This is a genomic window from Mesorhizobium sp. B2-4-13 (assembly GCF_006658535.1).
Classification (GTDB): Bacteria; Pseudomonadota; Alphaproteobacteria; order Rhizobiales; family Rhizobiaceae; genus Mesorhizobium; species Mesorhizobium australicum.
Genome location: NZ_VFVB01000004.1, coordinates 510954 through 566402, shown reverse-complemented (window position 1 = coordinate 566402; position 55449 = coordinate 510954). Strand labels below are relative to the sequence as shown.

Annotated in this window: 61 protein-coding genes and 1 tRNA gene (2 of these 62 running past the window's edge); 14 read left to right on the top strand and 48 right to left on the bottom strand. The window is 62.2% G+C overall.

The window, feature by feature from the left end; all coding sequences use genetic code 11:
* The 3 genes from clpA to FJ936_RS14660 form a co-directional block, all read right to left on the bottom strand.
* Positions 1-599, bottom strand: the 5' portion of a protein-coding gene (clpA, locus tag FJ936_RS14670; protein ID WP_140664145.1) for an ATP-dependent Clp protease ATP-binding subunit ClpA. It extends 1870 nt beyond the left edge of the window; only the first 599 of its 2469 coding nucleotides appear in the window; it begins with the start codon at positions 597-599; its stop codon lies beyond the left edge, outside the window.
* 6 nt (positions 600-605) lie between these two features.
* Complete coding sequence (clpS, locus tag FJ936_RS14665; RefSeq protein WP_010909565.1) at positions 606-935, bottom strand: ATP-dependent Clp protease adapter ClpS; 330 nt, start codon at positions 933-935, stop codon at positions 606-608.
* A 256-nt stretch (positions 936-1191) separates the two neighbouring features.
* Positions 1192-1521: a phasin family protein gene (locus tag FJ936_RS14660; RefSeq protein ID WP_141906711.1), complete on the bottom strand. Its 330-nt coding sequence runs from the start codon at positions 1519-1521 to the stop codon at positions 1192-1194.
* A gap of 284 nt (positions 1522-1805) precedes the next feature.
* On the opposite strand from FJ936_RS14660, the gene FJ936_RS14655 reads away from it, so the two are divergent.
* On the top strand, positions 1806-3227 hold the full coding sequence (locus FJ936_RS14655) for a D-alanyl-D-alanine carboxypeptidase family protein (RefSeq protein ID WP_141906710.1): 1422 nt from the start codon (positions 1806-1808) through the stop codon (positions 3225-3227).
* A 46-nt stretch (positions 3228-3273) separates the two neighbouring features.
* On the opposite strand, the gene FJ936_RS14650 is transcribed toward FJ936_RS14655, so the two are convergent.
* The 3 genes from FJ936_RS14650 to FJ936_RS14640 all read right to left on the bottom strand — a co-directional run bounded on the left by FJ936_RS14650 (position 3274) and on the right by FJ936_RS14640 (position 6165).
* Positions 3274-3975 (bottom strand): DnaJ domain-containing protein, encoded by a 702-nt coding sequence (locus FJ936_RS14650; RefSeq protein ID WP_015317764.1) that lies wholly within the window; start codon positions 3973-3975, stop codon positions 3274-3276.
* A 272-nt stretch (positions 3976-4247) separates the two neighbouring features.
* Positions 4248-4685, bottom strand: a complete 438-nt coding sequence (locus FJ936_RS14645; protein WP_141906709.1) for a DUF1489 family protein — start codon at positions 4683-4685, stop codon at positions 4248-4250.
* Between the two features lie 76 nt (positions 4686-4761).
* The gene (locus tag FJ936_RS14640; RefSeq protein WP_141906708.1) at positions 4762-6165 is read right to left on the bottom strand and encodes an L-serine ammonia-lyase; all 1404 of its coding nucleotides are present in this window, start codon (positions 6163-6165) and stop codon (positions 4762-4764) included.
* 175 nt (positions 6166-6340) lie between these two features.
* Here FJ936_RS14640 and FJ936_RS14635 point away from each other — a divergent pair, with 175 nt between their 5' ends.
* Positions 6341-7057 (top strand): DUF599 domain-containing protein, encoded by a 717-nt coding sequence (locus FJ936_RS14635; RefSeq protein WP_015317761.1) that lies wholly within the window; start codon positions 6341-6343, stop codon positions 7055-7057.
* Here the strand turns inward: FJ936_RS14635 and FJ936_RS14630 are convergent.
* From FJ936_RS14630 to FJ936_RS14605, 6 genes are all read right to left on the bottom strand, one after another.
* Positions 7030-7827 carry a YdcF family protein gene (locus tag FJ936_RS14630; protein ID WP_141906707.1) on the bottom strand — a complete coding sequence of 266 codons (798 nt, stop codon included), beginning with the start codon at positions 7825-7827 and terminating at the stop codon, positions 7030-7032. The genes FJ936_RS14635 and FJ936_RS14630 overlap by 28 nt on opposite strands.
* Before the next feature lie 78 nt (positions 7828-7905).
* Positions 7906-9471 carry an amidase family protein gene (locus FJ936_RS14625; RefSeq protein ID WP_141906706.1) on the bottom strand — a complete coding sequence of 522 codons (1566 nt, stop codon included), beginning with the start codon at positions 9469-9471 and terminating at the stop codon, positions 7906-7908.
* Complete coding sequence (locus FJ936_RS14620) at positions 9471-9926, bottom strand: GNAT family N-acetyltransferase (RefSeq protein ID WP_141906705.1); 456 nt, start codon at positions 9924-9926, stop codon at positions 9471-9473. Before FJ936_RS14620 ends, FJ936_RS14625 begins: the two co-directional genes overlap by 1 nt.
* A 7-nt stretch (positions 9927-9933) precedes the next feature.
* Positions 9934-10221: an Asp-tRNA(Asn)/Glu-tRNA(Gln) amidotransferase subunit GatC gene (gene gatC, locus FJ936_RS14615; RefSeq protein ID WP_140790169.1), complete on the bottom strand. Its 288-nt coding sequence runs from the start codon at positions 10219-10221 to the stop codon at positions 9934-9936.
* Positions 10222-10308: 87 nt separating this feature from the next.
* Positions 10309-10725 (bottom strand): hypothetical protein, encoded by a 417-nt coding sequence (locus FJ936_RS14610; protein ID WP_015317756.1) that lies wholly within the window; start codon positions 10723-10725, stop codon positions 10309-10311.
* Positions 10726-10750: 25 nt separating this feature from the next.
* The gene (locus FJ936_RS14605) at positions 10751-11458 is read right to left on the bottom strand and encodes a metal-dependent hydrolase (RefSeq protein ID WP_140790171.1); all 708 of its coding nucleotides are present in this window, start codon (positions 11456-11458) and stop codon (positions 10751-10753) included.
* Between the two features lie 124 nt (positions 11459-11582).
* Between FJ936_RS14605 and ruvX the strand changes: the two genes are divergently transcribed.
* On the top strand, positions 11583-12089 hold the full coding sequence (gene ruvX, locus FJ936_RS14600) for a Holliday junction resolvase RuvX (RefSeq protein ID WP_140790173.1): 507 nt from the start codon (positions 11583-11585) through the stop codon (positions 12087-12089).
* On the opposite strand, the gene FJ936_RS14595 is transcribed toward ruvX, so the two are convergent.
* The 3 genes from FJ936_RS14595 to FJ936_RS14585 all read right to left on the bottom strand — a co-directional run bounded on the left by FJ936_RS14595 (position 12007) and on the right by FJ936_RS14585 (position 14628).
* Positions 12007-12348, bottom strand: a complete 342-nt coding sequence (locus FJ936_RS14595) for a DUF6105 family protein (protein ID WP_015317753.1) — start codon at positions 12346-12348, stop codon at positions 12007-12009. The two genes, ruvX and FJ936_RS14595, sit on opposite strands and share 83 nt — an antisense overlap.
* A complete protein-coding gene (locus FJ936_RS14590) occupies positions 12348-12896 on the bottom strand; it encodes a hypothetical protein (protein WP_140616355.1) in 549 nt (182 codons plus the stop codon). Before FJ936_RS14590 ends, FJ936_RS14595 begins: the two co-directional genes overlap by 1 nt.
* Before the next feature lie 103 nt (positions 12897-12999).
* On the bottom strand, positions 13000-14628 hold the full coding sequence (locus tag FJ936_RS14585) for a DNA alkylation response protein (RefSeq protein WP_140790175.1): 1629 nt from the start codon (positions 14626-14628) through the stop codon (positions 13000-13002).
* Between the two features lie 218 nt (positions 14629-14846).
* Here FJ936_RS14585 and FJ936_RS14580 point away from each other — a divergent pair, with 218 nt between their 5' ends.
* From FJ936_RS14580 to dprA, 4 genes are read left to right on the top strand one after another with little or no spacing between them, the layout of a single operon-like run.
* Positions 14847-15827, top strand: coding sequence for an aspartate carbamoyltransferase catalytic subunit (locus FJ936_RS14580; protein WP_140790177.1), 981 nt, complete (start codon positions 14847-14849; stop codon positions 15825-15827).
* Positions 15824-17110 carry a dihydroorotase gene (locus FJ936_RS14575; RefSeq protein WP_141906704.1) on the top strand — a complete coding sequence of 429 codons (1287 nt, stop codon included), beginning with the start codon at positions 15824-15826 and terminating at the stop codon, positions 17108-17110. The genes FJ936_RS14580 and FJ936_RS14575 overlap by 4 nt, the downstream gene beginning before the upstream one ends.
* Before the next feature lie 53 nt (positions 17111-17163).
* On the top strand, positions 17164-17751 hold the full coding sequence (gene plsY / locus FJ936_RS14570; protein WP_015317748.1) for a glycerol-3-phosphate 1-O-acyltransferase PlsY: 588 nt from the start codon (positions 17164-17166) through the stop codon (positions 17749-17751).
* Positions 17748-18881, top strand: a complete 1134-nt coding sequence (gene dprA / locus FJ936_RS14565) for a DNA-processing protein DprA (RefSeq protein ID WP_015317747.1) — start codon at positions 17748-17750, stop codon at positions 18879-18881. Before plsY ends, dprA begins: the two co-directional genes overlap by 4 nt.
* A gap of 6 nt (positions 18882-18887) precedes the next feature.
* On the opposite strand, the gene FJ936_RS14560 is transcribed toward dprA, so the two are convergent.
* The 5 genes from FJ936_RS14560 to FJ936_RS14540 form a co-directional block, all read right to left on the bottom strand.
* Positions 18888-19100, bottom strand: a complete 213-nt coding sequence (locus FJ936_RS14560; RefSeq protein WP_015317746.1) for a hypothetical protein — start codon at positions 19098-19100, stop codon at positions 18888-18890.
* Positions 19100-19900 carry a trehalose-phosphatase gene (gene otsB, locus FJ936_RS14555; protein ID WP_015317745.1) on the bottom strand — a complete coding sequence of 267 codons (801 nt, stop codon included), beginning with the start codon at positions 19898-19900 and terminating at the stop codon, positions 19100-19102. Before otsB ends, FJ936_RS14560 begins: the two co-directional genes overlap by 1 nt.
* Positions 19900-21675, bottom strand: coding sequence for a trehalose-6-phosphate synthase (locus FJ936_RS14550; protein ID WP_140616347.1), 1776 nt, complete (start codon positions 21673-21675; stop codon positions 19900-19902). Before FJ936_RS14550 ends, otsB begins: the two co-directional genes overlap by 1 nt.
* A 106-nt stretch (positions 21676-21781) precedes the next feature.
* A complete protein-coding gene (locus FJ936_RS14545) occupies positions 21782-23944 on the bottom strand; it encodes an amylo-alpha-1,6-glucosidase (protein ID WP_140616516.1) in 2163 nt (720 codons plus the stop codon).
* A gap of 45 nt (positions 23945-23989) precedes the next feature.
* Entirely contained in the window at positions 23990-25051 is a 1062-nt protein-coding gene (locus FJ936_RS14540; protein WP_015317742.1) for a glycosyltransferase family 4 protein, read from the bottom strand.
* A gap of 217 nt (positions 25052-25268) precedes the next feature.
* Here FJ936_RS14540 and FJ936_RS30510 point away from each other — a divergent pair, with 217 nt between their 5' ends.
* On the top strand, positions 25269-25715 hold the full coding sequence (locus FJ936_RS30510; RefSeq protein ID WP_224527789.1) for a hypothetical protein: 447 nt from the start codon (positions 25269-25271) through the stop codon (positions 25713-25715).
* Positions 25716-25778: 63 nt separating this feature from the next.
* Here FJ936_RS30510 and FJ936_RS14525 read toward each other — a convergent pair.
* A tRNA-Lys gene (locus FJ936_RS14525) sits at positions 25779-25854 on the bottom strand.
* Positions 25855-26108: 254 nt separating this feature from the next.
* Between FJ936_RS14525 and FJ936_RS14520 the strand changes: the two genes are divergently transcribed.
* Positions 26109-26579 (top strand): BA14K family protein, encoded by a 471-nt coding sequence (locus FJ936_RS14520; RefSeq protein WP_015317740.1) that lies wholly within the window; start codon positions 26109-26111, stop codon positions 26577-26579.
* Positions 26580-26684: 105 nt separating this feature from the next.
* Here the strand turns inward: FJ936_RS14520 and FJ936_RS14515 are convergent, their stop codons facing one another.
* From FJ936_RS14515 to FJ936_RS14440, 16 genes are all read right to left on the bottom strand, one after another.
* Positions 26685-27161: a DUF6882 domain-containing protein gene (locus tag FJ936_RS14515; protein ID WP_140790181.1), complete on the bottom strand. Its 477-nt coding sequence runs from the start codon at positions 27159-27161 to the stop codon at positions 26685-26687.
* Between the two features lie 32 nt (positions 27162-27193).
* Positions 27194-28687, bottom strand: a complete 1494-nt coding sequence (glpK, locus tag FJ936_RS14510; protein ID WP_015317739.1) for a glycerol kinase GlpK — start codon at positions 28685-28687, stop codon at positions 27194-27196.
* A 91-nt stretch (positions 28688-28778) separates the two neighbouring features.
* Positions 28779-30506 (bottom strand): ABC transporter substrate-binding protein, encoded by a 1728-nt coding sequence (locus FJ936_RS14505; RefSeq protein WP_015317738.1) that lies wholly within the window; start codon positions 30504-30506, stop codon positions 28779-28781.
* A 79-nt stretch (positions 30507-30585) separates the two neighbouring features.
* On the bottom strand, positions 30586-30873 hold the full coding sequence (locus tag FJ936_RS14500; protein WP_140664195.1) for a DUF2160 domain-containing protein: 288 nt from the start codon (positions 30871-30873) through the stop codon (positions 30586-30588).
* A 2-nt stretch (positions 30874-30875) separates the two neighbouring features.
* Positions 30876-31793: a carbohydrate ABC transporter permease gene (locus FJ936_RS14495; RefSeq protein ID WP_015317736.1), complete on the bottom strand. Its 918-nt coding sequence runs from the start codon at positions 31791-31793 to the stop codon at positions 30876-30878.
* Position 31794: 1 nt separating this feature from the next.
* Complete coding sequence (locus FJ936_RS14490; protein WP_015317735.1) at positions 31795-32661, bottom strand: sugar ABC transporter permease; 867 nt, start codon at positions 32659-32661, stop codon at positions 31795-31797.
* Positions 32662-33729: an ABC transporter ATP-binding protein gene (locus FJ936_RS14485; RefSeq protein WP_141906703.1), complete on the bottom strand. Its 1068-nt coding sequence runs from the start codon at positions 33727-33729 to the stop codon at positions 32662-32664.
* 10 nt (positions 33730-33739) lie between these two features.
* Complete coding sequence (locus tag FJ936_RS14480; protein WP_140726882.1) at positions 33740-34819, bottom strand: ABC transporter ATP-binding protein; 1080 nt, start codon at positions 34817-34819, stop codon at positions 33740-33742.
* A gap of 40 nt (positions 34820-34859) precedes the next feature.
* Positions 34860-36386: a glycerol-3-phosphate dehydrogenase gene (gene glpD / locus FJ936_RS14475; RefSeq protein WP_140790185.1), complete on the bottom strand. Its 1527-nt coding sequence runs from the start codon at positions 36384-36386 to the stop codon at positions 34860-34862.
* A 126-nt stretch (positions 36387-36512) separates the two neighbouring features.
* On the bottom strand, positions 36513-37280 hold the full coding sequence (locus FJ936_RS14470) for a DeoR/GlpR family DNA-binding transcription regulator (RefSeq protein WP_015317731.1): 768 nt from the start codon (positions 37278-37280) through the stop codon (positions 36513-36515).
* A 127-nt stretch (positions 37281-37407) separates the two neighbouring features.
* Entirely contained in the window at positions 37408-38820 is a 1413-nt protein-coding gene (locus FJ936_RS14465) for a pyridoxal-dependent decarboxylase (protein ID WP_140790187.1), read from the bottom strand.
* A gap of 115 nt (positions 38821-38935) precedes the next feature.
* Positions 38936-39667: a peptidase gene (locus tag FJ936_RS14460; protein ID WP_023773863.1), complete on the bottom strand. Its 732-nt coding sequence runs from the start codon at positions 39665-39667 to the stop codon at positions 38936-38938.
* A gap of 32 nt (positions 39668-39699) precedes the next feature.
* The gene (locus tag FJ936_RS14455) at positions 39700-40491 is read right to left on the bottom strand and encodes a transglutaminase family protein (protein WP_140664319.1); all 792 of its coding nucleotides are present in this window, start codon (positions 40489-40491) and stop codon (positions 39700-39702) included.
* Between the two features lie 64 nt (positions 40492-40555).
* Positions 40556-41497: an alpha-E domain-containing protein gene (locus tag FJ936_RS14450; RefSeq protein ID WP_140716888.1), complete on the bottom strand. Its 942-nt coding sequence runs from the start codon at positions 41495-41497 to the stop codon at positions 40556-40558.
* A gap of 148 nt (positions 41498-41645) precedes the next feature.
* Positions 41646-43058, bottom strand: coding sequence for a circularly permuted type 2 ATP-grasp protein (locus tag FJ936_RS14445; RefSeq protein ID WP_181763137.1), 1413 nt, complete (start codon positions 43056-43058; stop codon positions 41646-41648).
* A 171-nt stretch (positions 43059-43229) separates the two neighbouring features.
* Complete coding sequence (locus FJ936_RS14440) at positions 43230-43466, bottom strand: Lrp/AsnC family transcriptional regulator (protein WP_010909609.1); 237 nt, start codon at positions 43464-43466, stop codon at positions 43230-43232.
* Between the two features lie 357 nt (positions 43467-43823).
* Between FJ936_RS14440 and FJ936_RS14435 the strand changes: the two genes are divergently transcribed.
* Positions 43824-44204 carry a DUF4864 domain-containing protein gene (locus FJ936_RS14435; RefSeq protein ID WP_141906736.1) on the top strand — a complete coding sequence of 127 codons (381 nt, stop codon included), beginning with the start codon at positions 43824-43826 and terminating at the stop codon, positions 44202-44204.
* 6 nt (positions 44205-44210) lie between these two features.
* On the opposite strand, the gene tgt is transcribed toward FJ936_RS14435, so the two are convergent.
* From tgt to coaD, 7 genes are read right to left on the bottom strand one after another with little or no spacing between them, the layout of a single operon-like run.
* Positions 44211-45341, bottom strand: a complete 1131-nt coding sequence (gene tgt, locus FJ936_RS14430) for a tRNA guanosine(34) transglycosylase Tgt (protein WP_141906701.1) — start codon at positions 45339-45341, stop codon at positions 44211-44213.
* On the bottom strand, positions 45334-45603 hold the full coding sequence (locus tag FJ936_RS14425) for a hypothetical protein (RefSeq protein ID WP_140616328.1): 270 nt from the start codon (positions 45601-45603) through the stop codon (positions 45334-45336). The genes tgt and FJ936_RS14425 overlap by 8 nt, the downstream gene beginning before the upstream one ends.
* On the bottom strand, positions 45593-46678 hold the full coding sequence (gene queA, locus FJ936_RS14420) for a tRNA preQ1(34) S-adenosylmethionine ribosyltransferase-isomerase QueA (protein WP_141906700.1): 1086 nt from the start codon (positions 46676-46678) through the stop codon (positions 45593-45595). The genes FJ936_RS14425 and queA overlap by 11 nt, the downstream gene beginning before the upstream one ends.
* A gap of 6 nt (positions 46679-46684) precedes the next feature.
* Complete coding sequence (locus FJ936_RS14415; protein ID WP_015317721.1) at positions 46685-47134, bottom strand: DMT family transporter; 450 nt, start codon at positions 47132-47134, stop codon at positions 46685-46687.
* Positions 47135-47146: 12 nt separating this feature from the next.
* A complete protein-coding gene (locus FJ936_RS14410) occupies positions 47147-47659 on the bottom strand; it encodes a peptidylprolyl isomerase (protein ID WP_015317720.1) in 513 nt (170 codons plus the stop codon).
* Between the two features lie 27 nt (positions 47660-47686).
* Positions 47687-48274, bottom strand: coding sequence for a peptidylprolyl isomerase (locus FJ936_RS14405; protein WP_140616324.1), 588 nt, complete (start codon positions 48272-48274; stop codon positions 47687-47689).
* Positions 48275-48289: 15 nt separating this feature from the next.
* The gene (gene coaD / locus FJ936_RS14400) at positions 48290-48790 is read right to left on the bottom strand and encodes a pantetheine-phosphate adenylyltransferase (protein ID WP_015317718.1); all 501 of its coding nucleotides are present in this window, start codon (positions 48788-48790) and stop codon (positions 48290-48292) included.
* Positions 48791-48984: 194 nt separating this feature from the next.
* Here coaD and FJ936_RS14395 point away from each other — a divergent pair, with 194 nt between their 5' ends.
* Positions 48985-49137: a hypothetical protein gene (locus tag FJ936_RS14395; RefSeq protein ID WP_015317717.1), complete on the top strand. Its 153-nt coding sequence runs from the start codon at positions 48985-48987 to the stop codon at positions 49135-49137.
* Positions 49138-49201: 64 nt separating this feature from the next.
* On the opposite strand, the gene gyrA is transcribed toward FJ936_RS14395, so the two are convergent.
* Together gyrA and FJ936_RS14385 are read right to left on the bottom strand one after the other, a co-directional pair.
* Positions 49202-52000: a DNA gyrase subunit A gene (gene gyrA, locus FJ936_RS14390; protein ID WP_141906699.1), complete on the bottom strand. Its 2799-nt coding sequence runs from the start codon at positions 51998-52000 to the stop codon at positions 49202-49204.
* Positions 52001-52235: 235 nt separating this feature from the next.
* Positions 52236-53066, bottom strand: coding sequence for an AraC family transcriptional regulator (locus FJ936_RS14385; RefSeq protein WP_140792569.1), 831 nt, complete (start codon positions 53064-53066; stop codon positions 52236-52238).
* A gap of 85 nt (positions 53067-53151) precedes the next feature.
* Here FJ936_RS14385 and FJ936_RS14380 point away from each other — a divergent pair, with 85 nt between their 5' ends.
* The 3 genes from FJ936_RS14380 to FJ936_RS14370 all read left to right on the top strand — a co-directional run bounded on the left by FJ936_RS14380 (position 53152) and on the right by FJ936_RS14370 (position 54822).
* Positions 53152-53685, top strand: coding sequence for a hypothetical protein (locus tag FJ936_RS14380; protein WP_140716874.1), 534 nt, complete (start codon positions 53152-53154; stop codon positions 53683-53685).
* 32 nt (positions 53686-53717) lie between these two features.
* Positions 53718-54110 (top strand): VOC family protein, encoded by a 393-nt coding sequence (locus FJ936_RS14375; protein ID WP_140716872.1) that lies wholly within the window; start codon positions 53718-53720, stop codon positions 54108-54110.
* A gap of 82 nt (positions 54111-54192) precedes the next feature.
* Positions 54193-54822, top strand: coding sequence for a MarC family protein (locus tag FJ936_RS14370; protein ID WP_015317712.1), 630 nt, complete (start codon positions 54193-54195; stop codon positions 54820-54822).
* Positions 54823-54828: 6 nt separating this feature from the next.
* Here the strand turns inward: FJ936_RS14370 and FJ936_RS14365 are convergent, their stop codons facing one another.
* Both FJ936_RS14365 and FJ936_RS14360 read right to left on the bottom strand, forming a co-directional pair.
* Positions 54829-55254, bottom strand: a complete 426-nt coding sequence (locus tag FJ936_RS14365; RefSeq protein ID WP_015317711.1) for an OsmC family protein — start codon at positions 55252-55254, stop codon at positions 54829-54831.
* Positions 55255-55381: 127 nt separating this feature from the next.
* Positions 55382-55449: the end of a single-stranded DNA-binding protein gene (locus FJ936_RS14360; protein ID WP_023773877.1), read on the bottom strand. The gene runs 457 nt beyond the window's last position; the window shows 68 of its 525 coding nt (coding positions 458-525); its start codon lies off the right edge, out of view; its stop codon occupies positions 55382-55384.

The window sequence follows — 55449 nt, the reverse complement described above, 5'->3', positions numbered from 1 at the left end:
ATCTTGCCGGCCTTGGCCTTGTTGTTCAGGTTGACGCAATAAGCGGTCAACGCGTCCTGTTGCTGCTTCTTCTTGCCGCCCTCCTCCTGTGGCTCGGCGCCGTTCGGGCCGCCCTGCTCGTCATCGGCACCGCGCGGGCTGCGGCTCTCCGACGCGCCCGGACGCTTGGCGATGCCATGCGAGATGTAGTTGACCGCGTCGTAGCGGGTCATCTGCTGTTCCTGCAGGAAATAAGCGGCATGGCTTTCGCGCTCGGCGAAGATCGCCACGAGCACGTTGGCACCAGACACTTCCTCGCGACCCGATGACTGCACATGGATCACCGCGCGCTGGATGACGCGCTGGAAGCCGGCGGTCGGCTTGGAGTCCTCGTCGTAGCCGGTAACCAGATTGTCGAGCTCGGTATCGATATAGGTGAGAACGGTATGCTTCAGCTCGTCGAGATCGACGTTGCAGGCGCGCATGACGGCGGCCGCCTCGGTGTCGTCGATGAGCGCGAGCAGCAAATGTTCAAGGGTTGCATATTCATGGTGGCGCTCATTGGCGAGCGTCAGCGCCTGGTGAAGCGCCTTTTCCAGGCCTTGGGAGAAAGCCGGCATGTTACCTCACTTCTTCTCCATCACGCATTGCAGCGGATGCTGATTCTGTCGGGCGAAATCCATGACCTGAGACACTTTGGTCTCGGCCACCTCGAATGTATAGACCCCGCACTCGCCCACTCCATGATTGTGAACATGAAGCATGATGCGTGTGGCGGCTTCGCGGTCCTTCTGGAAAAAACGCTCCAGCACGTGAACCACGAACTCCATCGGAGTGTAGTCGTCGTTGAGGATGAGGACCCGGTAAAGGCTGGGCTTCTTGGTTTTGGTTTTGGTGCGCGTGATGACGGCCGTCCCGCGGCCGGCCTCATTGCCGTCGCCGCCGCCGTTTTGCATCCGCGCCACTTGTCTCGTGGCAGTCAAACCGATCGTCACGTAATCCTGCCTCTTTCGAATCCTCATGCGAGTTCAACATGTAGGTGTTCGATGGACGATTTTAAGCCCTTCTGGTTAGCTGACAATATGGCTAGGTGACCAACCTGGCGGTTTTTCGCAATCGTGAAGCGCTGGCATGAAAAAACCCGGCCGCGTTTCCGCGGTCGGGTTTTGCCCCGCGCCCAAAGGGCCGGATTTTCAATTCACGGGCGAAAAATTACTTTGCCTTGGCAACGATCGATTCGAACGGCTTGTAGGCCTCTTTGGCGAGTTCGGCATAGAGGTCGCCAATCTTGGTAGCCTCGGCGACGAACGCCTCGTAGGACTGCTTGGCATAGTCGGATTGAATCTCGATCGCCTTGTCCAGCGACTTGGCCGAGAACAGCTTCTCGCACGCGACGCTGCCGGCTTCGAAGCTCTTCTTGGTGTATTCGCCGGCCTCTGTGGCGATCGCCTGCGCGCCCTTGGACATGGAGGCGAAGCTCTTCAATCCGGTGTCGGCGAACTCCTTGCCGTATTTGCTGAAGTCCTCATAGGTCTGGGTCATTTCGTACTCTCCCTGGACGGTTGACGCGCCCTGCCCCGAGCGCCGTTGTGCAATGCATAATATATATTGTGCAGCGCACAAAAGTCAAGAAGTCGGGGGCTCGCGACCCCGCGGGCAGCGGCAATGGCTAAAATTCGAATAAAGGAAGGCTCAAACCCCCAGAAAATGGTGAACGCGGCGGTTACCATAAACGGATTGGTAACGCTGCCCCGCTAGCTTGGCCAGAAGTGAGGCAGGATCCCTTTGCCGCCTCCAGCGCAACGAGAAATTCAAAGGAACTACCAGTGCGTCAGGCGTTGTCGGGCTTCGTTTCCAAATCCGCGTTCCCTCTTAAAACGATCATGATCCTCGCCATGGCGATGACCTTCGTCGTCGCGGACGTCGCCTCGTCGCTCGCGGCGAAATCCGCGGCCATCGTCGTCGATGCCAAAACCGGCAAGGTGCTGTACTCGGCTAATGCCGATGGCCGGCGCTATCCCGCTTCTCTGACCAAGATGATGACGCTCTATCTGACCTTCGAAGCGATGGCGAAGGGCAAGATCAGCAGAAACTCGCCAGTCGTGTTTTCGGCACATGCGTCAGCCGAGGCGCCGACCAAGCTCGGCGTGAAGCCTGGTGGATCGGTGGCGGTCGAGACCGCGATCCTGTCGATCGTGACGAAGTCGGCCAACGACTCGGCGACCGCGCTCGGCGAAATGCTCGGCGGCAACGAAACCAACTTCGCCCGCATGATGACGGCCAAGGCGCGGCAGCTCGGCATGAACGGCACGGTCTTCCGCAACGCCAACGGCCTGCCGGATCCGGGACAGTTCACCACCGCGCGCGACATGGCCACGCTCGGCATTGCGCTCAGGGAACATTTTCCCCAGTACTACGGCTATTTCGCCCAGCGATCTTTTCTCTACGGTCGCCAGCGCATCAATGGCCATAACCGTCTGCTCGGACGCATCAAGGGCGTCGACGGCATCAAGACCGGCTATACCCGCGCCTCCGGCTTCAATCTCGTCTCGTCCGTTAATGACGGCAACCGCCGCCTGGTCGCCGTTGTCATGGGCGGCACGTCGGGCGGCAGCCGAGACAACCAGATGGCAGGCCTGATCAACACCTATCTGCCGAGGGCCTCGACCCGCGGTGGCGGCGACCTCGTTGCCAAGGCGGACAGCAACCCCATCAGCGCACTTGCAAAGGTTCTCCTGCCCAAGCATGATGCGCCGACCCCGGACGAAAAGCCGGTGGCCGTGGCGGAAGCCGATACGGCCGTCACCGACGACGCGACCGTTGCCCAGGGCGACAGCGAGGACGAGGATACAGCCGAGGCGGAGGCACCCAAGCTGGTTGTCCCGGCAAAGAAGGTAAAGACGGTCATCGTCTCCGCTCCCAAGGTCGCCACCGCCCAGGTCGTGGCCGCCTATGCCGAGCCCACCCCGGCCGTTGATCCGGTCAGCACCGCGTCGGTTCCGTCAGGCTGGGCCATCCAGGTTGCCTCCTCGCCGAAGCAGTCCGAAGCCCAGGCTTTCCTCGACAAGACCACCAAGCAGGCTCCCAAGGTGCTGGCCAACGCTTCCGGCTTCACCGTCGCTTTCGACAAGGACGGCGCCACCTACTACCGCGCTCGCTTCGGCGGCTTTGGGTCCAAGGATGCCGCCTGGAAGGCCTGCACCGCTTTGAAGAAGAAGAAAATCGAGTGCTACGCCGTCCAGCAATAGGACTGCGTGGAAGTTATCTCCCGGAAAATTTTTGCGTCGAAGGAGACTAGTTGTGATTGGAGAGCAAGACGTCCTTGGCTTCGTTAATCCGCGCCGCCAGGAAAGACGTGCCGCCGACATCGGGGTGCAGGCGCTGCATCAGGCGGCGGTGCGCCTTGCGGACATCCGCCGCGGCGGCCCCCGCTTCAAGACCAAGGACCTTGTAGGCCTCCTCCTTAGTCATGGCGCCCGGACCTGGCGCAACACCCAGCCCTTCGCCACCGTTCGTCTCAGCGTATTTGCGCCAGACGGGAAATCTGCCGTCAAGATACGTCTCTAGCAACTGCCGGCTCTCCGGATCGCCGGAGAGTTCGCGGTAGAGATGCTGCAATTGCGCAAGGGTCATCGAGCCAAGCATCTTGCCATCGTGGCGGCCGGCCAGAACCAGTCCTTCCAGGCCGCCAGTATTGTGATCGAGTTCCATCTCGAGGGCCGCCGTCCGCACCATTGAGCGTTTTCCAGCACCCGGTCTGGCCTTTGGCCCGCCCGTATGCGTGGCGCCGTACCAGGCGATTGCCACGAACAGGATGATGCCGCCGATGCCTTGGCGCCCGACCAGGAGCACGGCGCCACCCACCAGCGCCAGCAGGATCGGTCCCAATTTTCTCATTCCGCTTGCGAGTTGCGCCGGATCCGCGCGGAGAAATGCGGTGGCTACCCCTAGCAGCACCAGCAACAACGCGACCACAATGATAATTGCGCCTAACATTTCGCACCGCCCCGCAGGGGTCCTGTCCGCTCGGACAGCCGCGTGATGTCCTTCAACACTTTTCCTGCGCCAGAATCATGGCCTTTAACCGGGCCGGAAGGAGGACCATCATGCGAACTGATCCTCCAAAGCGCAGCGGCCTGTGTCGACAGTTCTTCATCGCGCATGGATTTCAAGATGTGGCGTCGTCGCGTCGCTTGCAAGTCCAGCGCGGGGCAAGATTGAGGGCCAGAAAACGCGGGCGCGGCAGCAGGCAATCCTTCACTCAAGCCTTAGAGCAGACCGAGATCGGCCAGCTCGCGCCTGAGTTTCGGCGGCATCTCGACCAATCCCGCCTTGCCCTTGCCGAGGTCGGCCGGGGCGTCCGCCGGCTTCAGGTAACGCCAGCCCTGGAAGGCACGGCGCGGCTGCCAGTCGGTGCGCACCACCTCGGGATTGAGCATCAAATGGCAGCGGCCGATGCCGTCGTCATCGGTGAACGGCCGGATTTCCGTGATCAACTGGCGGCACTGCACGCTGCCCTTGATCACCCAATAGAGCGAACCGCCATCGGTGACCTCGTCGCCCCGTGTCGGCATCATGCGGGTGGTGTGCCAGTGTTCGGCTGGTTCGCCGGCACGGCGGCGCTCGTCAAGGCGGAAGGCGATCCACTCTTCGAGATCCTCGACACTGTCGCAACCGACGCAAAGCTTTAGGAGATTGAGAGCCATCGCCCAAGGTTAGTCCGGAGCGCCGAGACGTCAACGGCCTGACGGACTTCTCCACAGTGCCGGCTTGGGTCAGCCCTCAACACTCAACGACATTGACCGCCAGGCCGCCAAGGCTGGTTTCCTTGTACTTCTCGTTCATGTCGAGGCCGGTCTGGCGCATCGTCTCGATCGCCGCATCGAGTGGCACGAAATGCACGCCGTCGCCTTTGATGGCCAGTGACGCAGCCGTCACCGCCTTGACGGCACCCAATGCGTTGCGCTCGATGCAGGGCACCTGGACCAACCCGCCGACCGGGTCGCAAGTCATGCCGAGATGATGTTCGAGCGCGATTTCGGCAGCATTCTCGACCTGCTCGGGCGTGCCGCCCATGACCGCGCACAGGCCGGCCGCAGCCATCGCCGAGGCGGAACCGACCTCGCCCTGGCAGCCTACCTCGGCGCCCGATATCGACGCATTGGACTTGATGATGCCGCCGATGGCCGCTGCCGTCAGCAGGAAGTCGCGAATGCTCGGCTGGTCGGCCTCGGGATGGAAATGCAGCCAGTAGCGCAGCACCGCCGGCAGCGTGCCCGCGGCACCATTGGTCGGCGCGGTGACGACACGCCCGCCCGCCGCATTCTCCTCGTTGACCGCCATCGCATAGATCGACAGCCAGTCATTGGCGAGCAGCGGGTTCGGCCGGTTCTGCTGCCACTGCTCCTGCAGCTTGTCATGGAGCTGTCTGGCGCGGCGGCGCACCTTGAGCCCGCCCGGCATGATGCCGTCCTGCGACAGGCCGCGGTCGATGCAGCCCTTCATGGCGTCCCATATCGCGTCGAGGCCGGTGTCGAGCGCCTCGCGCGACATCTGCGTCTCCTCGTTGACGCGCTTCATTTCGGCAATGGAAAGGCCGCTCCTGGCCGCCATCTTCAGCATCTCGACCGCGTTCTTGAAGGGATACGGCACTTTCTTGCCCTCGGTTGTGACCGAGCCCTTCGACTTCATCCGTTGCAGCTCTTCTTCCGAAACCACGAAGCCGCCGCCGATCGAATAGTAGATGCGCTTGAGCAGCAACCGGCCGCCGGCGTCGTAAGCGTAGAACGCCATGCCGTTGGCATGACCGGTGAGCGGCGTCTTGCGGTTCAGCACCAGATCAGTGGCCGGATCGAAATGGTAGGGAGGGTGGCCGGGCGGTGAAACCAGCTTGTCGGCGGTGATGCGGCTGACAATTTCGTCGGCTCGGTCGGGGTCGACCGTTTGCGGCGTCTGGCCGGCAAGGCCGAGAATGACGGCACGGTCGCTGCCATGGCCTATGCCGGTATAGGCGAGCGAGCCATGCAGGCTGGCGCCGATGCGGTCGACCTTGGCGCCGGCGGGACGCGGCCAGTCGTCGCCCGCGACCTCATCGAGGAAGCGGCGCGCAGCCGTCATCGGTCCCATCGTGTGCGAGCTCGAGGGGCCGATGCCGATCTTGAACAGGTCGAAAACCGAAAGGAACACGCTGTCTCCTGGGTCACGTCGAGGATTACATATAGGAATTCCCGGGATGTTTCCGCTCTTTTGACAATCGCGGCGCAGCACCTGCCGACCTTGTTTGCTCCGGCAGCGACATCGAGTGCAACGCGCCGTGCAAGGTCATCGAAGCAACCGGGCCGAATATGGTAGATTCGGCGCCATGGGCGATTCCTATCTTTCGACGGCCGATCTCGCGGCGCTGGGCTTTTTCCTCCTCGCATGGGTGCTGCACACGCTCGCCTCGGACGGCCACCTGGTCAGCCGCGTGTCGCTGACCACCGCCATGAATGCGCAACGCGAGGCCTGGATGCGCACCATGGCCGAGCGCGAGATCCGCATCGTCGACACCGCCATCATGAGCGGCCTGCAGCAGGGAACAGCCTTCTTCGCCTCCAGTTCGCTGATCGCGCTCGGCGGCTGCTTCGCCCTGCTTGGCGCGTCGGACCGGGTGCTTGAGGTGCTGAGCACCCTGCCCTTGGGCGGCGCGCCGTCGCGCTCGGCCTTTCAGATCAAGGTGCTGGGACTGGTGCTGATCCTGGCCTTTTCCTTCTTCAAATTCGGCTGGGCCTACAGGCTGTTCAACTACTGTTCGATCCTGATCGGCGCCGTGCCGATCCCGCATGGCGAGGCCTCGCGCAATCCCCTCACGCAAACGGCCGTGTGGCGCGCGACGCAAATGAACATGCTGGCCGGCAAGCATTTCAACTCGGGCCTGCGCGGCGTGTTCTTCTCGATCGGCTATCTCGGCTGGTTCGTCGATCCCCTGGTGTTCGTGCTGTCGACGCTTCTGCTGCTGGCCGTCCTGGTACGGCGGCAGTTCTTCTCCGCGGCGCGGCGCGCAGTGATCGGTCAGCCGCCCGGCGTCGGAAACGGCTGATCGATGCGTCCGGAAAGCCAATAGGCGAAAAGCCCGATCCATTCGCGGACCGCGACGGTCGTGTTCTGCAGTGAATCGGCCGCATTGTCGCGAAACAAGCCGATGCCTTCCCGACCCGAGGTGCGATAGTCGACCGGCCATTGGACAGTTGGAAAGCCCGCCTTGTCGAACAGGGCCTTGGCGCGCGGCATGTGAAAGGCTGATGTCACCAAAAGCCATGTCTCGCCCGGTTTGGGCTTGACCAGTTCGCGGCTGAAGACCGCGTTCTCGTAAGTGTTGCGGGATTTGTCTTCGAGGAGCAGCCGGTCGGCCTGGACATCCAGCACCTCGAGCAGGCGCGGCGCGGTGTCGGCATCACCTTCGCCGTCGAAGAACAGTGAACCGTTTCCACCGGAGACCACCACTTTTGCCTGCGGGAAACGCCTGGCGAGGATCGCGGTCTCGACCATGCGATCGCCGCTGCTGTTCAATTCATAGCCGCCGCGCACAAGGTTGATAGCGCCCTCGAAGCCGCCGCCGAGCACGACGATGCCGTCTACCTTCTCCGGCAGCGGCGGCCTGGGAAAGCGTTCCTCCAGCGGATTGAGCATCATCGCTCCAAGTGACGTCCACGCCGACAGCGCAAGGATCAGAAACGCCAGCACGCCGCCGCTGACGGCAAGTCGCCGCCGGCCGGCCATCCCGGCGAGCAGGCCTGCCAAAAGCAGGAAGATCGTCAGGTTGAGCGGCTGGATGAAGAACCAGAATATCTTGGAAAGATAGTAGAACATCGCTCACTCATTACAGCCCGCAAGGCTGTCCAAAATCGATCGCGATTTTCAGGACCATGCGTCAGGCGAGCGATACCCTTACCACCACTTCTCCGGCTGGAATGTGCCGGCCGCCTGCTCGATGACGGCGGCGGTCTGGAACAGCGTCTCTTCCTCGAATGGCCTGCCGATCAGCTGCAGGCCGAGCGGCAGACCCTTGGGGTCGAGGCCGGCGGGCACGGCGATGCCGGGCAGGCCGGCCATGTTCACGGTGACCGTGAAAATGTCGTTGAGATACATCTTGACCGGATCAGCGGCCATGTCCTCGTCGGCGATACCGAAGGCGGCCGACGGTGTCGCCGGTGTCAGGATGACATCGACGCCGGCCGCGAAAACATTTTCGAAGTCGCGCTTGATCAGGTTGCGCACCTTCTGAGCCTGCAGGTAGTAGGCGTCATAGTAGCCGGCCGACAGCACATAGGTGCCGATCATGATGCGGCGCTTGACCTCGCGGCCGAAGCCGGCGGCGCGGGTCTTCTCATACATCTCGACGATGTCCTTGCCGGGCACGCGCAAGCCGTAGCGGACGCCGTCATAGCGGGCGAGGTTGGAAGAAGCTTCCGCGGGCGCCACGATGTAATAGGCCGGCAGCGCGTATTTGGTGTGCGGCAGGGAGATGCCGACGATTTCGGCGCCGGCATCCTTGAGCCAGGCAATGCCCTTCTGCCACAACGCCTCGATCTCTTCCGGCATGCCGTCGACACGGTATTCCTTGGGAATGCCGACTTTCATGCCCTTGATCGGCTTGCCGATCGCCGCCTCGTAGTCCGGCACCGGCCGGTCGACGGACGTGGTGTCCTTGGGATCGACCGAGGCCATGGATTTCAGAAGAATGGCGGCGTCGCGCACGTCGCGGGCGATCGGTCCGGCCTGATCGAGCGACGAGGCGAAGGCGACGATGCCCCAGCGCGAGCAGCGGCCATAGGTCGGCTTGATGCCGACGGTCCCGGTGAACGCGGCTGGCTGGCGGATCGAACCGCCGGTGTCGGTGGCGGTTGCGCCTGCACACAGGAAGGCCGACACGGCGGTCGCCGAACCACCGGAAGAACCACCCGGCACCAGCTGCGCATTGTCGAGGCTACGCTGGGTTTTCGTGCCACCTGCCGAGACGAAGCCGCCATCACCCTGATGCGTCGTCGGCATCACCACCGTATCGAGGCGCGAACGCCGCCATGGGTTGATGACCGGGCCGTAGTAGGAGGTTTCGTTGGACGAGCCCATGGCGAATTCGTCCATGTTGAGCTTGCCCAGCATGACCGCGCCGTCGGCCCACAGGTTGGACGTGACCGTTGATTCATAGCGCGGCTTGAAGCCGTCGAGCACGTGGCTGCAGGCCTGGGTATGGACGCCTTCGGTACCGAACAGGTCCTTGATCCCGAGCGGAATGCCTTCCAGCGCACCGCCCTCCCCCTTGAGCAGCCTAGCGTCCGACGTCTTGGCCATGTCGCGCGCCTTGTCCCCGGTCACCGCCACATAGGCATTGAGCGCCGGATTGGCGCGATCGATCGCCAAGAGATAGGCTTCGGTGATCTCGGTCGCGGTGATTTCCTTGGCGCGCAGCTTGGCGCGGGCCTGCGAAATCGTCAGATGGGTCAGGTCGCTCATCAAAGGCTCTTTTCGTAAAACACCGACCACTCGGAATCGGGATAATCCAGCACCGGGCCGCAGCGCGAGAACCCGGCGCGTTCATAGACGGCCCAGGCGGCGGGATGGCGATCGCCGGTCTCCAGCACCAGCCGCTTCAACCCTTCATCGCGCGCCAGCGCCTCGACCCGTTGGACGATTCCAGCGCCGATCTTGCGGCCACGATGCGAAGGCCTCGTGTACATACGCTTGACCTCGCCAATGGCATCGTCATGGCGCTTGAGTGCACCACAACCAATGGCGACGCCGTTGTCGCGAGCGATGAAAACCGTCGTGTCCTTGCCTGCCATCTGCTCGACCGTCAGGTGGTAGCAGTGCTCCGGCGGCGTCAGTTCGAGCAAGGTCGCGTTGAGTTCCGCGACCAGGCTGCGCACGTCGTCCTGCAGCGGCGTTTCGATGGCGATCTCGATAGCCATCGGTGCCTTACTCCACGACCTTCGGCACGAGGAAGAAATTCTCGTCGGTCGCGGGCGCGTTGGCGACGATGTCGGCCGCCTTGTTGCCGTCGGTGACGACATCGCCGCGCTTCTTCATTTCCATCGGCGTCACCGACGTCATTGGCTCGACGCCGGAAACATCGACCTCGTTCAACTGCTCGACGAAGCCCAGTATGGCATTCAACTCGGCGGTCATACGCTCGGCATCTTCCTCGCTCACCGCGATGCGGGCGAGATGCGCCACGCGCTTCACTGTCTTGACATCAACGGACATGTATTTGCCTCGGGGAAAACCAGTCCGGGCTATAGCGGCGCGGCGCGCGACGCGCAACATGTGCCGCCCGACAATCGGGCAACAACCTCATGGCAGAGCAATGCCCGCGCACAGATAGTAGCTGCCGCTGTTGCCGCTCGCCTCGCTTTCATCGTCGATCGGCCGGGCCGACACGAGATCGACCTGCGTCGGGTTCATCTGCGTCACCGACAGGACGTCAGGAAAGACATAGCCCGGCTCCTGGCAGATCGCCGTCACAGCCCAGCTCGGCGAGCGTGTCGCCTTGCTGACCTGAACGAATTCGCAATTGTATTCGACGCCTTGCAGGCCGTTCTTCGAAAGAACGATGTTGCCGGCATCGATCAGCGTCTGCAGCGTATCCTTTTTGGCTTGGGTACAGAGTTCCTCCGACTGGAGATAGACACCTTCGATGAAGTCATCCGCAGCAAGCGCGGGCGACGCCGCGACAAACATCGATACGCAAAGAGATCGCCCTAATGCCATGGATTTGTTCCGCTTTTGGCTGTTTCTAGATGGTAATCGTTTCACCAATCTTCGGCAATGCAAGCTTGACGCCAGATCCTTCCAGGCCGGCTTCAAACTTCTCGGGCGTCGGGTCAATCATTGGAAACGTGCCGAAATGACAAGGGACGACCGTTTCGAATTTGAAGAAGCGGCGGCAGGCAAGGGCCGCCACCGCACCGCCCATGGTGAAGCGATCGCCGATCGGAACGATGCCAATCTTTGGCTCGTGCAATTCATTGATCAGCGCCATGTCGGAAAAGATGTCGGTGTCGCCCATGTGGTAGAGCGTCTGGTCTTCCGGGAAATGCAGGACCAGCCCACCCGGATTGCCGAGATAGACGTTCTTGCCGCCCTCTTCGCCAAAGGAGGACGAATGCAGCGCCTGAACGAAAGTGGAGGTGAAACCGCCGCAATCGACCGTACCGCCAATGTTGCCGGGATTGATCTTCTTGTCGCTAACGCCCCTGCCGACAAGGTACATGCAGATCTCGAAATTGGCGACCAGTTGCGCGCCGCTCTTGCCGAGCACTTCCAGCGCACCGCTGATGTGGTCGCTGTGCCCGTGCGTCAGAAGAACATGCGTGATCCCTTCGGCCGGTCCTTCCCACCCGCCCGTCCAGGACGGGTTGCCGATCAGATAGGGATCGATGAGGATTTTCGCGTCACCGGTTTCGATGCGGAAGGCCGAGTGGCCATACCAGGTCAGTTTCATGAATGCATTTCCTCGATTTTTCCCGAGCCAAAGGATAGAACGCCGATAGCCTTGAGATCAAAGGGTATAGTGTCCGCCGGGCATCCGAAAGGACGCGTGCTGTCGAAAAGACGAGGGAAAACCGCTGACTGTCATCACGATTGAGCAATTGCCGGCACGGCTCGCCAACGGCAGGACCTTGGCGGGGCTCGATCTCGGCGACAAGACGATCGGCGTGGCGGTTTCCGATCGGGGGTTCTCCTTCGCTCATCCGCGTCCGGTCATCATGCGCAGGAAATTCTCGCTCGACGCCGCCGTCCTTCTGGCGTTGCTGACGAAGGAGAATGTCGGTGCGGTGGCGATCGGATTGCCGATCAACATGGATGGATCGGAAGGTCCGCGCGCACAGAAATCGCGCGCTTTCGTGCGCAACATGGCGCAGCTAAGCGACCTTCCCTTCGTGTTCTGGGATGAGCGGCTGTCGACTGTCGCGGCCGAACGGACGCTGATCGAGATGGACTTCTCGCGCGCCAAACGCGCCGGCAAGATCGATTCGGCGGCGGCCGCCTTTATTCTGCAGGGAGTTTTAGACCGGCTTCAGTCACTCGATGCAGCCGATCGAACGGGACCGGACCCGTCCAGCGACGCCTGACCCAGCCCAATATCTCGCGACGCCTGCGAAACACCCATATCGCCACGAGCAGCAAGCCATCGAACACGCAGGCTTTTGCCACCATGCCCGGGATGGTTGCGGGGTCGATGCCGAGCATCTGACCGTAGAGCTGGAACACGAAATCGTGCAGCTGCCGGCTGAGCATCACATAGCCGAAATTCATGTCGTTGAGCGACAGGTAGAACCAGCCCCAAAACAGCGCCATCGGCGCGGCCCACAACGCGAAGATGTAGCGCATCAGCGGCCTCCCTTCCCGTTCGGGCCGGTCCGTCCCGATATCATGGAGAGCAGCGAATTATGCGCCGCGGCTTTCGCCATGCTGTGCGCCGTGGCGTGGAAATCCTCCTCATCCAGCGCAGCTACCGAACGCCGTTCGGCAAGCATCGCGACATAGGAGACCAGAAGTGCGGCCAGTTGCACTGCGACCACCATGAACAGGCCGTTGATGCCTTGGGCCGCACCGCCGATCAGGATCATCGACATCACCCCGGAAGCGGAAATAAAGGCGATGCGAACGACGCTGTCGGCGCCGGGGCTGGACGCGTCGTTGATCAGCGTATCGACAAAGGCCCAGAAGAACAGCACCGCCACGACCAGCAACGCGATCGCCAGCGGAGCGACCACGACGATGTTCTCCAGATTGACAAACTGGGCGCTCTCGACGACCACGCCGAGTACGCCGAGAGCCGCCGTCACACCTCGATTTCCATCGATACAGATCACCGCGAGCAGGGCAAAAACGATCGCCCAGTGCACGGACAGAAAGGAGGTCAGTACGTGTCGCATCGTGATTCCTGCTTCGACAGGAATGACAGTGGGCTTTGCGGTTCGCCGCCGCAACGGAAACCATTTGTTAAGGTTAACGGCGACGGCGAGGGCAACGCCACCGTCAATTCACCGGCGGATAGAGCGTATCGATGATCATGCGCGCGTCGTGGCGCGAATCGAGCATGCCGTAAGTATTGCGCCACTGGCCCGCGAGCCGCGTCTCGACGAAGGCATCGGCGATCCGCCCTGCCCCGAGCCGACGCAACTCGGCCGCCGCCGCAGAGAGCGCAAGCTGTTCCGTCAGCAGCCGGGCCGAGCCCTCGTCGGTCGAAGCGACCTGCATGGCCGCCTTCAGAACGCCGATCGTGCCGCGCCCGCCGGCGCCGAGGTCGCGGTCGATGCCGGTCAATACTTCTTCGAAAAGCCCCGGCGCGCGGCCAAGGACGCGCAGCATGTCGAGCGCCATGACATTGCCCGATCCTTCCCAGATCGCGTTGACAGGCGCTTCGCGGTAATAACGGGCGAGCGGAGCTTCCTCGACATAGCCATTGCCGCCAAGGCACTCCATCGCCTCGTAAAGCAGCGGCGGCGCGATCTTGCAGACCCAGTATTTGACGACCGGCGTCATGGCGCGGGCGAACGCCGCCTCGCCGCGATCGCTCGCCGCCTCGTCGAAGGAACGCGCCAGCCGGAACGACAGGGCGGTCGCCGCGGCGACATCGAGCGCCATGTCGGCCAGCACGCGCTGCATCAACGGCTGCTCGATCAAGGTCGAACCGAACACCTGGCGATGGCGGGCATGATGGATCGCTTCGGCCAGCCCCGCCCGCATGATCGCCGAAGACGCCACCGCGCAGTCGAGCCGGGTCAGCGTCACCATGTCCATGATCGTCTTGACGCCGGCGCCGGGTTCGCCGACCATCTCCCCGATGGCGTTGACGAACTCAACCTCGGAAGACGCGTTCGAGCGATTGCCGAGCTTGTCCTTCAGCCGCTGGAAGCGAAAGCCGTTGCCAGACCCGTCGCCGAGCACGCGCGGCACCAGGAAGCAGGACAGTCCCTCCGGCGCCTGTGCCAGCACCAGGAAGGCGTCCGACATCGGCGCCGACATGAACCATTTATGTCCCGTCAGGCGGTAGAAGCCGCTGCCGACGCGTTCCGCCCGGGTCACATTGGCACGCACATCGGTGCCGCCCTGTTTCTCGGTCATGCCCATGCCGAGCGTCAGTCCGGTCTTTTCGACGGGCGGCTTCTGGCTCTGGTCGTATTTGCGCGTCGTCACGCGCGGCGCCCATTCGCGAAACAGTTTTGGGCTGGCCATCAATGCCGCCAGCGAGGCGCTGGTCATGGTGATAGGGCAGAGATGCCCGGTCTCGAGTTCCGCCGTCAGGTAAAAACGGGCGGCGCGCACTTGATGGCGGCGGCCGATCTCGGCGTCGCCATTTTCCCAGACCGAGGAATGCAGGCCGTTAGCCACCGAGCGGCGCATCAAGGCGTGGTAGGCGGGATGGAATTCGACCAGGTCGATGCGCCGTCCCTGGCGATCATGCGTCCTGAGTTTCGGCGTCTCGACATTGGCGAGGCGCGCCAGTTCCTGGGCTTCTTGCGTCAGCACGAAACGGCCGAGCCCGTCGAGATCCTTGCGCACCGGATCGGAAAAGCGCTCGGCAAGCTGGATCAGCAACGGATCGCCTCGCCAGGCGTTGCCGCCCGTCAGCGGCGGCGGCTGGTTCGTTACGTCGTCGGTCACGCCCAATCCTTCTAGCCGATCCTTCTAGAAAGGCCCTATTGTCGGAAAGCCTCGAATCCGAGGCCGTCGGCTTAGATATAGCCAAGCGTTGCTGCGCGCGCGACGAAAATACCGGCCGATCTAATCGGCTATCTACACGAAAAAATTGAGGAGAACGGCGTCAATCCAAAGCGGGTGCTTGCGGGCGCGAAATCCGCACCCTATAGCAGCCCCTTGAGATGACCGACGCTTCGTCCCTGCCACTCTACCCTCACCGCCATCTTCTGGGCATCAGCGACCTTTCGCCCGCCGACATCGAGCTTTTGCTCGACAGGGCGGATCGGGCGGTCGCGATCTCGCGCCAGTCCGAAAAAAAGACTTCGACGCTGCGCGGCCGCACCCAGATCAATCTCTTCTACGAAGCCTCGACCCGCACGCAATCCTCGTTCGAGCTGGCCGGAAAGCGGCTCGGCGCCGATGTCATGAACATGTCGGTGGCGAGTTCCTCGGTAAAGAAGGGCGAAACGCTCATCGACACCGCGATGACGCTCAACGCCATGCGCCCTGACATATTGATCATCCGCCATCAGTCGGCGGGCGCGGCGGCCCTCCTGGCGCAGAAGGTCGGCTGCTCGGTGGTCAATGCCGGCGACGGCGCCCACGAACACCCGACACAGGCGCTGCTCGACGCACTCACCATCCGCCGCGCCAAGGGTGCGCTGTCGAAGCTGATCGTGGCGATCTGCGGCGACATCCTGCATTCGCGTGTGGCGCGCTCCAACATCATGCTGCTCAACGCACTCGGCGCACAAATACGGGTGGTGGCGCCCTCGACGCTATTGCCCTCGGGCATCGACAGGATGGGCGTGATCGTCTGCCGCTCGATGGCGGAGGGCCTGAAGGACGCGGATGTGGTGATGATGTTGCGCTTGCAGCGCGAGCGCATGGAAGGAGCCTTCGTGCCGTCGGTGCGCGAATATTTCCGCTATTTTGGTCTAGACGCCGAGAAACTGAAGGCCGCCAAGGATGACGCGCTTGTCATGCATCCTGGCCCGATGAACCGCGGTGTCGAGATCGCGTCCGAAATCGCCGACGGCCCGCAAAGCGTCATCCAGGAGCAGGTGGAAATGGGCGTCGCCGTGCGCATGGCGGTGATGGAAGCGCTGCTCGATCCCCGCCGCAATCAAGAGGGCCGCAATCAAGAAGGCCGCGGCGCATGAGCATCACGGTCTTTGAACGCGCCCGCATCATCGACCCGTCACGCGGCCTTGATGAAGTTGGCTCCGTCATAGTCGAAGGCAGGAAAATCGTTGCCGCGGGCAAGGCGGCGCTGAACCACGGCGTCCCCGACGGCGCTACGGCGATCGACTGCAGCGGCAAGGCGATCATCCCCGGCCTGATCGATGGTCGGGCCTTCATCGGCGAGCCCGGCGGCGAGCATCGCGAAACCATCGCTTCGGCAAGTGTCGCCGCGGCGGCCGGCGGCGTCACGTCCATCGTGATGATGCCAGACACCGATCCGGTGATCGACAATGTGGCGCTGGTCGAATTCGTGCTGCGCACCGCCAAGGACACGGCCGTCGTCAATATCTTTCCGGCCGCCGCCATCACCAAGGGCCTCCACGGACGCGAAATGACGGAGTTCGGGCTGCTGCGCGAGGCGGGCGCGGTCGCCTTCACCGATGGCAGGCATACCATATCGAGCGCGCTGGTGATGCGTCGCGCGCTAACCTATGCGCGCGATTTCGGCGCCACCATCGTCCATGAAACGCAGGATGCCGATCTTGGGTCGTCGGGCGTCATGAACGAAGGCCTGTATGCCAGTTGGCTCGGCCTCTCCGGCATTCCACGTGAAGCCGAATCCATCCCGCTCGAGCGTGACCTCGCGCTGGCGCGGCTGACGCAAGGTTCGTACCACGCCGCGAAGATCTCGACGGCAATGGCGGCAAGCGCCGTGGCGCGTGCGAAGGCCGACGGCGCGGCAGTGACGTCTGGCGTGTCGATCCACAATCTGTCTCTCAATGAAAACGACGTTGGCGAGTACCGCACCTTCTTCCGCCTGACGCCGCCGCTGCGGGCCGAGGAGGACCGGTTGGCGATGATCGATGCGGTCAAGGACGGAACGGTCGATGTCATCGTCTCCTCGCACGATCCGCAGGACGTCGATACCAAGCGCCTGCCCTTCGCCGACGCCGCGGCCGGTGCCATTGGCCTCGAAACCCTGCTGGGCGCAGCCTTGCGCCTCTACCACAATGGCGACGTGCCCCTGCTCAGGCTGATCGAATCCTTGTCCACCGCGCCGGCGAGGCTGTTTGGATTGGCCGGCGGCACGCTGAAGCCAGGCGCCGTCGCCGATCTCGCGCTTGTCGACCTCGATGAACCCTGGATAGTCAGCGAAAGCGGTATCCGCTCGCGCTCGAAAAACACCTGCTTCGAAGGCGCACGGCTGCAAGGCAAGGTCTTGCAAACGCTGGTGGCGGGCCGCACAATATTTTCTGCCTGAGCCGGCGGTAGCCATGCGACTTCAGGCATGGTTGGGGGAACGCGGGGGGAACAATGACTTACGGCCCAATCCTGGCGCTGGTGTTCGGCTATCTGCTGGGCTCGATTCCGTTCGGCCTGCTGCTTACCCGCGCCGCCGGCCTTGGCGATGTGCGCAAGATCGGTTCAGGCAATATCGGCGCCACCAATGTGCTGCGCACCGGCAACAAGGGGCTTGCCGCCGCGACTTTGCTGCTCGATGTGCTGAAAGGCACGGCCGCCGTGCTGATAGCAAGCCATTTCGCGCCTGAAGCCGCGATCTGGGCTGGTCTCGGCGCCTTTCTGGGCCACCTGTTCCCGGCATGGCTCGGCTTCAAGGGTGGCAAGGGCGTCGCCACTTATCTCGGCGTGCTGGTCGGCCTTGCCTGGCAAGTCGCATTGATCTTCGCTGTCGTATGGTTGGTGATGGCTTTCCTCTTCCGCTACTCATCGCTGGCGGCGCTGGCTGCTGCCGTGGTGGTACCGATCGCGCTTTATTTCCTGAGCACGCCGCAGATAGCCATTCTGTTCGTGGTGATGAGCATCATTGTCTTCATCAAGCACCGAGAAAACATTTCGCGACTGATTGCCGGCTCCGAAGGCAAGATCGGAGCCAAGGGGTGAGCGAACCGGCCGCCGGGCCGCGTCTCACCGATCGCCAGCGGCTGAGCTGGCTGCGGCTGATCCGCACCCAGAATGTCGGCCCTGCCTCCTTTCGCGACCTGATCAACCGTTTCGGTTCGGCCGAAGTCGCGTTGGAAATGCTGCCGGAACTGATGATTTCCGGCGGCGCCAACCGGATCGTGCGCATTCCTTCCCTTGCCGAGGCCGAGGCCGAGATGGAGGCCGCGCGGCGAGTTGGAGCACGCTTTGTCGGTATTGGGGAGGCGGACTATCCGCCGCTGTTGCGCAGCATGGACAATCCGCCGCCGATGCTGGCGGTCAGGGGCAATGCCGCGGTGTTCCGGTTGCCGGGTGTCGCGATCGTCGGCGCCCGCAACGCATCGCTTGCCGGCATCAAGATGGCGCGCATGCTGGCAGCCGATCTCGGACGAGACGGCTACGGCATCGTCTCCGGCCTGGCACGTGGCATCGACACGGCGGCGCATCAGGGCAGTCTCTTGACCGGTACGGTCGGCGTGCTCGCCGGTGGGCTCGACCTGCCCTACCCGCCCGAAAATGCCGGTCTGTGCGATGACATTGCGGAGCGTGGCGCCATCATCTCGGAAATGCCGTTCGGCTGGCAGCCGCGTGCCCAGGATTTCCCGCGCCGCAACCGCCTTGTCGCGGGCGCCGCTCTTGGGCTGGTGGTGGTTGAGGCAGCACAGCGCTCAGGCTCGCTGATCAGCGCCAGGCTTGCCGGCGAGATGGGCCGGTTGGTCTTTGCGGTACCCGGCTCCCCGCTCGATCCGCGCGCGGCCGGTACCAACGGTCTGCTCAAGGACGGCGCCACGCTGGTCACCGAAGCTTCGGACATTTCCAGGGCGATCCTTCCGCTGACCGGCATGCGGGCGCCTGATCTGCCGCCGTTTGAGGACCCGCCCGACTTTTCGGCCACACCGCCACCAGGCGAGAGCGACCGGGCCAAGGTGATCGAGGCGCTGGGGCCGACACCGGTGCCGATCGACGAGATCATCCGCCACACCGGCCTGCATCCCGCCCAGGTCTTCATGGTGCTGCTTGAACTCGACCTTGCCGGCCGCCTCGAGCGTCACGCCGGTGGAAATGTTTCGCTTGTTTTCGGGGAAGGCTAACCGCCCTCAGTGGCGGCTGGTCTTTCTATCTCCGGTCTCGTCGTAATCCTGCATGTTGGCGTCAAAGAGATCCTTTTGAACAAACTGGCGCCAGACCTCATCCGCGTCCTGCGGGCGCGACGGATCGAAACTCGGCTGGGTCTCGTGCGTATTCGGCAGCGACCGCCGGCGCAGCCAAGCAGGCATGATCTCCAAGATGAGACTGGTGAATTGGGTCATCACGGACTCCTTCGATTGAAGGGATGGACCAGGCCGGTCGATCCACCCAAATTACGCTGGCTCACCGCACCCAGCCAAGCCAAAGCCTCCCCGACGTCGGCAAGCACATGGCGCGCCGCTGTCGGTCCGTGCGGTTTGATGCGGATCGACATGCCGTCCATCTCGTTCACGGCCTCGAAACCATTTTCGTCGGATGTGTCGTCGCCCAGAAACACCGGCCGCCGCCCCTCGAAAGCCGGCAGATCCAGAAAGCGCCTGATGGCCGCTCCCTTTGCTGCCTCCAGCGGCATCAATTCAACGCCGGCATTGCCGGCCAGCACCCGATATCCCGTAGGCAACCTGCCCAACGCCTGTTCGACCAGTTGCGTCGCGCGCTGCAACAGTTGCGGTGCCGCGCGCGTGTGGACTGCCAGGATCGGTCCCTTGCGCTCGATATAAACGTCCGAACTGCCCAGCTCCGCTTCGATTTCCTCGGCAAGTGCCGCAATGTCGGCCGGCTCTCCCGCTGCCTCGACCGGGCCGTCGCGGATGAGCCTGTGCTCAAGCCCATACAGCCCGGCGGCGCGCAATCTGAGCGGCTGGAAAAGATGGTCGACCGCGGCGATCGATCGTCCCGTGATGAACGCCAGAGCTCCATCCAATTGCAATTCGAGCCTCGCCAGCAGCGTACGCAATTCATCGCCGACAACCACCGCATCGGGATGCGCGGCGTGTTCGAGAAGCGTGCCGTCAATGTCCAGGAACAAGGCCCACGGCCCTGTTGGGAGCTCAGGCGCGGGCAGCTTTGGCAGAAGCGACATCACAGCGCCGCCACCCGTCTGCGATCGAGCAGCGAGATCACGTTGCCCGATGAGGTCGGGGCGGCGCCGACGGCGCGATCGACCGCAACGCGTTTGCGCAGGCGCGCGGCATCGAGAAGCATGCTGCCTGCCCACCGGTAGACATTATTGTCGCGAACGACCTCACGCATCCTTTGCATGCGCTGCCGCTGCTCTTCCGACGACATCGTCAAAGCCTGCAACAAGGCGTCGCCCATCATTGTGGCGTCGTAGGGATTGACGATCAGCGCTTCCAGCAATTCCTTGGAAGCGCCGGCGAACATGCTGAGCAGCAGGACCCCCTGTTCGTCATTGCGCGCCGCGACGAACTCCTTGGCCACCAGGTTCATGCCGTCATGCAGGCTCGTGACCAAGCAAACGTCGGCGGCCCGGTAGATTTCGTAGACCTGTTCCTGCGAATGATGTTCCGTGACCATCAGGACGGGAGTGTAGCCGTCGCGGCCATAGCGCCGGTTGAGATCCTCGGCTTGACGCAGACACTCTTCATGCAACTGTTGGTATGCGGGCAAGGTGCCGCGACTGGGTGCCGCGATCTGCAGGAAGGCGACCTTGCCAATCCATTCCGGATGGAGCCTCAGCAGCTCATCGAGTGCGGTAAAGCGATCGAGGATGCCCTTCGTGTAGTCGAGACGTTCGACGCCGACACACAGCCTGACATCGTCCGCCAGCCCGAATTTTTCACGAACATGCCGACGGCATTGCGCCACCTCGGGCAGCTGGGCCTGTCGCGCCGGCTCCCATTCGATTGAAATCGGATACGCGTGAACCAGGCTGATCTGGCCGCCATAGGAGATGGCGGAATCCTCGCGCTCGATCCTGCTCTCCAGGAAGCGGTCGACGCTGTCGATGAAGTTGTTGCAATGGAACTGGGTGTGAAAGCCGACGATCGAACTGCCCAACAATCCTTCTAGGATCTTCTCGCGCCATGGGCAGATGCTGAACACCTCGGAATTCGGCCATGGAATGTGCCAGAAGGTGATGATGATGGCTTCCGGCAGGCGCTCCCGGATCATCCGCGGCAACAGGGCGAAATGGTAGTCCTGGACCAGCACGATGGGCCGCTCGTTACGTGCCTCCGCGACGACGGTGTCGGCGAATTTGCGGTTGACCGCCTCGTAGGCCTCCCAGTCGGACGCACGGAATATCGGTCGGGTGAAGGCTATGTGGCACAGCGGCCAAAGCCCCTCATTGGCAAAGCCGAGATAATAGCCTTGCTGTTCTTCCTCGCTCAGCCAGACACGGCGCAACGTATAGGAAGGGTTTTCGGGCGGCACTTCGACGCGGTCGTTTTCGTCGACCACCAGCGCATCGGCCGAACCGCCGCCATAGGCGATCCATGTGCCCGCACAGGCGCGCGTGATCGGCTCCAGGGCGGAGACCAGCCCGCTGGCGGGTACGACCAGCTGGATGCCGTCGCCGTTGCGGTTATGGATGTAGGGTTCGCGATTTGACACCACGATCACCTGTGCATCGGGAAGTTCCTTCGCCAGAATGTGACGCAACGTTTCCGGCGACCATTGGACGAGGGCGGCGGCCGCAGATTGCCCGTTCTTTTCGAACTCCGGCAATGGGCTGCGAACGGATCCTGCTTCGAGACGGGCGAGCTTCATGTTTCTGGCCCGGCGCGCCCGTGACAGCACCACCGCGAGCGCGACGCATGAGATACCGACAATTACGAGAACGAAGAGCCACAGTGCGGCCGAGGGTACGACCAGGTACGAACTGTTGTCGGGCATTTCGAATTGATTACCTTTCAATGGGACGCGGCAGATCCACCGACAGGAACTCCAGCATCCTTGGCGTGCTGATCCAACGTTCCGCACCCGTGATGGTTCCGATTTTTCAGCTCTTGACCACCAGTGGCACCAATCCTTCATGCGCATCCGCAAGGAAGGCACCGACACGATCCCCCACGCGCTGAAACGTCAGGTCCACCGCCACATGTCCCACCGAGAGATGGCGAATGACAAGATTGTCGATGCCGATCGGCAAGTGCGGCCGGGTCACGTGAATCTCGTTCGTCCAACCGTCGATCTGTAGGCCGAGGCAGGCCTGCATGAGCATGAAGGCGGAGCCCGCGGACCAGGCCTGCGGCAGGCAAGCCACCGGATAGGCAATCGGCGCCTCGCCGGCCGAGCGCGTGAACCCGCAGAACAGTTCGGGTAGCCGCATGTTGAAATGAACCGCGGATTCGAAGGTCCCGCTCATCAACCGCACCACGCTGTCGCGGATGCCGTATCGCGCCAGCCCGGCGGCGCAGATCGCGGTGTCGTGCGGCCAGATGGATCCGTTATGATAGGACATCGGATTGAAGAAGATCGCATCGTCCGCCAGCGTTCTCAGCCCCCAGCCGGAATGGAACGAAGCCGACAGCAGCTGGTCGGCGACCATGCGTGCGCGATCCGGATTGGGAAGGCCGACATAGAGCAGGTGACCCGCATTGGACGTGCGCACCTTGCAGGGCTGGCCATCGCCATCGATCGCCAGCGCATAGTAGCCAAGCTCTTCGATCCAGAAATGGCGTTCGACTTGTTGGCGAATGGCATCGGCGCGCAGCTCCCAATTCTCCGCCCGCTCCTCTTCGCCGCGCAGCCGTGCCAGCTTTGCCAATCCCCGAAATGCTGCAAAGACGTAACCCTGCACCTCGACCAGCGCGATCGGCCCTTTCGGAATGCGGCCGTCCGCATGGAAGACGGAATCGAAGCTGTCCTTCCATCCCTGGTTGGCAAGGCCGGATTCCGCGGCGCGCTGATAGGTAAGAAACCCTGTCGAACGGCTCGCTGTCTCGATCCACTCGGCGGCGGCGCACAGCGATGGCCAAAGGCCATCGATGAAAGCCGTGTCTCCCGTGCGGTCCGCATAGGCGCAGGCGAGATGGATGTAGAGGGGCGTCGTATCGACGCCGCCATAGTAGCGGCCGAACGGCAACTCGCTCAGCGCCGCCATCTCGCCCTTGCGGGTCTCGTGCATGATCTTGCCGGGCTCGGAATCGCTGAAGGGAGAGGTTTCGGTCGCCTGGTGCTGGGCGAGAAAGGCAAGCACGCCACGAGCCAGGCCGGGATTGAGCCAAAGCATCTGCAGAGCTGAAATCACGCCGTCGCGGCCGAAGGCGGTGGAGAACCACGGGATCCCGGCATATGGGTAAGGCCCGGTCGCCAGTTCCGTGGTGAGCAATGCCACATCGGCACGCGCCCGTTCCATCCAATCATTGAAGACGCGGCCTGAACTGTGCAGCGTTGCCCCATGCCGGCGCTTGGCGCGCATGCCGAAACGGGCGCGCGCCGCCGCGGCCCGGAAACGTTCACTTTGCGGGCGGGCCGTTGTCTTGCTCCCCACCTCCACATACAGCGTCTGGCGGCTGCGCTTGGTGACGGCAATGAAGAAATCCGCCCGCTCGGAGGTCAGTTGATCCGGGGGCTGTGAAAACGAAATGGCCGAGGTCCGCACGACCTTGTCCAGCCCTTCGTAGCGGAGCACGACCGAACTCTGGTCGATCTCGGCCGTGTGCGCGGTACCGCGCTTGGAGCGGGTCGAGCCCCGGACTTCGAACATGTCGCGAAAATCAACACCGAAGCGCAGTGACACCAAGACCGTCGAATGCTCCCGGCTATAGTTCGAGAGCGTGATGCGTTCATATAGCCTTTCCTGCCACAGAAGCCTGACCCGCTCGATATGGATCGCGCCCTGCGGAATCTGGCGGCCCGCGGCGCTCTCGATCGGCAGATTGGTCAGGTTGCTGGTGAACAGGACGTTGTCCTGGCTGAGCGATGCGCCCAGCAGCGACAACGATCGTCCGCCAACCGTCAGGCGAAATTCGGAGAGCACGCGCGTGTCGTCGCGGAAGAAGCCGTCGCCGGCGCCACGTATGTCGCCATAGGCGTCGGCGACGGCAAAGCAATCGCCATGCTTGAGAGCGTAAAGCCGATGCGGCTCCCTGGGCGCGGTTTCGTCCAGGGAAGCCAGTGCTATCGCAGGATCGAGCTTGCGCTCGTCGAGTTGGGTAATGGTCAAGAAGATTGTCCCGTGCTGGTTTCCGAACGGGTTGAAGATCTATGAGGCCCTGCTCTCTTCGTGGCCGGTGGTCAGCCGCGAATAGGCCTCGACATAATCCCTGGCCATTCTATCGGCCGAAAACCGCCTTTCGAAGGCCGTCCTTATTCGTCGCCTGTCGAGTTGCAGGAGAGCCGGCATCGAGGCGACGGCATCTTCGATGGTTTCGACGACAAAGCCGGTGACCCCATGATCGATGATCTCGGGCATAGCGCCGCAACTCCAAGCCATGACCGGGGTTCCGCACGCCATGGCCTCGATCACCGCAAGCCCGAAGGGTTCAGGCCAGTCGATGGGAAACAGCAAGGCGGCCGCATTGCCCAGAAACCGGGCCTTCTGGTCCTCACCAATCTCGCCGACATACTCGACCCGGTCGCCATCGATCAGCGGCTGCACGACTTCCTCGAAATAGGCGCGGTCGCCATCGCCGACCTTGGCGGCGAGCTTCAGTTTCAGGCCGGTTCGGCGGGCAATCTCGATTGCCCGGTCCGGCCGCTTGTCGCGTGACATTCTGCCGAGAAAAGCAAGGTAGGTACCGTCCGAACCGGCCTCGAAATCGGCCTCATAAAGGTCAAGCGGCAGCCCGTGATGGATCGTCGCCAGCCAGTTCGCGGATGCGAACCGCGCCCGCTGGCTGCGGGATATGGAAATCATGGGGAACCGCGGGAACCGGTCATAGGCTTGCGCGAGGTCCGCGTAATCCAGCCTGCCATGCGGCGTCGTCACCGTGCGCTGCGGCATATCACGAAAAAACGGGAAATGCAGGAAATGGCTCAGATGGAAATGCACGACGTCGAAGTCGTCGGCCCGTTTGCGCACTTCGTCGAGCATCGACAAATGTGCCGCGATCTCGGACTTCAGCGGACGCGGATCGAGACGAAGCGCCCTTTCGCGGCATGGCACCAGTTTGGCGGAGCTCTTCGTGTCGCCGCTGGCAAACAACGTCACCTCGTGGCCGAGATCGACGAGAGCTTCGGTAAGATACGAGATGATACGCTCGGTACCCCCGTAAAGTCGTGGCGGCACCGATTCGTAGAGTGGTGCGACATGGGCAATCTTCATGTCCCGGCGTCCCTCAATGAGCTGGTCATAGAGCCAAAATGCATCAAGGCCCGGATCGTTCCTATATCAGCGCAAGATGCGTCGAATGATCGATCCGTCCCCTGTTTGAGTAGATCCGCCGCCCTATTTCCTTCTAGTGCTGTCGACCTTGCGCTTGCGGCAGCCGAAGGAGGCCCAGATGCAGCAACCCAGGGATATCGCAGCGCGGCGCCTGAGCATGATCATCGAGCAATATGTCGAGGCCAGAAAACGGCATTTTGGCTTTGTGTCGACTGATCAGGCTGCCCGAGTGATCCGCAGAACCCTGAAGCCCGATCCTTCGGAGCCAGCGCTTTCCGATCACGACCTCGACGACATGGTCGCCGCCCTCGCCGTGAAGAACGGCCTGGCCGTCATCTTCGACCGTGGCGTGCGGGGACCGGCCAACGGCGCTGAGGCCGACCTGAACAGAAAGGAACCGATCATGCGAGCACCGACGGAGACCCCGGATGTTGCCGGCGCGGTGGACGCTATCCTGAGCGATCGCACTGCCCAGCTTTCGATGAGCGCGGTCATCTCGTTGCTGCGCGAACGGACCGGCACCAAGCGATCCGACGCGGATCTGACAGGACTGATCGCCAAGAAAGCCGCCGTTCTGGACGTGCACCTGTCAGGAGGCGTCTGAACGGTCGTTGAGCGCCGCAAGGATACATGGGCAAATCAAAAGCGCTGACATGTCATTTGACGATGGTGAGCGCGATGGGATTCGAACCCATGACCTACTGATTAAAAGTCAGTTGCTCTACCGGCTGAGCTACGCGCTCCCGCGGGCTCGAAAAGGCCGCCCTCGAAATTGCGCGGAACATAGGGAGAGTGCCGCGACCGGTCAACCGGAAAAGAGGGGTTCCAAACCTGCTCTTTGCCCTAATTCGCTGCCCCTTGCTTGTTCCCCCGGGTTCTGGCGAGCAGTCCGGCGGTTTGGGTTTCGTGCGGGAACGGCTGCCTACACGGCGGAACAAATCCGACGCACTGTCGTTTTTGCCAAAGGGACGTTCGCCAACCCTGGAGGAGAATACCAATGAATAGAATCACAACGGGCCTGCTTGCCGCCACCCTTTCGGCGACATTCGTCGCGGCGGAGGTGGTGCCGGTCAACGCCCAGCCCAACTTCGTGCCACTCTCCCAGGCGGCAGCGCCGGATGTACAGACGGTGCAATACCGGGAGTGGAGGAGAAACCGCTCCTTCGACCGCAATTTCTCGCGCAATCGAAGCTTTAGCCGCAACGGTGACATGTATTGGAATGGGCATCGCGGCTATCGTGAATATCGCCGCGGCTATCGCCGTCATGGCGACTACTGGTTCCCGCTGGCCGCCTTCGCGACTGGCGCGCTGATCACCGGCGCGATTGTCAACAACGAGAACAACCGCGTCTATGAAGGCAACTCGCACGTTCAGTGGTGCTACGATCATTATCGGAGCTACCGCGCTTCCGACAACACCTTCCAGCCGAACAATGGTCCTCGTCGGGAGTGCCGCTCCCCTTACTGATCCCTGTTGAGTATCAGTAGCTGGTAATGGTGAGTAAAGGCCCGCGTATAGAAAACGCGGGCCTTGTCGCGTCTATCCTAACATGGTTGGCAGTGGTCGCGTTTGTCAGCTGGCCCAGCTCAGGCTCTTGATAACCAGGTAAAGACCGCCACCTTTGCCGCGGGGAGAGCGGTACGCTCCAACAGCGTCGCAAATCCGTATCATAGCCCCGCTGAGTTCCCATCCGAGTGCTTCGAGGTCGTCGTCGGTATCGACCACGTAAGCCTGCGCCAGCTCGTCGATGCCGTTCTGTTCCCCGAAGGATCGGACCTGCTTTGCGTCCGCAAGGAGTTCGTCGGGCAGGTTGGAGTTCGCCCAGGCCCACAGCCAGTTGCCAGCCATTGTGCTCGTGGAACCTGCGATCTGGATTTCGGCGACGACCGCGACCTTCCCTTCCTGTGAAAACAGCAGCTTCCCCGTTGTCAGGTCGTAGTCATAGCGCGGCCAGTGCCCCAAGTGGAAATCCTTCTCCAGACGGGCGTTCTTCGCGGTAAGCTGTTCGAATGCCTCCGCGCACCAGTTGCTATACCATTCCGGCGTCATTTCCCCCTCGCCAAGCCCTCACCTCAAGGCGATTATGGCACGCTCAATGTCCGGCGCACAGCGTCCCGCCAGCCCGCCAATTTGACGGACCGGGTAGCGGATTCCATGTCTGGCACGAACCGCCGCTCCAAGGCCCAGGTCTTCGCGAATTCCCGCGCCTTCGGCCATACGCCGGCCTTCGAACCGGCAAGCCATGCCGCCCCCAGCGCGGTCGTCTCCAGAATTGTCGGCCGATCGACCGGCGCGTCGAGAATGTCGGCCAGGCGCTGCATGGTCCAGTCCGATGCCACCATGCCGCCATCGACCCTGAGCACCGTCTTTGCCTTGGCGCCCTTCCAATCCTTGTGCATGGCGTCGAGCAGGTCGCGGGTCTGGTAGGCGACGGATTCCAGTGCCGCGCGGGCAAACTCCGCCGGTCCGGTGTTGCGGGTCAATCCGAAAATCGCGCCCCGCGCCTCGGCATCCCAGTGCGGCGCACCGAGCCCGACAAAGGCCGGCACCAGATAGACGTTCTGCGTCGGATCGGCTTCCGCCGCGAGTTTGCCGCTCTGCTCTGCCTTGCCGATCACCTTGATGCCGTCGCGCAGCCATTGCACGGCAGCCCCAGCGATGAAGATCGAGCCTTCCAGCGCATAGGTGGTCTTGCCGTTCAGCCGATAGGCAATGGTGGTCAAGAGTCGGTTCTTCGACCGCACCAGGTCGCTGCCGGTGTTGAGCAACGCAAAACAGCCGGTGCCATAGGTGGATTTCATCATGCCCGGCTCGAAGCAGGCCTGGCCAATCGTCGCGGCATGCTGGTCGCCGGCAACGCCGAGGATTCTGATTTCGGCGCCAAACAGGTTTTTCTCTGTTATTCCATAATCATCGGCGCAATCCTTGACTTCGGGCAGCATCGCGGCGGGGATGCGCAGGATGGCCAGCAGCTCCTCGTCCCAGGCATTCTCCGCAATGTTGTAGACCAGCGTGCGCGACGCGTTGGTGGCATCCGTGGCGTGAACCTTGCCGCCGGTCAGCCGCCAGATCAAAAAGCTGTCGATGGTGCCGGCGAGCAGCTCGCCCTTCTCGGCACGCTTCCTCGCGCCCTTCACCTTGTCCAGCATCCAGGCGATCTTGGTGCCGGAGAAATAGGGGTCGAGCAGCAGGCCGGTCTTGCGGGTGAATTTCTTCTCAAGCCCCTGCTTCCTGAGCTTCTGGCATAGCGGTGCGGTGCGCCGGTCCTGCCAGACAATGGCGTTGTGAATCGGTTTGCCGGTCGCTTTGTCCCAGATGACGACCGTCTCGCGCTGGTTGGTGATGCCGATCGCAGCCACATCCGAAGCGTCGCGGCCGGCATTCTTCAGCGCGGCCCTCACCGTCTCAATGACGCTCGACCAGATCTCCTCCGGGTCGTGTTCGACCCAGCCTGAGGCCGGATAGTGCTGGGCGAATTCCTTCTGCCCGCTGCCTGCGACATTCATCGTGCCGTCGAACAGGATCGCCCGTGTCGATGTCGTTCCCTGGTCGATCGCAAGCACCAAACCGCTCATTCTGCATCCTCCGCCTTAACAAAAAGAAGGGAGACGGCAACGCGCCGCCTCCCTCAATTTCACACGGGCGCGAACGCCCGCATAGATCGTCTTACTTTTGCCAGCTCTTGACCAGTTCGTCGTAGTTGATGGTGACCGGCTTTTCCTTCTCGTTCTCGATCTTGAGCTGAGGCGCGAGATTGCCCTTCTTGACCGCGTCGGCGTTCCAGTAGGCGAGATCATGCTCTTCGGCCATCTTCGGGCCGATATCGCCCTGGACACCCGATTTCTCGATGCGGCTCATGACCTTCTCCTGCTCGCCGCAGAGCGAGTCCATCGCTTCCTGCGCCGTCTTGGCTCCGGACGACGCATCGCCGATTGCCTGCCACCAGAGCTGAGCCAGCTTCGGATAGTCAGGCACGTTGGTGCCGGTCGGGGACCACTGCACACGGGCGGGTGAGCGGTAGAACTCGATCAGGCCGCCGAGCTTCGGCGCACGTTCGGTGAAGCTCTTGTCGTGGATAGTACTCTCGCGGATGAAGGTCAGGCCGACATGGCTCTTCTTCACGTCCACGGTCTTCGAGGTGACGAATTGCGCGTAAAGCCAGGCGGCCTTGGCGCGATCGGTCGGCGTCGACTTCATCAGCGTCCAGGAACCCACGTCCTGGTAGCCGAGCTTCATGCCGTCCTTCCAGTAGACGCCGTGCGGCGACGGCGCCATGCGCCACTTCGGCGTGCCATCGTCGTTCAGCACCGCCTTGGCGCCGGCGTCGACCATCGAAGCGGTGAAGGCGGTGTACCAGAAGATCTGCTGGGCAACCGCCCCTTGCGCCGGCACCGGGCCGGATTCAGAGAAGGTCATGCCTTGCGCTTCGGCAGGCGCGTAGGCTTTCAACCAGTCGAGATACTTCTGGATCGAATAGACCGCCGCAGGACCATTGGTATCGCCGCCGCGGGCGGTGCAGGAGCCGACAGGGCGTGAATTCTCGTCGACCTTGATGCCCCACTCGTCGACCGGCAAGCCATTCGGCAGGCCCTTGTCGCCATTGCCGGCCATCGACAGCCAGGCGTCGGTGAACCGCCAGCCCAGCGACGGGTCCTTCTTGCCGTAGTCCATGTGGCCATAGACCTTCTTGCCGTCTATCTCGCGACCGGTGAAGAATTCGGCGATGTCCTCATACGCCGACCAATTGACCGGAACGCCGAGGTCGTAGCCATATTTCGCCTTGAAGTCGGCCTTGTTCTTCTCGTCGTTGAACCAGTCGTAACGGAACCAGTAGAGGTTGGCGAACTGCTGATCGGGCAGTTGGTAGAGCTTCTTGTCGGGAGCCGTCGTGAACGAGGTGCCGATGAAGTCCTTCAGGTCCAGGTTCGGATTGGTGACGTCCTTGCCCTCACCCGCCATCCAGTCGGTCAGATTGCGCACCTGCTGGTAGCGCCAGTGGGTGCCGATCAGGTCGGAATCGTTGACCCAGCCGTCATAGAGGTTCTGGCCGGTCTGCATCTGCGTCTGGATCTTCTCAACGACGTCGCCTTCCTGGATAACGTCATGTGTGATCTTGATGCCGGTGATGGCGGTAAAGGCCGGCGCCAGCACCTGCGATTCATACTGGTGGGTGGCGATGGTTTCAGAGACGACCTTGATGTCCATGCCGGCGAACGGCTTGGCGGCGTCGATGAACCATTGCATTTCGGCTTCCTGATCGGCGCGCGAAAGCGTCGACAGGGGGCCGATTTCCTTGTCCAGGAAGGACTTGGCTTCGTCCATTCCGGCATAGGCATTGCCTGCCCCCAGCAACAGGACAAGGGCGGTCGTTGACGTTAAAAATTGCCGTCGCATTAGTTTCCTCCACAGTTTTAAGTTTCAAGTGCGATCTGGAGCAGTCGCCGGCACGCGGCCGCTCCAACAGTTTCCCCCTCTATACGTAGCGGAACACGCCGACGGCGTAGACCACGGAGAGAGCGAGAGCCCACCAAAGGTTGGATCCGACGAGACCCAGCCAAGCGAGATGAATAAAGGCACTGCCAAGCAGCGACAGAAACAGGCGATCGCCGCGTGTCGTCTCGAAGCGCAGCATGCCGACGCGCGGATTGCCGCCTGGCGAGGCGTATTCCCAAGCGGCCATGCCGCACAGCAACAGAAAAATGGTGGCGAAGAAAGCGGCCGTCGGCCACGTCCACGCCATCCAGGAGAGGTCGAGATTCATGATCATACCCTCCCCAGGGCGAAGCCCTTGGCGATATAGTTGCGGACAAACCAGATGACCAGCGCACCAGGGATCAGCGTCAGCACGCCGGCTGCGGCAAGGAGGCCCCAGTCCATGCCGGCGGCCGATACGGTGCGCGTCATGGTGGCGGCGATCGGCTTGGCGTCGGTGGTGGTCAGTGTGCGCGCGATCAACAGTTCCACCCATGAGAACATGAAGCAGAAGAAGCAGGCGACGCCGATGCCGCTGGCGATCAGCGGCATGAATATCCTGACAAAGAAGCGCGGGAACGAATAGCCGTCGATATAGGCGGTTTCATCGATCTCCTTCGGCACGCCCGACATGAAGCCTTCGAGGATCCACACCGCCAGCGGCACGTTGAACAGGCAGTGCGCCAGCGCCACCGCAATGTGCGTGTCGATGAGGCCGAAGGCCGAATAGAGCTGGAAGAACGGCAGTGCGAACACGGCCGGCGGCGCCATGCGGTTGGTCAGCAGCCAGAAGAACAGATGCTTATCGCCGAGGAAACGATAGCGCGAGAAAGCGTAAGCCGCAGGCAGCGCCACCGACACCGAAATCACCATGTTCATGACGACATAGGTGATCGAGTTGATGTAGCCGGAATACCAAGCCCTCTGCGTGAAGATGGTGACGTAGTTGGCGATCGTCGGCGTGTGCGGGTAGAGCGTCATCGAGTTGACGATCTCGGCATTGGTCTTGAAGCTCATATTGATGAGCCAGTAAATCGGCAGCAGAAGTACGATGATGTAGAGCGTCGGCACGATCCACCACCAGCGCGATTCCTCGCCGCGCCGGCGCATGCGCCTGTCGAGATCGCTCTGCGACAGTGTACCGGCGAGACTTTCCGAGGCGGTCCCGTTCATCGCATTGCGCTCGGTTCGTTCATTGGCGCCAGCCATTTCAGCGCTCCGCGTCGTAATTGGTCATCACGGTGTAGAACACCCATGACAACAACAGGATGATGAGGAAGTAGACCAGCGACATGGCGGCCGCCGGGCCAAGGTCGAACTGGCCGAGCGCCGTCTTGACGAGGTCGATCGACAGGAAGGTCGTCGAGTTGCCCGGCCCGCCGCCGGTGACGACGAACGGTTCGGTGTAGATCATGAAACTGTCCATGAAGCGCAGCAGCACGGCGATCAAAAGCACGCGCTGCATCTTCGGCAGCTGGATGTAGCGGAATACCGCCCAGCGCGAGGCCCCGTCGATCTTTGCTGCCTGGTAGAAGGCATCGGGGATCGAGACCAGCCCGGCGTAGCAGAGCAGCACGACAAGGCTTGTCCAGTGCCAGACATCCATGACGATGATCGTCACCCAGGCATCGAACGGATCCTGCACGTAATTGTAGTCGATGCCGAGCGCGTTGAGGTAATAGCCCAACAGCCCGATGTCGTTGCGTCCGAACACTTGCCAGATGGTGCCGACGACATTCCACGGGATCAGCAGTGGCAGCGACATCAGCACCAGGCAGACCGGCACGCCCCAGCCCTTCTTCGGCATGTTGAGCGCGATGAAGATGCCGAGCGGCACCTCGATCGCCAGGATGATAAAGGAAAAGATCAGGTTGCGAACCATCGCTTCCCAGAAGCGGCTGGATGAAAGCAGTTCCTCGAACCATTCGGTGCCGGCCCAGGTGAAGACATTGTTGCCGAACGTGTCCTGCACCGAATAGTTGACCACCGTCATCAGCGGTATGACGGCGGTGAAGGCCACCAGCACCAGCACCGGCAGCACGAGGAACCAGGCCTTGTTGTTCCAGGTCTTGTCCATCTATGCCCCCATCTCGACACGCCAGGAATCGGCATAGATGTTGATGCCGGCCGGATCGAACCGCACCTTCGGTTCGGCTGGCACGGTCTCGTCCTCACCGATGACGGCAGCGATGTCCCTGCCTTCCAGCTTGGCGCGAACCACCTTGTGGCGGCCGACATCCTCGACCTTGGTGATCGAGACGGCCATGCCGTCCGGGCCGAGCCGCACATATTCGGGGCGAATGCCGAGTTCGACGGCGCCGCCGGCGGCTTTGGGCGCGCCCGGCAGTTCGATACGCTGCGAGCCGAGCGTCGCCGTCTTGCCTTCGATCGCCACAGGCATGACGTTCATGCCCGGCGAACCGATGAAATAACCGACAAAGGTATGGCGCGGCCGCTCGAACAGTTCGGCCGGCGTGCCGATCTGCACGATGCCGCCATCATACATGACGACGACCTGGTCAGCGAAGGTCAGCGCCTCGGTCTGGTCGTGGGTGACATACACCATCGTGTAGCCGAAGCGGCGATGAAGCTGTTTCAATTGCGAGCGCAGCACCCACTTCATATGCGGGTCGATGACGGTCAGCGGCTCGTCGAACAGGATGGCGTTGACGTCCGAGCGCACCAGGCCGCGGCCGAGCGAGATCTTCTGCTTCTGGTCGGCGGTCAGGCCCCTGGCCTTCTTCTTGGCCCAGGACGCCAGGTCGATCATCTCCAGCGTCTCGCGCACCTTGCGGTCGACGTCTGCCTCCGGCACGCCGCGATTGCGCAGCGGGAAGGCCAGATTGTCATAGACAGTCATGGTGTCGTAGATGACCGGGAACTGGAACACCTGCGCGATATTGCGCTCCTGCGTCGACAGGGTGGTCACGTCCCTGCCGTTGAACAGCAACTGGCCATGCGAGGGATGCAGCAGCCCCGATATGATGTTGAGCAGCGTGGTCTTGCCACAGCCGGACGGCCCGAGCAGCGCGTAGGCACCACCATCCTCGAAAGTGTGATGCACTTCGCGCAGCGCGAAATCGGCATCCTTGCGCGGGTTCGGTAGATAGGAATGCCTGACATGGTTGACGTCGATGCGCGCCATATCGTCCTCCTCAAGCCGCCAGCTTCGGCGCGGTCACGGCGCGGCCGTGCTCGTCGAAGACCATGATGTGACGTGGATCGATGAACACTTCGACCACCGCGTCTGTCTCGAAATCCCTGATGCCATGGGTCAACATCACCCAGCGCACATCGGCAAAGTCGAGATGGATGAAGCTTTCGGACCCGGTGATTTCCGTGATGGTGACTTTCGCCCGCACCGGCACCGCGGAGGCATTGGGCCGGTCGAGCGAAAGATGGTGCGGCTGGAAGCCGACCGTATAGTTCGCATCGGCGATGTCGACGAGATCAGCGGGCACCGGCAGCTTGACGCCGCCCTCCAGCAGAAAATCCGCCCCCTTCTTGGCCAGCACGATGGTGTTGAGCGGCGGATCGGCGAAGGTCCTCGCCGTCACCAGGTCGACCGGTTTGCGGAACACGTCGATGGTCGGCCCAAACTGGGTGATGCGGCCTTCCGACAGCGTTGCTGTATTGCCGCCGAGCAGCAGGGCCTCATGTGGCTCGGTGGTGGCATAGACGAAGATGGTACCGGCGGCCGCGAATATCCTCGGCAGTTCGGCTCGCAATTCCTCGCGCAATTTGTAGTCGAGATTTGCAAGCGGTTCGTCGAGCAGCACAAGGCTGGCATTCTTGACGATGGCGCGCGCCAGCGCGGTGCGCTGCTGCTGCCCGCCCGACAGACTGAGCGGCGTGCGGTCGAGATAGGGGGTCAGTTTGAGGAGTGCCGCTGCTTCGCGCACCTGGCTGTCGATCTTGCCCTGCTCGACGCCGGCCACCTTGAGGGGTGAGGCGATGTTGTCATAGACGGTCATCGCCGGATAATTGATGAACTGCTGGTAGACCATGGCGATCTTGCGCTTCTGCACAGGCGTGCCAGTGACATTCCGGCCGTCGAACCAGACCGAGCCGGAGGTCGGCACATCGAGGCCGGCCATCAGCCGCATCAGGCTGGTCTTGCCTGAAAGTGTGGGCCCGAGCAAAACGTTGAGCGAGCCGTGCTGAAGCGTCAGCGACACGTCGCGGATGTGCTCGACCGCACCGACCGTCTTGGTGACGTTCCTCAGTTCCAGCATGACGCCTCCTCCCAGGCTTTCCGCATCAGCTCAAACCTCTTCATTCGGCGGCCGCGACGTGCTGCCGGCTTATGCCGCGCATGAATTCATCGAGTGCCGCGACCTGCTCGCGGTTAAGATGCAGGCCGCGCTTGGTTCGCCGCCACAGCACGTCTTCCGCCGTGACAGCCCATTCGTTTTCAACGAGATAGCGCACCTCGGCTTCGTGGAGATCGCCACCGAAATTGCGGCCGAGATCGGCAATCGACTTGGCCAAGCCGAGCAGCACCTGTACACGCGTCCCGTAGAGCCTCGTCAGCCGGCGCGCCAAGCGCTGGTCGAGGAAAGGATAGGCGCTTTTCAGCTTCGCCACCTGCGCATCGAAACCCGTGGCCGGAAAATCGCCGCCTGGCAGCGGCGCATCTGATGTCCACGGCTTGCCGCGCTTGCCGAGAAACCCTTCGATCTTCTCCAGCATCGATTCCGACAGCCGGCGGTAGGTGGTGATCTTGCCGCCAAATGCGTTGACCAGCGGCGCGGCGCCGTCGCCGCCATCCGCCTTCAGCACATAGTCACGTGTCGCTTCCTGCGCCTTGGAGGCGCCGTCATCGTAGAGCGGGCGCACGGCCGAATAGGTCCAGACGATGTCGGAACGCTTGACGGGAACCGCGAAATACTCGCTCGCCGCGGCACAGAGATAGTCGATCTCGGTGTCGCTGATCTTCACATCATGTGGGTCGCCGGGATAATCCTGGTCGGTGGTGCCGATCAGCGTGAACTCGTCCTCGTAGGGGATGGCGAAGATGATGCGACCATCCCTGTTCTGGAAGAAATAGGCGCGCGGGTCGTCGAACTTCTTGGCGATGACGATGTGGCTGCCCTGGACGAGGCGGACATTGTGCACGTCGTTGAGGCCGACGACGCCGGACAGCACGTGGTCGACCCAAGGACCCGCCGCATTGACCAGCAGCCGTGCCTTGACCTCTTCGGTCTCGCCGGTCCGCAGGTCCTCGATCTTTATCGCCCAGATTCCGCCCTCGCGGCGCGCTCCGACCACTTTGGTGCGAGTTCGGATCGTTGCGCCCCGGTCAGCGGCGTCACGAGCATTCAGCGCCACCAGCCGCGCATCGTTGACCCAGCCATCCGAATATTCGAAAGCCTTTTTGAACAGTGGCTTCAAAGGCTTGCCCGCCGGGTCGCTTGCCATGTCGAGCGTCCTGGTCGCTGGCAGCAACTTGCGCCCGCCGATGTGGTCGTAAAGGAAAAGGCCGAGCCGGATCAGCCAGGCCGGGCGCAGGCCCTTGGCATAGGGCAGCACGAAGCGCATCGGCCAGATGATGTGCGGAGCGTTCTTCCACAGAACCTCGCGCTCCATCAGCGCCTCGCGCACCAGGCGGAATTCATAGAATTCGAGATAACGCAGCCCGCCATGGATCAGCTTGGTCGAACCGGACGAGGTTCCGCTGGCGAGATCGTTCATTTCGGCGAGAAAGACCGAGAACCCGCGTCCGACGGCATCGCGGGCGATGCCGCAGCCGTTGATGCCGCCACCTATGACGAAAATGTCCCGGACTGAAGATGTGTCCACCTAGCTCCTCCACGATTTCGCATTGCACCATTTTTGCTCTTTTGCGAAACCGTGGCGGAATTATTTCGAACTCATAACGAATGTCAAACGAAATATCACACGCCTGTGAGAAGATCGTGAATTGCGTCAGCCAAGCGACGTCTCGATGAGCTGAACCTCGGCCTCCTGGCAGATCTTGCGCACGGACGGGATGTCGCAGCGATCGGTGATGAAGGTGTTGACCTGCGACAGATGGCCGATACGCACAGGCGCCGTGCGTTCGAACTTGGTCTGGTCGGAAACCAGGATGACGTGCCTGGCGTTGGCGATGATCGCTTGCGCCACCTTCACCTCGCGGAAATCGAAATCGAGCAGCGCGCCATCATGATCGATAGCCGAGGCGCCGATGACAGCGTAGTCGACCTTGAACTGCCTGATGAAATCGACCGCCGCCTCGCCGACAACACCCCCGTCGGAGCCGCGCACCACGCCGCCCGCAATCACCACCTCGATCGAGGGATAGATGCGCATCCTGTTGGCAACATTGATGTTATTGGTGATGACCATCAGGCCGTCATGATCGAGCAGTGCCTTGCTGACCGCCTCCGTCGTGGTGCCGATGTTGATGAACAGCGAGGCGTTGTCGGGAATCAATCTGGCCGCCGCGCGGCCTATCGCTTCCTTCTCGTCGGCCGCGATCTTGCGCCTGGCTTCATACTCCATGTTCTCGATACCGGACGGGAACAAGGCGCCGCCATGGACTCGCGAAAGCAGCCGCTGGTCGCACAAATCGTTGAGGTCCTTGCGTATGGTCTGCGGCGTCACGTTGAAATGCGTGGCCAGGTCATCAACCAGCACGCGGCCGTTGTCCTTGGCCATCTGGATGATCTCGGCATGGCGCGGCGACAGATACATAAGGCAAGCTCCCGTTTTCGTTTTTCTTGCTTATAATAGAAAACGAAACCGATGAAAAGGTGCAAGCCGGCTAACGAAATCTGATGATTGTACGGGTGAACCTCGGTGCCACCTTCATCCAGCCTTTTCAGGCCGTGGCACGCGCAATTTCGGTAATGGCGGTGAAAGCGGCATCGACGTCTCCCGCCGTCGCGTCGAACTGGCCGACCTGGAAGCGGATCGCCACCTTTCCATCGACCTTCGTTTGCGTCAGGTAGATGCGGCCATCGTCGTTGATCGCATTGACGAGCCGCAGATTGTGCTCGTCGGCATCGGCGCCCGAGGCAGCCTTGTGCCGGAACGAAAACAGCGACAGCATCGGCTCGGTGACGATCTCGAAATCCACCTCCCTTGCCAGCCGAGCGGCAAGGCCCTCGCTCCAGGCGACATGGTTGCGGATCATGGTTCGCAGGTTTTCCAGTCCATGCGCGCGCAGCAGAAACCAAAGCTTCAGCGCCCGGAAGCGCCGACCAAGCGGCACCGACCATTCGGAATAGTTGATGATGCCGTCGCGGCCATGTGTCTTAAGGAATTCGGGCTTGATGGCCAGCGTGCGAACGAGGTCCTCGGGCTGGCGAATGAACTGCATCGAGCAGTCGAATTGCGCGCCCAGCCATTTGTGGGGGTTGAAGACGATGGAATCCGCCAGCTCGGCGCCGGCCCAGAAATGCCGGTACTCCGGGCAGATCATCGCCGACCCGGCCCAGGCGGCATCGACATGCAGGTAGAGCCCATGCCGACCGGCGACTGCCGCAATTGCTGCAATATCGTCCGTGCCCCCGGTGCTGGTGCCGCCGACGCTGGCGATGATGCCGGCGGGCAACATGCCGGCCGCGCGGTCGGCGACGATTGCCGCGTCGAGTGCGGCTGCGTCCATGGCGCGAAAACGGCCGGCGACAGGAATGCGCACGAGATTGTCCTCGCCTATGCCTGACACCCAGATCGCCCGATCGATCGAAGTGTGCACCTGGTCGGAGGAATAGATGCGCAACCGCCCCTGCCCGGCCAATCCTTTTTTGTTGCCTTGCCAGTCCAGCGCCCGCTCGCGCATGGTCAACACCGCGTTGAGTGTCGCCGACGAGGCCGAATCCTGGATAACGCCGGAGAATCCTTCCGGCAGGCCGAGCGCCTGGCGCATCCAGTCGACGGTCCGCATTTCAAGCTCGGTCGCCGCCGGCGAGGTCTGCCAGAGCATGCATTGCGCGGCCATCGCCGACACCAGATATTCAGCCACCACCGAGGCCGGCGCCGCGTTGGCCGGGAAATAGGCGAAGAAGCGCGGGTGCTGCCAATGCGTCATCCCCGGCACGATCTTCTCTTGGAAATCGGCGAAAATCCTGTCCATCGACTCCGCGTCTTCGGGCGGAGACGCCTCGATGCTCCTGAAAATATCGCCCGGCTCGATCAGCGGCCGCACCGGCCGCTCACGCAAATTGTTGCGATAGTCGGCGCCCCAATCGGCGGCGCGTTGCGACCATTGCCGGAAATCATCATTGTTCATCTTGTCCTCCCGACAGGATCATTCGCTGCCGGTGATAGCCGCCGGCCCCTCAAGATCGGATATTAGTCGCCATGTGAAATATTTGAAGCCGCCGACGGGCGGCGAGATATTCGGACTAGCCAGGAAAATCCGGCAGGCTGGCGAAGGCCGTCTTCAGAGCATTCGACCATCCATCGGAGATCGTGCGGTAATACTGGTCGTCCTGGCCGATCCGCTTTTTAAGGCCGACCTGAAAGGCGTCCTGCTCCAGGAAAAGCAGGTCGAGCGGCAGGCCGACCGACAGGTTCGACTTCAGCGTCGAATCGAACGACACCAGAAGCAGTTTCACCGTCTCGGCCAGGCTCATCGTCTTTTCGTAGGCGCGAATGATGATCGGCTTGCCGTACTTGGTCTCTCCGATCTGGAAGAACGGCGTGTCCTCGGTCGACTCGATGAAATTGCCTTCGGGGTAGATCATGAACAGGCGTGGCGGGCTGCCCTTGATCTGCCCGCCGAGGATGAAGGAGGCATTGAAATAGGAATCGGCCTTCTCGCCCGCGGGCGACGATTGCGCGATCACTTCCTTCACCGTGTCGCCGAGCAGCCGCACCGTCTGGTACATGGATGGCGTCTCGAGCAGCTTCTCATGGCGGTCGGTCACCGCCTTGGTGCGCTCGTCGAGCAGGCTGACCACGGCCTGTGTCGTCGCCAGGTTGCCAGCCGACATCAGCACGATGACGCGCTCGCCCGGCTGTTCCCAGACATGCATCTTCTTGAAGGTCGAGATCGAATCCATACCGGCGTTGGTACGCGTGTCCGACATGAACACGAGCCCGCGATCGATCTTGAGGCCGACGCAATAGGTCATGGAATCTCTTAAAGGCGGTAATCCCTGGGGGATTACTGCTCTACCGTGACGGTGACCGCAAGCAGTTCTTCCGCTTGTCCCAGTCGAATTCCCGACACAGGCGAAGCGTCACGGTAGTCGCGGCCGGTGGCCACCTTCACATAGCGTTCGTCGGGAGAAATACCGTTGGCGGGATCGAAGGCAACCCAGCCGAGGCCCGCGACATGCGCTTCTGCCCAGGCGTGGCTTGCTGCCTGCTCCACTGCATCCATCATCAGATAGCCGCTGACATAACGGGCCGGAAATCCCATGGCGCGCGCCGCGGCGGCAAAGATGTGGCTATGGTCCTGGCAGACTCCGGTTTTCAGTACCAAAGCTTCCTCGGCCGAGGTCGTCGCATTGGTTGTCCCCGGCGTGTAGGCGACGCGCTCACCAATGGCGGCCATCAGCCGGTGCAGCCTGTCAAGGTCGGTGCCCTTGCCGACCGCCTCGGTAAGATCACGGATGCCGCCGCCTATCATGGTCAAAGCGGTCTCCTGCGCGAACAACCAGAGTGGCGCGAAGCCTTGATGAGGCCCGCAAACACCCGATGTATCGCGCGTCACCACCTCGCCCAATGCTTCGACTGTAATGAAGTCGTGGTCACCCTCGACGCTCAACAGCCTGTTGTCGTTGCCGTAATGGTCGGTAAATCGCACTTCCTCGCGCGCACCCTCGACCTTCAGCGCCCAGGACAGCACGGTCTGAGTCGGCCCGCTCACGGGAAGCAGCCGCAGCCTCTGGAGCAAATACTGCACCGGTGCGTCGTAGCGGTATTCGGTCCGGTGCGTGATTTTCAGCCGCATGGCCATCTTCCGTTCGCGTGCATGATCTCTAGCGAAAACCGATATCCACGTCCCGGCATCATGCTCAATAAAACCTGTAGTCCTGCGCGATCTCGTCGCCGAGCCTTGTGTTGTCGCGAATGAACCCGGCCAGGAACTCGTGCAGCCCGGCGTCGAATATGTCCTTGATCGATCCTGCTTGCAGCATTGTCTGCGTGTTTTGCGCCGTCGCATGGCAGGCATGGCGCTCGCCATAGTCGTCGCCCAGGAACTTCAGATGCTCTGCCAGGAAGCGATAGCAGAAGGTCAGCGATCGCGGCATGCGGACGTTGAGGATCAGGTAGTCGGCGATGTTGGTCGGCTTATAGTCGGCATCATAAACCCAGCGATACGAGCGATGCGCCGACACCGAGCGCAGGATCGATTCCCACTGATAGTTGTCGAGCGTCGAGCCGACCCAGGAGATCGACGGCAACAGCACGTAGTATTTCACGTCGAGGATGCGCGCGGTGTTGTCGGCGCGCTCGACATAGGTGCCGAGCTGCGAGAAATCGAAGATCTCGTTGCGCAGCATGGTGCCGTAAAACGAGCCGCGGATCAGCGCGGTCTCGCGCTTGATCGCGTCGAGCACGTTGGGCAGGTCGCGCTCGTCGATCGGCCTCGCCAGCATCCGTTTCAGCGCCATCCAGGCTTCGTTGATGCTCTCCCATGTCTCGCGCGTCAGCGCGGTGCGCACCATGCGCGCATTGTTGCGGGCGGTCTCGATCGACGACATCGTGCTCGATGGGTTCGACGTGTCGCGCAAGAGGAAATCAGAGACATTGGCGGCCGTATAGTCCGGGTATTTCTGCTTGAAGGTGACGTCGGAGCCGGCGCTGAGCAGCACCGAATTCCACTCCTCCGACGCGCTCTGGGTGCGAGTGAGCGCCATGCGCAGCCCGGCGTCGACCAGCCGCGCCATGTTTTCTGCCCGCTCGATATAGCGGTTCATCCAGTAGAGCCCGTTGGCGGTGCGGCCGAGAAGCATGGGAAGGCCCTTCGGGCTAGTGAGTAGGGATTAGTGAATAGTCAGTAGTAAATAGTTGAATCCATATGAGATATGACATGCGCTTTCCCTCTGTAGCTGACTACTCACTACTCACTACTCACTAATCGCTAATCCCTACCGGCTCAGCTCAATCATCCAGCACCCAGGTATCTTTCGTCCCGCCGCCCTGGGAGGAGTTCACCACCAGTGAGCCTTCCTTCAGCGCCACCCGCGTCAGCCCGCCGGGCACGATCTGGATGCGATCCGAGACCAGGACGTAGGGCCTGAGATCGACGTGGCGCGGCGCCAGCCCCTTTTCCGTCAGGATCGGACAGGTCGAGAGCGCGAGCGTCGGCTGGGCGATGTAATTAGACGGTTTGGCCTGCAGCTTCTTGGCGAAATCCTGACATTCCTTCTTGGTCGCCGCTGGGCCGACCAGCATGCCGTAGCCGCCGGAACCATGCACTTCCTTGATCACCAGTTCGTGGATGTGCTCGAGCACATATTTCAGGCTGTCCGGCTCCGAACAGCGCCAGGTCGGGATGTTGCCGAGGATCGCCTTGCGGCCGGTGTAGAATTCGACGATCTCCGGCATATAGGAATAGATCGCCTTGTCGTCGGCGATACCCGTGCCAGGCGCATTGGCGATGGTGATATTGCCGGCGCGATAGACATCCATGATGCCGGGTATGCCAAGCGCTGAATCCGGCCTGAAGGTCAGCGGATCGAGGAAGGAATCATCGACGCGGCGGTAAAGCACGTCGATCTGCTTGTAGCCTTCGGTGGTGCGCATCGCGACATGGCCGTCGACGACTCGCAGGTCCTGGCCCTCCACAAGCTGCACACCCATCTGGTCGGCAAGGAAAGCGTGTTCGAAATAGGCGGAATTGAAACTGCCCGGCGTCAGCACCGCGATGGTCGGGGCACCCTCGGTGTTCTGCGGCCGCACGGCCGCCAGCGACTGGCGCAGCAGCTGCGGGTAGTTCTCCACTGGCCGCACCTTGATCTTCTGGAACAACTCGGGGAACAGCTGCATCATCGTTTCGCGGTTCTCCAGCATGTAGGAGACACCGGACGGCGTGCGCGCATTGTCTTCCAGAACGTAGAACTCGTCCTCGCTGATGCGAACGATGTCGACGCCGATAATGTGGGTATAGACGCCGGCCGGCGGCCGCACGCCGATCATCTCCGGCAGGAAGGCTTCGTTCCTGGCGATCAGATCCCTTTGGACGCGGCCGGCGCGCAGGATTTCTTGGCGATGGTAGATGTCGTCGAGGAAGGCGTTCAGCGCCTGGACGCGCTGCTCGATGCCCTGCGTCAGGCGCCGCCACTCATTGCCTGAAATGATGCGAGGGACGATGTCGAACGGGATCAGCCGTTCGGAGGCTTCCTGTTCGCCGTAGACGGCGAAGGTAATGCCAGTCTTGCGAAAGACGCGTTCGGCGTCCTGCATCTTCTCGGTAAGCCTGGCTGGATCCTGCTCCTTCAGCCAGCGATCGTAAGCCGAATACGGTCTTCTCAATCCGGAGACTTCCGGAAGCATTTCATCGAACGCTGCCAATCGCATACTCCCCTGTGAAGCCATTTCACTGGCGTCGTGGGAGAAAATCAAGCGCAATCGGTGATTTGGGGGAAGCGGACGATCAGTATGTTGCGGCTGCCTAAAATTAAGGCAGCCCAAATACGAGCTTGATCAGCCTTTGCCTCGTGCCCGGGCAACCGCCTCGCACTGCTAGAAGGCGCGGAAGGTGACGACGGTGAACGTGTCCTTGATGCCGGGGAGAATCTGCACCTTCTCGTTGACGAAATGGCCGACGTCTTCTTCGTCGTCGACATAGAATTTGGCGAGCAGATCGTAGTTGCCGGCGGTGGAGTAGATTTCCGAGGCGATCTCGGCGTCGGCAAGCGCGCTGGCAACCTCATAGGATTTGCCCAGCTCGCATTTGATCTGCACGAAAAACGCCTTCATGGCTTCGTCCCGCTAAACTTCCAGGTCCAAGCGGCCCTTCTGGCAGACTGGAGGCAGCCTTTCAAGCACTGGAATGCGCGCTTAGCCGGCGCGGGGTCCCGGCCACCGCCTCGCGCGGCTCCGCAACCGGCATGCCGTGCTTGCAGAGCCTGCCACCGATCACCAGCGCGGGCATGCCCTGCAATATCGTTCGTGCATGGCTTCTGCACCGAGGCGCGACGAATATTGGCGGCCGCTGAAACCGTGAGGCGCCCTGGCACGTATGTTAGGATGTCTCCCGGAACTTCTGGAGGCGGTTCGAGGACGGTGGAGACAAGCCATGCGCCGCGCTTTTTCGCATTCGCGTTCGTTTCGCTCATGCTGGCTTTCCAGGCGTTTGCCGGAGATGCCAAGATCAAGGCTGGTCAGGCCGTCATCGACAGTCAGTTGAAGGCCCTCATCGCCGATGACGGCGCCAAGGCGTACAGCTTTGCCGCCCCAAACGTGAAGCAGATATTCCCGACCGTCGATGCCTTCATGAATATGGTGACCAATGGCTACCCGCCTGTGCGCAAACCCCAGTCCTACGCTTTCGGCAAGGTCGAGCAGACTGGTCCCGGTTCTATCGTCCAGCAGGTACTGATCGTCGGCCCGGACGGCAAGGATTATGAGGCGGTCTACACGCTGCAGCAGCAGCCTGACGGCACATTCCAGATCACCGGCTGCAGCCTGCGGGCGTCGAACTCGCTCAGCACCTGAACGGGTCTACAGCGCCGGGATATCGCCCCTCGCCCAGCCTTCGCTGATCCCCGCCCCGCGCGTCTCGAAGGTGCCGGTTTCGATCGCGGCGCGGATGTCCTGCATCAGCTTCTGGTAGTAGGACAGGTTGTTCCAGGTCAGCAGCATCGCGCCGAGCGCCTCCTGCGAGCGCACCAGATGGTGCAGATAGGCACGCGAATAATCCCTGGCTGCCGGGCAGTCGCTCTCTTCATCGAGCGGGCGCGGATCGTCGGCATGGCGGGCGTTGCGCAGGTTGACCTTGCCGCGCCTAGTATAGGCCAGCCCGTGCCGGCCGGCCCGCGTCGGCATCACGCAATCGAACATGTCGATGCCGCGGGCAACCGATTTCAGGATATCGTCCGGGGTTCCCACGCCCATCAGATAGCGTGGCTTGTCGTCTGGCAGTTCGGGACAGGTGACGTCGAGCATGTCGAGCATCACCGCCTGCGGCTCGCCGACGGCCAAGCCGCCGACAGCATAGCCCTTGAGCTCCATCGCGCTCAGCGCCTGTGCCGAGCGAACCCTGAGCGCCGCGTTGTCACCACCCTGCACGATGCCGAACATCGCTTTGCCCGGCTGGTCGCCGAACGCCGTCTTGCAGCGCTCCGCCCAGCGCAGCGACAGTTCCATGGCGCGCTCGATCTCCTTGATCTCGGCCGGCAACGCGGTGCATTCGTCGAGTTGCATCTGGATGTCGGAATCGAGCAGACCTTGAATTTCGATCGAGCGCTCCGGCGACATCTCGTAGGCCGCACCATCGATGTGAGAGCGGAAGGTGACGCCCTTTTCCGTCAGCTTCCTCAGCTTCGACAGCGACATCACCTGAAAACCGCCGCTGTCGGTCAGGATCGGGTGCGGCCAGCGGGCGAATTCGTGCAGACCGCCGAGCCGCGCCACGCGCTCGGCCCCGGGCCGCAACATCAGGTGATAGGTGTTGCCCAGGATGATGTCGGCACCTACGCCGCGCACCTGGTCCATGTACATGGCTTTGACCGTGCCACCGGTGCCGACCGGCATGAAGGCCGGCGTGCGGATTTCGCCGCGCGGCATGTCGATCAGGCCGCGCCGCGCCTTGCCATCGGTCGCCAACACCCTGAAGGTGAAATTCTCAGCCATTGAATTCCTTGTCGAATACCGGCGCATCCGGCGCCTGCTCGTCGAGCGACTGACGGTATTGGATGCAGCCGCGCATGAATTTTGGCCAGGGCGGCACCGCGATTGACGGCTCGGTCCTTTCCGGCAGCAGGTCCCACAGATCGGGGTGATGCCAGCAGAGGTCATGACCTGATGTATCGCGGTGCGCGCGAATGCCGGCGCGCAGCCTTTTCACTTCCGCGATCAGCCTGTCGCGGTCGAAGGTCTGCAGATCATCGTCCATCGTTCTCCTCCCTGAACAAAAGACTGGCGTCTCCATAGGAATAGAACCTGTAACCGCTCTCGATGGCATGCGCATAGGCCGCACGCATCGTGTCGAGGCCACTGAAAGCCGAGACCAGCATGAACAGCGTCGAGCGCGGCAGATGGAAGTTGGTCATCAGCATGTCGGCCGTGCGAAAGCGGTAACCGGGCGTGATGAAGATGTCGGTCGGTCCGGACCATGGCGCCAGCGTGCCGTCCTCACGCGCCGCACTCTCGAGCAGGCGCAGCGAGGTCGTGCCGACGGCAACAATGCGCCCGCCCCTCGCCTTCGCCGCATTGAGCGCATCGGCGGTCGCCTGGCTGACCGAGCCGATCTCGGCATGCATCTTATGGTCCGCGGTATCGTCCGCCTTGACCGGCAGGAACGTACCGGCGCCCACATGCAAGGTGACGAAGCGGCGTTCGACCCCTCTGGCGTCCAGCGCCGCGAAAAGCGCCGGCGTGAAGTGCAGGCCCGCGGTGGGCGCCGCTACCGCGCCTTCTTCCCGGGCATAGATGGTCTGGTAGTCGGCACGATCGCGCTCGTCGTCATCGCGCTTCGAGGCGACGTAGGGCGGTAGTGGAATGTGGCCGACCGCGTGCAGCGCTTCGTCGAGGAAAGGACCGGATAGATCAAAGCCGAGCAGCGCTTCGCCGCCCTCGCCTTTTTCGATCACGGTGGCGTCGAGTTGGCCGAGGAAACAGGAATTGCCGTCATGGCCGAAATGGATGCGGTCGCCGGCGGCAATGCGCTTGCCCGGCCGCATGAAGGCCAGCCAGCGGTCCGGCGCCATGCGCATGTGCAGCGTGGCCTCGACCTGCGACTGTGCTTCGCCGCGCCGCCTGATCCCTTTCAACTGCGCCGGAATGACCTTGGTGTCGTTGAAGACCAGCACGTCGCCGGCACGGAGCAAGAATGGCAGGTCGCCAACCGTCCTGTCCTCCAGCCTCTTGCCTGGCTTGACCACCAGCATCTTGGCGCTGTCGCGCGGTTCTGCCGGGCGAAGCGCGATGCGCTCCTCCGGCAGGTCGAAGTCAAAGAGGTCGACACGCATTGGGACTCAAAACAGCCGAACGAGCAGCGCTCCGGCCAGCAGAAGCACCGCGCCGGCGACGCGGCCGAGCGAGATTTCACGCACGGCGACCCCAAGGAAGCCGACGCGGTCGATGAGCATACCCGCGAGCAGCTGGCCGGCCACCAGGAACGCCATCAGGGCGGCCGCGCCGATGCGCGGCGTCAGGATCGTCGAAAGCGTGACATAGAAGCCGCCAAGCATGCCGCCAGCGACAAACAACCAGGGCGCGGGCGCCTTCCAGTCGAGCGAGATGCCTTGCAGCTTCACCACCGTGACGGAGATGATGCCAAGCACGATCGCGCCCGACAGGAACGAAAACGCTGCCGCCGCGACCGGGAGACCCAAGCCGCGCGCAAGCTGCGAATTGATCGGCGCCTGGATGGCAATGAAGGCGCCGGACAGGATGCCGAGAAGCGACCATACGACGCCCATCATTGTCGTTTGTCCTTACTTGACGTCGGCCGCGACCTTTAGGGACACGATCTTGTCGGGATCCTGCACCGGCTCGCCGCGCTTGATCTTGTCGACATTGTCCATGCCCTCGATGACCTGGCCCCAGACCGTGTACTGGCGGTTGAGGAACGCGGCGTCGTCGAAGCAGATGAAGAACTGCGAATTGGCCGAGTTCGGGTTCTGCGAACGAGCCATCGAGCAGGTGCCGCGGCCGTGGTTCGCGTTGGAGAACTCGGCCTTCAGGTCAGGCTTTTCCGAGCCGCCCATGCCGGCGCGAGACGGCGCGAAGCTGGGCTTGCTGGAATTGCCGAATTTCACGTCGCCGGTCTGCGCCATGAAGCCTTCGATGACGCGGTGGAAGACGACGCCGTCATAGGCGCCTTCACGCGCCAGTTCCTTGATGCGGGCGACATGGCCGGGAGCCAAATCGGGAAACAGTTCGATGACGACCTTGCCCTTGGTCGTTTCCATGATGAGCGCGTTCTCGCGGTCCTTGATCTCAGCCATGTCAGATATCCTTTTGTAAAAATGGAACTATTTGTCGGCGGCGATGCGCACTTTGATCATCCGGTCGGGATCGGTGACCGTGCCATTGTCCGCCTCGTCGCCCTTCTTGATCTTGTCCACCAGGTCCATGCCGCTGACGACATTGCCGACGATCGTATACTGGCCATCGAGCGGCGGCGCCGGTGCGAACATGATGAAGAATTGCGAATTGGCGGAATTCGGATCCTGCGAACGGGCCATGCCGACCACGCCGCGCTTGTAATGCTCGGCCTGCGAGAACTCGGCGGGCAGGTCGGGCAGGTCGGAGCCGCCGGTGCCGACGGCCTGGGCATTGAAGCCCTTGTTCATGTTGCCGAACTTGACGTCGCCGGTCTGCGCCATGAAGCCATCGATGACACGGTGGAATGCGACATTGTCGTAGGCATGGTCACGCACCAGCTTCTTGATCTGCGCGACATGCTTGGGCGCCAGATCGGGGCGCAGCGCGATGGTCACGTCGCCATCTTTCAGCGTGATGATCATCGTGTTTTCCGGATCTGCGGCATAGGCCGAGACCGATGCGGTCACGAGGCCGGCGAGCACAACAAGGAATGAGGCGAGCCTTTTGAGCTGCATGAGGGTTCTCCGAGCTTATTTCGCGAATTTTGCGGTGAGCGCGCCGGCCACGGCCGCCGGCACGAAGGGGCGGATGTCGCCACCCATCGAGGCTATCTGGCGCACAAGTGTGGCGGTAATGGTGCGCACCGACGGGCTGGCGGGCAGGAAAACCGTCTGCAATTCAGGCGCCATGGTTTCGTTCATGCCGGCCATCTGCATTTCGTAGTCGAGATCGGTGCCGTCGCGCAGACCGCGGATCATGATCGAGGCGCCTTCTCTCCTGGCCGCATCGATCACCAGCCCATCGAAGGCGACCACCTTGATGCGGGCGCCGTCACGGCCGAATTCGGCTTTCGCGGCGGCTTCGATCAACTGCACCCGATCCTCGAACGAAAACAGCGGCTTCTTGCCCGGATGAATGCCGATCGCGGCATAAACAATGTCGGCAACCGCCAGCGACGCTTTCAGCACATCGAGATGGCCGTTGGTCAGCGGGTCGAAGGAGCCGGCATAAAGGGCGATGCGTTCGGTCATGGCGGAGCTTCTAGCGAGCCTCTATCACAAAGGCAAATCCGATTGGCAGGCGGCCCATGAACCTTTTCCGGCTCATGAACGACAGATGAACACGCTGATCACGAAGCCTTCACGCAGCGTTCACTAGGCTGCACCCTTAATAAGATGAAACCAAAGTCCCATGTATCCGTTGTAAGGCGCAGGAGAACACGCACATGCTGATCTACATGCTCGCCACCGCAATGACCGTCGCCATGCTGATCGCCACAGTATTCGGGCTGCATCAGGAAGCACAGCGCATCCGCGTCAAGGCCACCACCAAGCGCTTCGAAGGCTTTGGCCTGCGCAAGCCGTATCGCCACTACTGAGACAGTCCGCAACGCTGCCGCGCCGGCCGACAGGCCGGCGTTGCTATGTCAAACGTACCAGGAACTATTCGGCGTTGTCCGGACCGCTGTCATTCGAATCCGGCCCCGCGCCACCCTCGACGGCCTCTTCCACTTCCTCGTCCGATTGCGGCTCCGAAATCCGCTCGACCGAAACCACCTTTTCACCTTCAGCCGTGTTGAAGATGGTCACGCCCTTGGTGGCGCGGCTGGCGAAACGGATGCCGTTGACGGGTACCCGGATGACGGTGCCGCCATCCGACACCAGCATGATCTGATCGTCATTGCCGACCGGGAAGGTCGCCACCAGCTGGCCGATTTCGGCTGCCTTGGACACGTCGGTGGCACGGATGCCCTTGCCGCCGCGGCCGGTCAGGCGGAAATCGTAGGACGACGAGCGCTTGCCGTATCCATATTCAGTCACCGTCAGCACGTACTGCTCATGCGCCTTGAGGAATTCGTAGCGGTCGTCTGGAAGCTCGGTCTCCTCGCCGATCTCCTCATTGGTGAGCGCGATCTCTTCTTCCTCTCCGGCCGTCTCGGCGGCAAGCCGCCGTTCCGACGCCGCCCGCTTGAGGTAAGCGGCGCGTTCCGCCGGTGAAGCATTGACATGCTCGATCACCGACATGGAGATGATGCGGTCGGTTTCAGCCATGGTTATGCCGCGAACGCCGACGGAATTGCGGCTCTGGAAGACGCGCACGTCGCCGACGGAGAAGCGAATGCACTGGCCCGAATTCGCCGTCAGAAGCACGTCGTCATTGTCGGTGCAGGTCTCGACGCCGAGAATTTCGTCACCCTCCTCCTCCAGCTTCATGGCGATCTTGCCGTTGCGATTGACCTGGACGAAGTCGGACAATTTGTTGCGGCGCACGGTGCCGCGCCTCGTGGCGAACATCACGTCGAGATCGCCCCAGCTGGTCTCGTCCTCGGGCAGCGGCATGATGGTGGTTATGCGCTCACCCTGCTCCAGCGGCAGCATGTTGATCAGCGCCTTGCCGCGTGACTGCGGGTTGCCGATCGGCAGCCGCCAGACCTTTTCCTTGTAGACGATGCCGCGCGAGGAGAAGAACAGCACCGGCGTGTGGGTGTTGGCCACGAACAGCCGGGTGACGAAATCCTCTTCCTTGGTCGACATGCCGGAGCGGCCCTTGCCGCCGCGGCGCTGCGCCCGATAGAGCGACAGCGGCACGCGCTTGATGTAGCCGGAATGGCTCACCGTCACGACCATGTCCTCGCGCTGGATCAGATCCTCGTCTTCCATGTCCGCGCCGCCATCGGTGAGCTCGGTGCGGCGTGGCGTGCCGAATTCGTCGCGCACGGCGGCGAGCTCGTCCTTGACGATCTGCTGGATGCGCGCGCGCGACGACAGAATGTCGAGGTAGTCCTTGATCTCGTCGCCGATCGTATTCAACTCATCGGCGATTTCGTCGCGGCCAAGCGCGGTCAGGCGCTGCAGGCGCAGTTCGAGGATGGCGCGCGCCTGTTCCTCGGACAGATTGTAGGTGCCGTCCTCGTTGATACGGTGGCGCGGATCGTCGATCAGGAGGATCAGCGATTCAACGTCACCCGAGGGCCAGCGCCGCTCCATCAACTGCTCGCGCGCCGTCTGCGGGTCCGGCGCGGTACGGATCAGCTTGATGACCTCGTCGATGTTGGCGACGGCGATGGCCAGGCCGACCAGCACATGGGCGCGGTCCCGCGCCTTGCGCAGCAGGAACTTCGTCCGCCGGCTGATCACCTCCTCGCGGAAGGTGACGAACGCCTTCAGCATGTCGGTCAGGTTCAGCAGCTCCGGCTTGCCGCCGTTCAGAGCCACCATATTGGCGCCGAAAGAGGTCTGCAGCGGCGTGAACCGGTAGAGCTGGTTGAGGACGACGTCGGCAACGGCGTCACGCTTGAGCTCGATGACGACGCGATAACCCTGGCGGTCGCTTTCGTCGCGGATGTCGGAAATGCCCTCGACGCGCTTGTCGCGCACCAGTTCGGCCATCTTCTCGATCATCGAGGCCTTGTTCACCTGGTAGGGAACCTCGGTGATGATGATCGATTCGCGGTCATTGCCGCGCTGTTCGATGTTGACCTTGCCGCGCATGACGATGGAGCCGCGGCCGGTGGAATAGGCGCTGTAGATGCCGGAGCGGCCAAGCACGATGCCGCCGGTCGGGAAATCGGGGCCTGGAATGATCTCCATCAGCGCCGGCAGGTCGATCGCCGGATTGTCGATGACGGCGATGGCGGCGTTGCAGACTTCACCGAGATTGTGCGGCGGAATGTTGGTGGCCATGCCGACGGCAATGCCGCCCGAACCGTTGACCAGCAGATTGGGAAAGCGCGCCGGCAGAACCTTCGGCTCGGTGTCCGAAGCATCATAAGTGTCCTGGAAATCGACGGTATCCTTGTCGATGTCCTCCAACAGCTCGTGCGCGATCTTGGTCAGGCGCGATTCGGTGTACCGCATCGCCGCCGGCGGATCGCCGTCGATCGAACCGAAATTGCCCTGCCCGTCGATCAGCGGCACGCGCAGCGACCAGTCCTGCGCCATGCGCACCAAGGCGTCATAGATCGAGGCGTCGCCATGCGGATGGTATTTACCCATCACGTCGGCGACGGGGCGCGCCGATTTCACATATTTGCGGTTCCAGTGATAGCCGCTCTCATGGGCGGCATAGAGGATGCGACGGTGCACCGGCTTCAGGCCGTCGCGCACATCGGGCAGCGCACGACTGACGATCACGCTCATGGCGTAATCGAGATAGGAGCGCTGCATCTCCTCGATGATGGATATCGGCTCGATGCCGCTAGGGCCGCCGTCTGTGCCGCGCGGTGTCTTCTGGTCGGTCAAATCGGATCACAATCTAATCAGGAATCACTCGCTGCTTATATAGGAAGCGAGGCCGAAACTCCAATGTCCGGGGCACTTTTCCAGTGTCAATTTTAGCGGTAATTTCAAGTGGATACCACTGATTGCGACGATATGGCCACGACCCTTTCGCCGCCAGCAAGGCAAAAGCCGGCAATGGACCGTTTTCCCCAGACGAACGCCCCGAGCGCGATCAATTGGAGCTCCTGGCAACTTTTCAGCGGCTGCCAACGCGCCCGGACCGATACCGGCCAGGCGTTTCGCCCATGACGCGCCGAAACCGGCGGTTGAAGGTCGACAGATCGTTGAAGCCGGCTTCGAAAGCAATTGCCGAGATGGCATCGTTGGACGTGCGCAATCGCACCGCCACACGATGCAATCGGGTCCTGAGCAGGTATTGATAGGGCGTCATGCCGGCAACCTGCCGGAAGGTGCGCAGGAAATGATAGGGACTGGTCGCGGTCTCATCCGCCAACGCTGGAAGCGAGACCGGTCCGTCGGCATCCAGTTCGATCCGCCTCACCGCCTCGGCAACCCTTTTCTGGTCGCGGCGGCTCGGATCGCGACTGGCGTGCCTTGCGCCTGAGATTGTCGCCACGGCGGCACCGGCGATGCGTAGGGCAAGTTCCTCGAAGGCGCCTGCGTCGGCCATGTCGCGCGCGGCTTCCGCCTCGGCCAGCAGCGGTGCGATGGCGGGTAACGGCGGCAGGCGGGGCGTCTCGAAGGTGAGCTTCCCAGCGCCCGGTACGTCGGCGACGATCCGGTCCATATAGGCCGGCCCGAAATGGAAGGAGAGGCAACGGTCGCCGCTGCCATGCTCGTGCCCGCATTCGTAGCATGTGCCGGAATTGCCAAGCAGGAGGCTGCCTGACGCGAGCATTGCGGTGCCTTGCTGTGCGCGATAGCGGAAGGTGCCACTGGTGACCGCCGCGACGCAAAAATCCCGATGGACTTCCTCGAACGGCCGATCGCCGGCGCTGGCCGTGCAGATCACATCCGCCACGTGCCAGCCAGGTCCGGATGCAAGGGTGTTCGCGGTCGCCGTCATGGCTGAAATATAGCAATTTTTCCCAAGCCCAAAACCCCGGCGGCACCTATTGCTCGCGGTCTCCTGACAAGAAGAGATCGCAGCCATGCCCGACCAATCCACATTTGCCGAAGCCTTGCACAGTCCCGGACCGATCCAAGGGCTTGCCGAAAAACTGAGCCTTTACGGCCGCTTCGTCGGTGCGTGGACGTTTGACGCCGCGCGCCATCTCGAGGACGGCACGGTGCTGACCGGACGCGGCGAGGTGCACTTCGGCTGGGCGCTGGAAGGCCGCGCCATCCAGGACGTCTGGATCCTGCCCGCGCGTGACGCCGGCCCCACGCCATCGCTTGGCAAATGGACCTTTTACGGCACGACGCTGCGGGTCTATGACCCCGGAATCGATGCCTGGCACATCTTCTGGAGCGACCCGCGCAACCAGTATTTCAGCCGTCAGCTCGGCCGCGCCGAAGGCGACACGATCGTGCAGGTCGGCGCCGACGGCACTGGTTCCTCGGTACGCTGGAGCTTTTCGCGCATCACCGAGAATTCCTTCCGATGGCTCGGCGAGCGCTCGCATGACGGCGCGGACTGGCACCTCGAAGTCGAGTTCCTGGCGCGTCGTCAAACTAAAAGATGACCCCACAACCCTTAGTAACAATGGAGAAAACCATGTTCGATCATATCTCGATCGGCGTTCGCGACGTCACTGCCTCCAAACGTTTCTACGATGCCGCGCTGAGGCCGCTCGGCTTCACTTGCGTCAGCCAATCGCCGGGTTCGCTCGGCTATGGTGTCCAGGCTGTCGCGCCCCAGGCTGTCGCGCTGTGGGTCAACGAGGCGGCGCGCCCGGTGCCGGCGGACGAAAGATCCGGCCTGCATTTCTGCTTCGCCGCGCCGACACGGGATAGCGTTGGTGCCTTTCATGCCGGGGCGTTGCGCGAAGGCGGGAGCGACAATGGCGGACCGGGCCTGCGCGCCGACTATGGCGAGAACTATTACGCGGCCTTCGTCGTCGATCCGGACGGCTATCGCCTGGAGGCCTATTGCGGCGCTGCCGCCTAACCTGCGGCTCTGACTGTTCCCACCGACCGGGCTTTGCTCTACCAATGTGGGTACGGGCTTGGCCCGGCGAGAGGGGTCAGCGATGCCGAGTTTCGACAGCCTGTTCAATGCCTTCGTCACCATTCTCGTGACCATCGATCCGCCTGGGCTGGCGCCTCTGTTCCTCGCCGTGACGCGCGGCATGAACCGCGAGGAGCGCAGCCAGGTTTCCGTGCGCGCCTCGGTCATCGGTTTTCTGGTGATGGCGCTGTTTGCGGTAGCCGGCGCGTCGATCCTGTCGGTGTTCGGCATCACTCTGCCGGCGTTCCGTGTCGCCGGCGGGTTCCTGCTGTTCTTCATCGCCTTCGAAATGGTGTTCGAGCGCCGGCAGGACCGCAAGGAAAAGATCGGCGACGTCGCCATCACCAAGGACATGATCCACAACATCGCCGCCTTCCCCCTGGCGATCCCGCTGATCGCCGGCCCCGGCGCGATTTCAGCGACGGTGCTGCTCTCAGGCTCGTTTCAGGGTTTTGCGGCGCAGGCGGCCCTGGTCGGCATCATTCTTGTCTGTCTCGTCATAACCTATCTGGTATTCGTGCTGTCGGAACGCATCGACCGCATCCTCGGCCAGACCGGCCGCTCGATCCTGACCCGCCTGCTCGGGGTTATCCTGGCGGCACTGGCCGTGCAGTTCGTGGCAGATGGCATCAAGGCGCTGATGGCCTCGTAGGCCCGCTTATTTTGCGGTCGTATCGATGACTTCAAAGTCGTGGGTAATCGTCGCGGTCTTGGCCATCATGGCGGAGGCCGAGCAGTATTTTTCGATCGAAAGGTCGATTGCCCGCTTGACCTTGTCGCTGGACAGCGCCCGCCCCTTGACGATGAAATGCATATGGATGCGGGTGAACACTTTGGGATCGGTTTCGGAGCGGTCGGAATCGAGCTCGACCACGCAATCCTCGACGGCCTCGCGCCCCTTTTCGAGGATATGGACGACATCATAGGCCGAGCAGCCGCCGGTGCCGATCAGCACCAGTTCCATCGGGCTCGGTCCCGGCGTCTTGCCTTCCGGGCCTGACGCCGTGCCCAGCACGACCTTGTGGCCGCTGCCGGACTCGCCGACGAAGGTGCGCTCCTCGACCCATTTTACCCGTGCCTTCATCGCCAGTCCTCTTACGTCTCTGATCGCGCCAACGTCAGCTCAAAACCACCATGCAAAACCCCGAAAGTCCATGCGGACCCTCGGGGCATATCAAGTAAAGGCATTCGCTATTTGGTGCGGCTTTCGATCAGAACGGAATTTCGTCGTCCAGTTCGCGCGACGAACCACCGCCACCGCCGCCCCTGGGAGCGTTGC

Coding starts and splice junctions, on each gene's coding strand:
- clpS (WP_010909565.1), bottom strand. CDS start 935: ATGCAAAACGGCGGCGGCGACGGCAATGAGGCCGGCCGCGGGACGGCC.
- FJ936_RS14660 (WP_141906711.1), bottom strand. CDS start 1,521: ATGACCCAGACCTATGAGGACTTCAGCAAATACGGCAAGGAGTTCGCC.
- FJ936_RS14650 (WP_015317764.1), bottom strand. CDS start 3,975: ATGTTAGGCGCAATTATCATTGTGGTCGCGTTGTTGCTGGTGCTGCTA.
- FJ936_RS14645 (WP_141906709.1), bottom strand. CDS start 4,685: ATGGCTCTCAATCTCCTAAAGCTTTGCGTCGGTTGCGACAGTGTCGAG.
- FJ936_RS14635 (WP_015317761.1), top strand. CDS start 6,341: ATGGGCGATTCCTATCTTTCGACGGCCGATCTCGCGGCGCTGGGCTTT.
- FJ936_RS14630 (WP_141906707.1), bottom strand. CDS start 7,827: ATGTTCTACTATCTTTCCAAGATATTCTGGTTCTTCATCCAGCCGCTC.
- FJ936_RS14625 (WP_141906706.1), bottom strand. CDS start 9,471: ATGAGCGACCTGACCCATCTGACGATTTCGCAGGCCCGCGCCAAGCTG.
- FJ936_RS14620 (WP_141906705.1), bottom strand. CDS start 9,926: ATGGCTATCGAGATCGCCATCGAAACGCCGCTGCAGGACGACGTGCGC.
- gatC (WP_140790169.1), bottom strand. CDS start 10,221: ATGTCCGTTGATGTCAAGACAGTGAAGCGCGTGGCGCATCTCGCCCGC.
- FJ936_RS14610 (WP_015317756.1), bottom strand. CDS start 10,725: ATGGCATTAGGGCGATCTCTTTGCGTATCGATGTTTGTCGCGGCGTCG.
- FJ936_RS14605 (WP_140790171.1), bottom strand. CDS start 11,458: ATGAAACTGACCTGGTATGGCCACTCGGCCTTCCGCATCGAAACCGGT.
- FJ936_RS14595 (WP_015317753.1), bottom strand. CDS start 12,348: ATGCGCTACATCTTCGCGTTGTGGGCCGCGCCGATGGCGCTGTTTTGG.
- FJ936_RS14590 (WP_140616355.1), bottom strand. CDS start 12,896: ATGCGACACGTACTGACCTCCTTTCTGTCCGTGCACTGGGCGATCGTT.
- FJ936_RS14580 (WP_140790177.1), top strand. CDS start 14,847: ATGACCGACGCTTCGTCCCTGCCACTCTACCCTCACCGCCATCTTCTG.
- FJ936_RS14575 (WP_141906704.1), top strand. CDS start 15,824: ATGAGCATCACGGTCTTTGAACGCGCCCGCATCATCGACCCGTCACGC.
- plsY (WP_015317748.1), top strand. CDS start 17,164: ATGACTTACGGCCCAATCCTGGCGCTGGTGTTCGGCTATCTGCTGGGC.
- FJ936_RS14560 (WP_015317746.1), bottom strand. CDS start 19,100: ATGACCCAATTCACCAGTCTCATCTTGGAGATCATGCCTGCTTGGCTG.
- otsB (WP_015317745.1), bottom strand. CDS start 19,900: ATGTCGCTTCTGCCAAAGCTGCCCGCGCCTGAGCTCCCAACAGGGCCG.
- FJ936_RS14550 (WP_140616347.1), bottom strand. CDS start 21,675: ATGCCCGACAACAGTTCGTACCTGGTCGTACCCTCGGCCGCACTGTGG.
- FJ936_RS14540 (WP_015317742.1), bottom strand. CDS start 25,051: ATGAAGATTGCCCATGTCGCACCACTCTACGAATCGGTGCCGCCACGA.
- FJ936_RS30510 (WP_224527789.1), top strand. CDS start 25,269: ATGATCATCGAGCAATATGTCGAGGCCAGAAAACGGCATTTTGGCTTT.
- FJ936_RS14520 (WP_015317740.1), top strand. CDS start 26,109: ATGAATAGAATCACAACGGGCCTGCTTGCCGCCACCCTTTCGGCGACA.
- FJ936_RS14515 (WP_140790181.1), bottom strand. CDS start 27,161: ATGACGCCGGAATGGTATAGCAACTGGTGCGCGGAGGCATTCGAACAG.
- glpK (WP_015317739.1), bottom strand. CDS start 28,687: ATGAGCGGTTTGGTGCTTGCGATCGACCAGGGAACGACATCGACACGG.
- FJ936_RS14505 (WP_015317738.1), bottom strand. CDS start 30,506: ATGCGACGGCAATTTTTAACGTCAACGACCGCCCTTGTCCTGTTGCTG.
- FJ936_RS14500 (WP_140664195.1), bottom strand. CDS start 30,873: ATGAATCTCGACCTCTCCTGGATGGCGTGGACGTGGCCGACGGCCGCT.
- FJ936_RS14495 (WP_015317736.1), bottom strand. CDS start 31,793: ATGGCTGGCGCCAATGAACGAACCGAGCGCAATGCGATGAACGGGACC.
- FJ936_RS14490 (WP_015317735.1), bottom strand. CDS start 32,661: ATGGACAAGACCTGGAACAACAAGGCCTGGTTCCTCGTGCTGCCGGTG.
- FJ936_RS14485 (WP_141906703.1), bottom strand. CDS start 33,729: ATGGCGCGCATCGACGTCAACCATGTCAGGCATTCCTATCTACCGAAC.
- FJ936_RS14480 (WP_140726882.1), bottom strand. CDS start 34,819: ATGCTGGAACTGAGGAACGTCACCAAGACGGTCGGTGCGGTCGAGCAC.
- FJ936_RS14470 (WP_015317731.1), bottom strand. CDS start 37,280: ATGTATCTGTCGCCGCGCCATGCCGAGATCATCCAGATGGCCAAGGAC.
- FJ936_RS14465 (WP_140790187.1), bottom strand. CDS start 38,820: ATGAACAATGATGATTTCCGGCAATGGTCGCAACGCGCCGCCGATTGG.
- FJ936_RS14460 (WP_023773863.1), bottom strand. CDS start 39,667: ATGACCTATTGCGTCGGCCTCAAGATCGATCGCGGGCTCGTGTTCATG.
- FJ936_RS14455 (WP_140664319.1), bottom strand. CDS start 40,491: ATGCGGCTGAAAATCACGCACCGGACCGAATACCGCTACGACGCACCG.
- FJ936_RS14450 (WP_140716888.1), bottom strand. CDS start 41,497: ATGCTTCTCGGCCGCACCGCCAACGGGCTCTACTGGATGAACCGCTAT.
- FJ936_RS14440 (WP_010909609.1), bottom strand. CDS start 43,466: ATGAAGGCGTTTTTCGTGCAGATCAAATGCGAGCTGGGCAAATCCTAT.
- FJ936_RS14435 (WP_141906736.1), top strand. CDS start 43,824: ATGCTGGCTTTCCAGGCGTTTGCCGGAGATGCCAAGATCAAGGCTGGT.
- tgt (WP_141906701.1), bottom strand. CDS start 45,341: ATGGCTGAGAATTTCACCTTCAGGGTGTTGGCGACCGATGGCAAGGCG.
- FJ936_RS14425 (WP_140616328.1), bottom strand. CDS start 45,603: ATGGACGATGATCTGCAGACCTTCGACCGCGACAGGCTGATCGCGGAA.
- queA (WP_141906700.1), bottom strand. CDS start 46,678: ATGCGTGTCGACCTCTTTGACTTCGACCTGCCGGAGGAGCGCATCGCG.
- FJ936_RS14415 (WP_015317721.1), bottom strand. CDS start 47,134: ATGATGGGCGTCGTATGGTCGCTTCTCGGCATCCTGTCCGGCGCCTTC.
- FJ936_RS14410 (WP_015317720.1), bottom strand. CDS start 47,659: ATGGCTGAGATCAAGGACCGCGAGAACGCGCTCATCATGGAAACGACC.
- FJ936_RS14405 (WP_140616324.1), bottom strand. CDS start 48,274: ATGCAGCTCAAAAGGCTCGCCTCATTCCTTGTTGTGCTCGCCGGCCTC.
- coaD (WP_015317718.1), bottom strand. CDS start 48,790: ATGACCGAACGCATCGCCCTTTATGCCGGCTCCTTCGACCCGCTGACC.
- FJ936_RS14395 (WP_015317717.1), top strand. CDS start 48,985: ATGCTGATCTACATGCTCGCCACCGCAATGACCGTCGCCATGCTGATC.
- FJ936_RS14385 (WP_140792569.1), bottom strand. CDS start 53,066: ATGACGGCGACCGCGAACACCCTTGCATCCGGACCTGGCTGGCACGTG.
- FJ936_RS14380 (WP_140716874.1), top strand. CDS start 53,152: ATGCCCGACCAATCCACATTTGCCGAAGCCTTGCACAGTCCCGGACCG.
- FJ936_RS14375 (WP_140716872.1), top strand. CDS start 53,718: ATGTTCGATCATATCTCGATCGGCGTTCGCGACGTCACTGCCTCCAAA.
- FJ936_RS14370 (WP_015317712.1), top strand. CDS start 54,193: ATGCCGAGTTTCGACAGCCTGTTCAATGCCTTCGTCACCATTCTCGTG.
- FJ936_RS14365 (WP_015317711.1), bottom strand. CDS start 55,254: ATGAAGGCACGGGTAAAATGGGTCGAGGAGCGCACCTTCGTCGGCGAG.